Genomic DNA, 57,671 nt, shown 5'->3' with positions numbered 1-57,671 from the left:
CGTCTTCGACGGATCGAACACGATCTCGATCGCTTCCGCGTGCGAGCCGTGGTTGCGGTACGTCGCGTTCGGTACGTCGCCGCCGGTGTATCCCACGCGTGTGGAGATCACACCCGGCTGCTTACGCACGAGTTCCTGCACACCCCAGAAGCAGCCTCCGGCCAGGACGGCGGTCTCGGTGACGTTCGACATTGTCCGTTCCCTTCATCGGGGCGCGAGTACACCCCGTGTCGTCTCTCCCCCTCCACAACACCGGCCGTCCGCATCTATTCCGCAGCGAGGTGCAGTCTGCTACGGCCCGGCGCCTTCCACAGCGCTTTCCAACTCGTCCAGGAATGCCACCTGTGCGGCGATCAGTCTGATCCGCGCCACTGCGACGGAACACCACTCGACCCGGTCGATCTCGGGGAACGACGTCAGCCGGCCCGATCGAGGCGGCCACTCCATCTCGAATTCGTTGCTCACCGCGTCGGTGAGGTCGAGGTCGCCGCGCACAGCAAATGCGCTGACCACCTTCCCCGCCCGTTGCCGGACCGGAGCAAGAGGAACTACCGCACCCTGCGGCGGATCGAGACCGACTTCCTCTCGAAATTCCCGCTGCGCCGCAGCCCACGGGTCTTCGTCGACGGCATACTCCCCCTTCACGATCGACCACGCTCCTGCGTCCCGCCGAGCCCACAACGGACCACCCGGATGGCAGATCAACACTTCGAGCACACCGTCCCGGATGCGGTATGGGAGCACCCCCGCACTCTGCTTCGCCACCACACCAGCATGTCACGGACGTGTGACGGCGCTGCGAATGTTCGGCCACACCCACGAGCTTCTTCTCCCGTTCCGCCGTAGCCGGCAGCCGGGGTGAGGTACGTATTGGGAGGACAGGGGGCCTGGCGATCGAGGAGGAGTTACAGATGAGCGATCAGGAAACCGGTGCGGTGACGGGAACGAAAGACAAGGATTACAACTTGATCTGGTTCGTCGAAGCGTCGCTGAGTAACGCTCTGCGTCTGGACGGCTACATCCGGGACGCCGAACGCGCCGGAGACACCGAGCTCATCGACTTCTTCCAGCGAGCAAAGGCCGTGAGCCTCAAGGGTGGCGAACTCGGAAAAGGACTCCTCGCAGCCCGGCTCGCTCCCAAGGACAGCTGACTCCGGCCTCGGAGACGGACATCGTCGCCGATTCGGGATGAGAAGTCGGTTCGAGGAAGGTGCGACCCAGGACGTACGGGACGCCCGCGCCCAGTGACCGGGGTCACCGCGTGCAGACGCCCGTCGGCGCTGTGAGAGTCTGTCACTCGTCGTACCGCATAACCGACCGAGCTTCCGTCTCCGCGGGGTTCTGTCCTGGAAAGGTCGCACAATGAGTGTGAACGCCGAAATTACCGAGGGGCCGCTGTCGGGACCGATTCTTCCGGAACCGGTCGGGCGAAGCCGGCCGGTCTTGCCGGGGGACGACCCCTTCTACGTCCCACCCGCCGGTTTCGCCGCCGCGGCGCCGGGTGCCGTGCTCCGCAGCCGCGAAGTCGAACTGGCTCTCCTCGGCGTCATCCCACAGAAAGTGTCGGCCTGGCAGCTGCTGTACCGCAGCTGTGACCTGCACCAGGCTCCCGAGGTGGCGGTCACCACCGTGCTGCTGCCGTTCGGCGCCGACCCGGACGAGGAGCGGCCGCTACTGGCTTACCAGTGCGCGATCGACGCCATCGCCGACAAGTGCTTCCCGTCGTACGCACTGCAGCGGGGTGCGTTCTCGCCCGGCAGCCTCCCGCCCCTCGAGATGCTGATCATCGCCAATGCGCTCGAGCGGGGCTGGGCCGTGACGCTGGCCGACCACGAGGGCATGGGTGGCTACTTCGGCGCACCCCGCGAACCCGGTTACCGGGTCCTCGACGGGATCCGTGCGGCGCTCAGTTTCCCGCCCCTCGGACTCGACGCCGCGACCAGAGTCGGCGTGTGGGGATATTCCGGCGGCGGCATGGCCTCGTCCTGGGTAGCCGAAATGGCCCCCGAATACGCACCCGAAATCGACATCGTCGGCGCAGCCCTCGGCGCCCCGGTCGGCGACCCGGGCGAAACCTACATCCGGCTCAACGGCACCCTCCACGCCGGCCTCCCCGCGCTCGTCGTCGCCGGACTGCGCCACCTCTATCCCGGTCTCGGGCGAGTGATCCGCGACCATGCCGACGACGAAGGAATTCGGCGACTCGACAAGATCGAAACGATGTCGACGGTGGAAGCTGTTGCACGTTTCGCCCGTGACGACTTCGACGACTACACCGACATCCCCCTCGCCGACATCCTGGCCACACCCGAGGTCCTGGAGGTGTTCGACGACATCCGGCTCGGCGGACGCATTCCCGAGTGCCCGCTACTGGTGGTACACCCGGTCCACGACCAAATCATCCACATCGAGGACGTCGACGGGCAGGTCGAGCGGTATGTCGAGGGCGGCGCCCACGTCACCTATGTGCGGGACCGATTGAGTGAGCACCTGTCACTGATGGTGATCTCCGCGCCCGCCATGCTCGAGTGGCTGACGGACCGATTCGCCGGCACGCCGCTCCCACCGTCCGGGACCACAACCGTGTGGTCGATCGCGTCCTCTGCGTTGTCCCCACTTCACGGGTTGCTCACCGTCGGACGGACCGCGGTGCGGGTGCTGTTCGCACGACCGCTGGGCCCGAACTGACCACAGACACCGGCAGCAATCCCCGGTGCCCCGACGTCGGAGCGCACGGCCGCCTAGGGTGGACGAAGGGAGACGGTTGCACGGCTGTCTCGTGACGGCGTCGACGGACAGAGGAGGCTGTGATGAACGGTTCGGGGAGCGGCGACATCGTCCGCACCATGGCTGACCTCGCACGCAGTTTCTCCACGCCTCGCTCGATCGAAGACAGTCTGTCCACCGTGACTGCCGCCGCTGTCGACTTGATGCCGACGGAAGCGTGTGCGGGCATCTTGATGGTCTCCGGGGGCGGGAAGAAGTTCGAGTCGGTTGCCCCGACCTCGGACCTCCTGCCCAAGCTGGACCACGTTCAAGAGGAACTCGGCGAGGGTCCCTGTGTCGCGGCGGCTGTGGCGAACCTGGTGGTCCGCTGTGACGACTTCCGCTCCGACGATCGGTGGCCGAGATTCGCCGCCGCCGCCGTCGACGTGGGTATCTACAGTTCCATCTCCTTCCAGCTGTACACATCCGAGGGCAAGATGGGTGCACTCAATCTCTTCGCCTTCGAACCCCACGCCTTCGGTCTCCAGGAAGAGTCGATGGCCGAGGTTCTCGCGGCCCACGCCGCGTTGGCCCTGATGGCCGCGCGCACCAAGGAACAATTGCAGTCCGCGCTGGTCTCCCGGGACATCATCGGCCAGGCCAAGGGCATGATCATGGAACGATTCGACGTCGACGCCATCCGCGCCTTCGAGATGCTCACGCACCTCTCACAGGAGACGAACACCCGCCTCCACGCCGTCGCGGAGCAAATCGTCGAACGCGGAAAATAGGGCACTCCCCCGGGAATATCCGGGCTACCGCCCTCGTTGAGGCTGTCGACGGTGTCCGACCCAATGCCCCGGGTACCACATTAAATATGTCGCTGCGAGCGACCACTTGCCGAGAGGCGCACTGGCGGGCACCGTCACCTTCCGCCGGGTCAGACCTACAGTGCGTAGCGTGCCCGACGCGAATGCGAAGCCGCTGACACCGACAGGTGCCGGCGGCTTCTCACGTTTCGATGCCTTCACTCTGATCGACAGAAGAGACAGTGGCCTGGGTGCGGCGGCGATGGCACTATCGGTTCTATGCGCAGACACCGGTGGCCGGCGCAGCCACCACCCGCCACCGGCGGGACCGAGGTGCACGGTCCGACAGTCCTCGCCGCCCATCAAGGCCTGACGCTGCAATTGAACGACATCACCGCCTATCCGAGTGGGATGCAATTGCGCCTCGTCCTGACGGCCACGGGGAGATGCGCCGAACTTGCCCACCACGAGACGCGCTCGCTGACCGACCCCGAGGACTACTCCGGACACTGGTCCTATCTGTCCGTGTTCGTCACTGTCGGCGACATCGAAGGGGAAGCAGATCCCTACCACCCGGTGACCAGATCGATCCGCGCGCGTCCTCCGACCGAGTATCGGACGCTGCCGCACTACTGGGTGGGGACCTGCCAGGATTCGGATGCCCTCACCCTGACCGCCGGGTGGGAAGAGGTCGGCCTTCCGCCCACCACCACGACCATCGAGCTGGGACCCAACCCATATCTACCCTCGACCAGCCACTCCGAGTGAGGGCCGTCATTCGACGCATCGAGAACCAAAAGAAATCGCATCAACGCCGCAAACGGCACACGGCCGAACGAACTGCAGGTCACATACCTCGACCGAGGCGACACTTGCTTCTGAAAGGTCGGCCATCACCGCAAAGGCAAGCCCGACGGGTGCACGTCGGGCGCATCGATACCGTATTGTTAGGAGCTTCAAGCCGAGACACCAGCTGTGTAGCAGAGCGCAGACTTGTGTGGCCGGTCGTGGGGCAGTCGCTTCACGATCTTTCACAGAGACGAGACGCCCGTGCCCCTCGCCCATGCTTTCACCAATCGCTACGCAGATGAGCTCATGATGCTCGCTGCGGCCACCCATCGTCCCGCCAGCATCGTCAACATCGGTTGCGGCTACGCCATTCGCATCGATTTCGAGTACCAGCACTATCTCCTCGCCGTCAACGCCGAGGGCGTCCTCGCTGATCAACCAGATGCGGCCGCCCTCTGGCGGGTTGCTCTCTTCAAGGAGAGCGACTCGGCCGAGTCCCCCGACCAACTCATCGTCACCGCCGAGTCCAGTTGGCTCGTGGACGCCTTCGACCTGGCCTTCGCCGAGGTGACAGCCACCGGTCAATGGCCGTCGGCCGACCTCGCGTTCGGCTCCTTCAACCCTGCGGTGACCTGACCGCGCCGATGTCGGCGCGGTGAACCACACGAGCCTCCGCCAGTCGAGCGCCGAGATACGGCGTCACGCCTCGGCGACATTGGGTATCTGGTCCTGGACCACGAAGCTCGCGCGGGTATGGACAGGCGCGCCCGGACGACGGATGTAGGGAACGACGCGGAAGTCGTTGCGCCACAACTGATGGTCCAGCTCGACTCGCACATATCCCCGCTGAGCGTTGAAGAATTTCATGTCGGGATTGGCCGCCAGCAGGCGGCGCCCCGTGTCATTCATGTCGGCGCCGTCGCCACCCGAGGTGATCGACGTGCCCGAGAATTCCGACGCGACGGCAGGTGATTCCGGGTCGGCATAGTCCCGGCGCAGGTCCGCGACGATGTTCTGGTGACGATCGCCGGTGATCACTACCAGATTGCGTACGCCGCGATCCGCTGCGCCGCCGAGAACGGCGTTGCGATCGGCGACGTAACCGTCCCAGGAGTCGGAGGAGAGCACCGCGTCCGAGCCGGGGTCGTTGTCGGTCTCACCCATCGCCACCTGATTGCCGATGATCTGCCAACGCGCCGGTGACCCGGTGAATCCGTCGAGCAGCCAGTCCCGTTGCTGCGCACCCAGTATTGTGCGGTCGGCGTCGAGCCGGTCGGTGCAATTCGCGGTCACGTTACCCCCGCACGCCTGCCGGTCCCGGTATTGCCGGGTATCGAGCATGGTGATGTGCGCGAGATCGCCGAAGCGGTAGCGGCGGTGTAGGCGCATTCCCGGCCCGGAGGGTCGCTGAGCGAGCCGCAGCGGCTGGTGCTCGTAGAACGCCTGGAAGGCGGCGGCCCGGCGCCGACGGAACAGTGCGGAGATTCGATAGATGTCGATGCCCAGTCCCGGCGCCTCCGCGGCCCAGTTGTTGTCGACCTCGTGATCGTCCATGGTCACGATCCAGGGGAACGCAGCATGTGCGTCACGCAGCGGCTGCTCGGCTTTGTACTGTGCGTAGCGCAGCCGGTAGCCGGGCAGATCGACGGCTTCATCGCGGTCGACGCCCATCGACATGCCCTCGCGGCCGCGCCTCCACCCGCGTTCGTAGATGTAGTCGCCCAGGTGGACCACCACATCGAGGTCTTCGTCGCTCAGGTGCTCGTATGCGGTGTAGAAGCCGGAACTCCACGACTGACACGAGGCGAACGCGAACCGCATCCGCGCCGTGGACTGTCCCGAAGCCGGGGCCGTGCGGGTCCGGCCCACCGGGGAGATCGCCGAGCCGGCACGGAATCGGTAGAAGTACCAGCGGGAGGGCTCCAGGCCGTGGATCTCCGGATGCACGCTATGGGCGAGTTCACGCGTCGCAACAGCCGTACCGCGCGTCACCGGGTGTCGAAAGTTCTCGTCGTGCGCGACCTCGTATTCGACGGTCACCGGATCCCAACCCATGCCGCCGCGACCACCCGGGGCAAGGGGATCCGGTGCCAAGCGTGTCCACAAGACGACACCGTCCTCTGTCGGATCTCCGGAGGCCACGCCGAGTCCGAAGGGGTCATCGCCTCGCCACCGCGGCGCAGGCAACCGCTCGCTGCTCACCGCTGACGTGCCCACCAGCACCGCAGCCGAGCCGGCCATACCTACTCGCAGCAACTGCCGACGGGAGAGGCGCATACACCACGGTATATCCGGCGGGGGCGCGGTCGGGCCCCCGATCCGTCATCCGGCCTGCGCCCGCCGATATCGCTACGCTGACACGGTCGGTGCAGTAGACCTTGGGAGGAAGCGGTGGTAGCCGTACAGATACAGGTGGGTGATCTGGTGCAGGCATCCGGTCACGCAGGACCGTGGCTGGTGGTGGAAATCAGCAAGGGCCTCGCGTCACTGCAGCATCCCGACGGACACCGACTGTCGGTCAGGACGACGGCGCTGTCGGTGGTGCACAAGGCAACCAGCCCAACCGGCGAGGTGAAGGCCGGTGACGGTGAACGGACCGGGACGGCCGCCGACGGCGAATCGGCGGGAGACGCACCCACACTCTTCGACTAGGCGCCGCCGGAACCCGGCGGCGCCTGATCGACCGAGGTCGGGCCGAGTATCACCGGCCTAGACGTTGGCGGTGCGCACGATCCGCCGACGCATCGCTTCCAACCCCACGACGATCGCGGCCGCGACCACGACGTGCATCAGTGAGAGTGAGATGGTGCTGGCAGCGTCGAAATCGGCCTGGATGGTCAGGATGATCGTCGCGAGCGCGAGAACGACCCCGATCACCTCTGCGGGACGGATGATGGCCGGCAATTTAACGGAGATGAGCGCGGCGAGTGTCATTCCGATGAGAAGGGGAACGACCGTCATGACGATAACGCCGCCGGGTGCCGCACTGGTGGTCTTCCCCGCATCCGTCATCTCGAACGACGCACCTGCGGGAAGTGCGAGCAACCACAGCACCAGGTTGGGGACGAGTGCGATCACGGCGGTCCAGAGCACGGCGGCGGGACGGCTCAGTTCGAGGGTGAGCGGATTGAACTTCGTGGCGGCGCTCGTCGCGGTGGCCGTGGTTTCGGTGCTCGACATGTTCGTTCTCCTTCGGTGAGATGCTGACTGACCTTGCTGACATGATCTTGCAACCTCAACCTTTGTCGAGGTCAAGGCATGGGCGCCATGGTTCTTCCGTCGAATCTGAAAGGTAGACCCGAGAGCAGCAGAAAACTCATCGGCGACTGCGCGGGCACCCTGCCGCTGGGGGATGATGACGGACATGAATGCCGGTTCCTCGTCCTCCGCGCAGCCCCCTCGGCGCCGCAATCCTCTGGTCGCGCTCGCCCGTTGGCTCGGGACACAGGAGTGGGTCATGCGGCTGGCGCCGGTCATCATCTGGCTCGAATCGCATCTGCGCGCGTGGACGGGCAACCGGGTGAGCCTCATTGGCATCGCTGGATTGCAGTCCGTGCAGGTCACGGTTCCGGGACGCAAGAGCGGCACCCCTCGGACCACCGCGCTTCTGTGCATCCCGCACGGCGACGGGTACATCGTCACCGGTTCGAACTGGGGACGGCCCGAGCATCCGATGTGGTCGGCGAATCTACGGGACGCCCAGCAAGCCCGCGTAAGGGCGGGGTCGCACGAGCGCCGGATGAGCGTCCGGATGGTGACGGGCGAGGAACGCGAGCAGCTGTGGGCGTTCGTCACCGAGTACTGGCCCGGCTACCTTATGGAACACGCGCGGTCGGGCGGACGCGAGTTCCGGATTTTCCTCCTCCAACCCCTCTGACCCAAACCCTCCCGGTAGTTTCGCTGATTGCGGCGTACGATATTGACATTGACGTCAATATCAATCAATACTGTGATCGTGACCACAAGTCAGGTGCAGGAGCGGGCTCGCACTGTGCGGAAGAACAACGACGGACCGCGGCGGCGGGCGCTCATCCGCGCAGCGGGCGCGTGCTTCGCTGAACTCGGCTACGACCGCACCACCGTCGAGGTGATCACCAGTCGCGCCGACGTCTCACGGGCGACGTTCTACGCGTACTTCTCGTCGAGGGACGAAATGTTCCATGCGGTGGCGGCCGAGGTGTGTGAGGAGTTCCTCGAATCCCAGCACGTGGAAGGTCCCGCCAGCGAGGATTTGCGTGAAGTCCTGCACACCACAACCAAGGCCTTCGTCGAGGCGGTGTACGCCAACGGACGTGTCCTCGAGCTGATCGAGCACCGCGCGCGTCTCGATCCGGAGGTCGGCCGAACATGGTCTGCCGTGCAGACACGGCTGATTCGTCGGTACACCCGCTTCATCGAGCGGATCAACGAGAGCTGCGACGTAGTCCCGTGCGCGTCACCGGCACGGATCGCGCAGACACTGGCCGACGCCCAACTTGCCGGTGCCGCCCGGCTCGTCGACGCCACGCCCCGGGAGCGGCGTCGCTACACCTCCGACGTGACCGCCATCTCCGAAAGACTCATCGGCTTCATCTGAGCCGGAAATATCCGCACAGAATCGGGAGTTCGGTATGCCACCTCCACCTTCGAGTGACCATGCGGTGCTGGAAGCAGCCCTCGCCGACCTTCGCGCAATCCAGGATGCCGCCTGGCCACCGCAGGTACCGAAAGCCGTCGATTATCCGATCGAGGATCGAACGGTCGTCGGCTACCTACGCCATTGGGCGACACGGCGTCCGGACACCGTCGCAATCGATTTCTACGGACGCCGAATCACGTACGCGGAGTTCGACGACCTGTCCGATCGGTTCGCTGGTTGGCTGCTCGAACAAGGGGCCACAGCCGGTGACCGCGTCGGCGTGCACCTCGCGAACTGCCCGCAGTTTCACATCGCAATGCTCGGCATACTCAAAATCGGTGGAGTCCATGTGCCGATCAACCCACTCTTCCGCGAACACGAACTGATCTACGAACTCAACGATGCCGGGGTCGAGATCCTGCTGACACAAAACACTTTCGCGCCCATGGTCGAGTCGGTCCGGCGCGACACTCCCTTGCGCCACGTTGCGGTGACATCACTGTCCGACCTGTTGCCGCCCGTACCGAGCGTCCCTCCCCCCTTCCCTGTCGCCGACCCCGCGACCACCGACTGGGCCGAGATCATGGCGTCGCCCCGCGCGGAACCGGTTGCGACCGACCCCGACGCCCTCGCGGTGTTGAACTACACCGGGGGTACCACCGGAATGCCCAAGGGCTGTGAGCACACTCAGTGGCACATGGTCTACACCGCGGCTACCGCGACCGTCGCAGGCGGACGACGAGTCGGTGAGACACCACCGGTCGTTCTAGGTTTCCTTCCCATCTTCTGGATTGCGGGAGAAGATTTCGGAATTCTGTACCCGCTGCTCAACGGCGGCACCGTCGTCCTCCTCACCCGTTGGGATCCGGAAGCCGCGGTGACGCTGATCGAACGATGCCGAGTGACCTCGATGGTCGGGACGGTCGACAATTACGTGGAACTGATGGGTCTTCCCGGATTCGCCGACCGCGATCTGTCGACACTCCACAACGCCATGGCGGTGTCGTTCGTGCTGAAACTCGATCCGGCGATTCGTGCCCGTTGGCGCGACGCCACCGGACACGTGTTGCGAGAAGCCAGCTATGGGATGACCGAAACCCACACCGCCGACACCATCACCCTCGGCTTCCACACCGGCGACTTCGACCTTCTCAGTGAACCGGTGTTCTGCGGGCTCCCGGTACCCGGCACGGACATACTCGTCGTCGATGAGGCAGGCGTACCGGTTCCGATGGGCGAAGCTGGTGAGATCATCGTGCGCAGCCCATCCCTGCTGACCGGTTACTACGGAAAACCCGAGGCCACGGCTGAGGCGCTGCGCGGCGGATGGCTGTGGACCGGTGACATCGGCAAACTCGACGACAGAGGTGCTCTGCACTATCTGGCCCGCAACAAGGAAATGATCAAGACCAACGGTATGAGCGTGTTTCCCTCGGAGGTAGAGGCACTGCTCCTGCTGCACCCCGCCATTCAGTGCGCTGCCGTGGTGCCCAAACCCGACTCGGCGAGAGGTCAGGTTCCTTTCGCTTTCGTCCAACTACTGGCTGATCAGGACGTGTCGGGTGACGAACTTCGAGAGTGGGCAGCCCAGAACATGGCCGGCTACAAGGTGCCCACCGTCGAAGTCCTCGACACTCTGCCCATGACGGCGACAGGAAAGGTCCGTAAGGCCGACCTGTTCACCCTTGCCGAGGAGTACAAGTGACACTGCTCGTCGCCAACCGTGGCGAGATCGCGCTGCGCATCATCCGCTCCGCCGCCGAGATGTCGATCGAGACGGTGGCCGTCTACGCAGAGGACGATGCGGATTGCCCTCACGTGCGGGCCGCGACCGATGCGGCGGCGCTGAGCGGATCGGGCCCGGCCGCCTACCTCGACCACGCCGCACTTCTCGCAGTTGCGGAGAAATTCGGTGCCACCGTGATACATCCGGGGTACGGGTTTCTCAGCGAGAACGCAGAATTCGCCCGCAAGTGCGCACAGGTCGGCGTGAACTTCGTGGGCCCGAGCCCCGACCTGCTCGACGTCTTCGGGAACAAGTCGGCGGCCCGGGATGCAGCCGTCGCGGCGAAGGTGCCGGTGTTGCCGGCAACCAACGGCGCCACCGATCTCGACGGCGTCCGCGCCTTCTTCGCGAGCCGGCCCCAGGGCATCATGATCAAGGCACTTGCCGGTGGCGGTGGCCGCGGAATACGCGCCGTGCACAGCGCCGACCACGTCGACGACGCCTACCGGCTCTGTGCGTCCGAAGCCCAGCTCGGTTTCGGTAACCCCGCCGTATTCGCGGAAGCGCTGCTGACGGGCGCGCGGCACATCGAGGTTCAGGTGGTGGCGGCGCCGTCGTCCGAGGGTGGGCGCGCGCTGGCACTCGGCGATCGTGACTGCAGCGTCCAGCGTCGACATCAGAAGTTGATAGAGATCGCACCGGCACAGGGCCTCGACCCGACGTTGCGCACCGAGCTACACGAGGCGGCCGCCCGCTTGTGCGCCAGTGTGGGGTACCGAGGACTTGCCACCGTCGAGTTCCTCGTCTCTGGCGACGGGTTCTACTTCCTGGAAGTGAACCCGCGAATCCAGGTGGAACACACCGTGACCGAAGAAGTGACCGGTGTCGACCTCGTAGCGACACAGCTAGCGATCGCCGCCGGCACCGATTTCGAGTCGTTGCTCCTCCCCCACGGAATTACCGCCATCGGGCTCGACACCTCCGGTGAGCCTGCCGCGTCCCGGGGTATCGCCGTGCAGGCGAGGGTCAACATGGAGACGATGCGTTCCGACGGGCAGGCCGTTCCCGCCGCCGGCACCCTCACCGTGTTCTCCCCACCGACCGGACCCGGTGTTCGGGTCGATACCTATGGGCAGCCGGGACTCTCCCCGAGCCCGCGTTACGACTCCCTCCTCGCCAAGGTGATCGTCCTCTCCCGCGGACCCGCGTTCTCTGCCGCCGTTCGGAAAGCGGAGGCGGCGCTCGCCGAGTTCGAGATCGAAGGCGTCCCCACCAACATCGCGTTCCTGCGTGCCATCCTCACCGATCCGGATTTCGGAAGCGGGGTCGTAGGCACCGATTATCTCGGCGAGCGAATGAGCAGGCTGGTCGAGGACGCGCAGGCCCAGCAGGGGCCGCACGTTCCGTCCGCCGCCGTCGAGTTGCGGGCCGGCGAAGAAGTGTTGCGGGCGGAGATGGCCGGAACCATCGTCGAAGTGGTCGACGAAGGCCGTAACGTCGACTCGGGCGCCGCGTTGGTGGTACTCGAAGCGATGAAGATGCAACACGCGATCGCCAGTCCCGCGGCCGCGATAGTGGAACGACTGCTGATCGCTCCGGGACAGACTGTGGCTACCGGGGATCCACTTGTCGTCATCCGCCGCACCGGCGCCGATTCAGCCCAGATGGCAGACATTGCCGTCGAGCTGGACGGTGCACGCGAGGATCTGGCCGAGATCCGGCGCCGGCACGAGGTAACCCTCGACGCCGCCCGTCCCGCAGCCATGGCCAAGCGGGCGAAGCTCGGTCGCCGCAGCGCCCGGGCGAACATCGAGGACCTCGTCGACCCCGGCAGTTTCGTCGAATACGGTCCCCTCGTCCTCGCGGCTCAGCGCAGCCGTCGCTCCGAACAGGACCTGATCGACAACACACCGGCAGACGGCCTGGTCGCGGGACTCGCGACCATCAACGGCGACGTGTTCAGCGCGGCTGCGTCGGAGGCGGTGGTGCTGTCGTACGACTACACCGTCCTCGCCGGTACGCAGGGGATGCGCAACCATGCGAAGACCGACCGGGTGATCGGATTGGCTGCGCGTAAACAGATTCCGTTGGTTCTGTTCGCCGAGGGCGGCGGTGGCCGGCCAGGCGATACCGACGCCGGTACCGCGGCCGGACTCGACCTCGACACGTTCCGGTCGCTCGCGGCCCTGAACGGGAAGGTGCCGTTGATCTCGATAGTGTCGGGCCGGTGCTTCGCAGGTAATGCCGCGCTGGCCGGGGTCTGCGACGTCCTCATCGCCACACCCGACGCAAATATCGGCATGGGTGGACCAGCCATGGTGGAGGGCGGCGGGCTGGGTGTGTACCGGCCGGAGGACATCGGACCCGTCGAGGTGCAACGACGCAACGGGGTGATCGACCTCCTTGCCCGGGACGAGGCTCACGCGGTGGAGCTGGCCAAACGGTATCTGTCGTATTTCCAGGGACCGCTTGCACAGTGGTCTGCCCCGGACGAGCGGATTGCCCGGCACGTCGTTCCCGAGAACCGGTTACGCGCGTATGACGTTCGCACTGCCGTCGACGCGATCGCGGACGTCGACTCGGTACTCGAACTGCGACCCGACTACGGGGTCGGCATCCTGACGGCACTGATGCGGGTCGAAGGGCACCCGTACGGAGTGGTCGCCAACAGCAGTCATCACCTGGGCGGCGCCATCGATGCCGTCGCGGCAGACAAGATGGCCGACTTCCTGCGACTGTGCGAGTCGTTCGGTCTTCCGGTGGTCTCTCTCTGCGACACACCGGGATTCATGGTCGGACCGGATTCGGAGAAGGACGCAACCGTACGCCGGTTCGGCGCACTGTTCATCGCGGGCGCGCGAATGACCGTGCCTTACGGCACGATCATCCTGCGCAAGGGCTACGGCCTCGGAGCGATGGCCATGGCGGGCGGATCGTTCCACGCCTCACAGTTCACGGTCGCCTGGCCGACCGGCGAAATCGGGGCTATGGGTTTGGAAGGTGCCGTCCGACTCGGATTCCGGAAGGAACTCGACGCGATCGACGATCCGGCCCAGCGCAATGCGGCGTTCTCTCAGCTGGTCGATGCGGCGTACCAGCAGGGCAAGGCACTGAACGCGGCCACGATCTTCGAACTCGACGATGTGATCGACCCCGCCCAGTCCCGCTCCTGGATCGTGCGCCTCCGCCGCCCGTGAGTACTTGTCAACCGCGCGATGTCAATAAGTACTCACGGGGGCGAAGCCCACGACGGCACGGCCCGAGTAGGACCCGGCCCGCACCTGGTCGATCACCGACACCACCTCGGCGATCGGGACGTCGTGGGTGATCGAGTCGAGGTGCGTCGGCGCCAGATCGGTGGCGAGACGTTTCCACAGGCGGCGGCGCTGCGCGATCGGGTACTGCACCGAATCGATACCGAGCAGGCTGACCCCGCGGAGGATGAACGGCAGCACCGTGGTGTCGAGGCCGGATCCACCGGTGAGTCCGCTGGCCGCCACCGAGCCGCCGTACTCAATGGTGCTGAGCACGTGTGCGAGGGTGGCACCGCCAACGCAATCGACCGCGGCCGCCCACTGCGTTTTGCCCAGCGGGCGAGGCTTGGTGTCGAATTCGGGTAGCCGGCCGATCACCTTGCTCGCACCCAGGCTGGTCAGCAGCTCGGCCTTCTCGGGTTTCCCGCTCGATGCCACCACGTCGAAGCCGGCAGCGGCGAGAAGATCGACGGCAACCGTTCCCACACCGCCGCTCGCGCCGGTGACCAGCACCGGACCGTCGCCCGGTTCGAGTCCGCGGGACAGCAACGCCTCGACGCTCATCGCGGCCGTGAAACCGGCTGTCCCGATCGCGGCCGCGGTCCGGGTCGACATGCCGTCCAGACGCACCACCCAGTCGGCCGGGACCCGGGCGAACTGCGCGTACCCACCGTGGCGGGCGGTACCGATGTCGTACCCGTGCGCGACTACCTTGTCGCCGACCGCGAACTCCGACGACTCCGAGTCGACGACGGTGCCGGCGAGGTCGATGCCGGGCACGATCGGGTATGCGCGTACCACTCCGCCTTTCGGGGTGAGCGCAAGAGCATCCTTGAAGTTCACGCTGGAGTACTCGACCTGAATGGTGACCTCACCCGGCGGGAGAAACGACTCGTCGACCGTGTCGGGGGCGAGTTCGATCGTGCCCTCGTTCTCGCGAGCGATCCAGGCGGTGAAGTCCTTCATCAGTTGATCTCCTGACCTCGAGAATGGTGACGGTTCACTCACGGTACAGAAGCGACAGCGATCGGTCGGCGTCGAACAGTGCCTCGCGGTCGAACGTCGATGTGGACGCGAGAAGCTCATCCGCGCCGGTGCGGGGGAACAGGGAGTCGAGCTGCTCCCGCACCTCGTCCGCCGTTCCGTGGATCGACGACTCGATCGACGCGTCGATCTGTTCACGCATCCGCTGTGTCCACGGCCGATCGCGCAGGACCGAGACCGGTTCGAGGGCCGGAAACTCACCCGTCCGGCCCGACGACGCCAGCGCCCACGCCTCCGGTAGCAGGAGTTCGCGCGCCGCGTCGGTGCTGTCCGCGATCATCACCTCGAGCGAGATCACCACGTACGGCTTTCGGTTCCCCGGTGAGGGCACGAAGTCGTCCCGGTAGCGATCGAGCTCTGGAATCCTGCCCTCGGTAGCGCCCAGTATCGGCCCGCCGACAACTACCGGCAGTCCGGCGCGCGCGGCGAAGTCGAGCCCCCGCCGGGTGGCGAGCACGAACATCGGGGGTGCTGCCTCCGCCCGGGGTCGTGCGGTGACCGGCGCCGCCCCCTCCAGATACCGCCGCAGCTCGTCGAGGTCGTCCGCGAACGTATCGGGTGCAGTGCGGTCGCGGCGCAGAGCGTCACGGACCGGTCTGGTGAATCCCAGTGACCGCCCCACTCCCAGATCGATCCGCCGCGGGTACAGGGCTTCGAGCATCAGGAATTGTTCCGCCACCACGAGCGGCTGATGATTGGGCAGCATTACGCCACCCGATCCCAGCCGAATGCGGTCGGTGCGGGCTCCGATCGCGGCGAGGAGTACCGGCGGGGAGCCACTCGCGATCCCCGGGACCCCGTGATGCTCCGCCACCCAGAACCGGTGGAACCCGAGCTGCTCGGCGTGCACCGCCCTGTCGATCGTCCCCGTCAGCGCAGCGGCATCGGGCACGCCGGCACGCGTGCGGGATCGGTCCAGGATCGACAGCTTCACCCTCGACGCAACCGTCGCTCCGACCCAACTATTTCCCGCAGCTACACCGCGGACACTTGCGAAGACCGGCTGTCGCGCATGCTTCGGGACGTGAGGACGCCGACGAGCAGCACGACTCCCGCAGCCGCGATGAACCAGCCGGTGCGGTGCAGTCCGTCGTCACCGATGATGTGTCCGGCGGTGGCCTGGAGCACCACCGCCGACAGATTCGCACCGATGTATTGGACGGTGCGGTACATCCCGATTGCCGTGCCCACCTCCTCGACCGACGTCACCGAGCTGATCAGATTCTGGTTGCCGATGTTGTTGAAGCCATTCGGTATTCCGAGTACGGCGGCGACGAGCAGCAGCACCACGATCGGTGCGGTACTTCTCTCGACCGAGGCGAGGAGCAGGCCACCCAGCAGCAGCGCACACGTGCCGACGGCGAGTGTCCGCCGGGCGCCGTGCCGCCGGTAGATTCTCGACGCGAGCATCGTCGAGCCGATGCCAACCACTGCGACGGGCAGCATTGTCAGGCCCGCCTCGGTAGCACTCATACCGCGTGAATATTGCAGCCACTGCGGCACTCCGAAGAAAACACAGTAGAACGCCGTATAGGTCAACAGTGTGCGCGCAAGGGTCGCGCCGAGTGCGCGGTTACGGGTGAGCGCCCGGACGTCGATGAACGGTTCCGTCGCCCGCCGTTCCCACTGGACGAATGCGGCGAGAGCGAGCGCCCACACCGGCAGCAGCCACCAGAGCGGTTCCGACGTCGACGACAGCAGGAACAGCATCGTCGAAGACACCAGCACCAGGAACAACAGCACCCCGGCAAGGTCGAGTGAGCGCAGCAACTGCCGGTGACCGACCGACGAACCGCCGACGAACCCGACGTCGGCGAACCGCACAACGGCCAGGGCACTGAAGGCGATGATCGGGAGATTGATCCACATGATCGCCTGCCACCCGAAGGCGCCGACGAGCAGACCACCCAGCGTGGGCCCCAGGGCGACGACCGCCTGACTGCAGATGGCGAGTGTCGTGATCGCGGTACGCGGCTGCGCGTCGTACTTCTCCGCGTAACCCCGGATCATCGTCATGGCATTGGGATACTGTGTGGCAGTTCCAATTCCGACCAGTATTCGTGAGAAGATCAGCCAGCCGACCGACGGCGCCAGCAACCCCGCGATCGACCCCAACGCCACCAGCGCGAGACCGCCCAGATACACCCGCCGAGCGCCGAGCAGCGAACCGAGTTTGCCCGCCATCGGGGCAGTCACGGCGGTCGCGATGTAGAGGGCGGAGATCACCCAGGCTATTCCGGATGAGGGGCCGAACTGTGCGGCGATACCGACGATCGCGATGGCGATCATCGACGAGTTCAGCGGCTGGAGAATACTGCCGGTTGCGACCGAGCCGCTGACCCGGAACGGTACCGAGCGGGCTTTCTGCGGCGGAGTGGCGTCGGTGACCGTCACGGAGTCATCAGTGACTCCTCACGCGAACCCGGCCCCGCAGAGTCGGGAAGCCGGCCCCGATCCGGAACGTCGGCGAGCCGCCTCAGCAAGCGGCCGGCGATGAAGAGTAAGTCACGTTCGGCGTCCGTGCAGGTGTCAGCCAACGCCGCCGACAACCATTCACTGCGTTGGGCCCGGTCGGCGGCCAGCATCCGATGCCCGGACTCGGTGATTGCGATGAGACTGGCGCGCGCGTCCTGTGGGTCCACCGTCCGCGAAACCATGCCCGCGTCTTCGAGCATGGTGACCGTGCGGGCGATGGACTGGGGAGTCACCTGCTCGAGGTCGGCGAGCGTCTTGGCGCTCATCGGTCCTTCTCGATCGAGGTGGGCGAGCGCCTGGAGTTGCGTGGGCGTAAGCAGGTGGCCTGCCCTTTTGGTGCGAATGCGCCTTGTGAACAGCACTATGTCTTCGCGGAGCTGATCTACTCGCTCGTCCATTGCGGCCTCCCTGCTTCAGTGTCATTAGCCAGTCTAGCTGTCTAATGAATCCTCGGCCAGGCGAGTTTTGTCTCGATCAAGCGAAGGGATATGGGACAGTTACACAGCAAACCTGGATAATTCAGGCTGAGACCGGCATGCGGCCGGTCCACCGCTTCAAGGCCACTCGCCACCCATCGGACGCACTGTCGCCCGCCCACGCGATGTACCCGTCGGGCCGCACGAGCAACGCGGGTCCGTCGCCGAGCCGGGTCACGGCGTGAACCCCGGAAGGCACGGGCACGTCCCGCTCGGCTATCAGGACGAAACCGCCGGAGCGCAGTACCTCGTGCAACCTGCCGGCGGCAGTCGGAATGTCCTCGGCCCGCCTGCCCACCAGTTCGCTGTCGCCGGTTCGGTGCTCGTACCGGATCCCGATACCCGAAAACGTCCCGGCGACAGCACCACCGGTCGGCGGAAACCGCAGAAGAGTCGCGACCACCACATTCCGGATCTTCCGCAGCACCCACGGCCGGAGCGTCATCATTCGCATCGTGGTGCCGCTGGTCCGGAGAACCATCCTTCCTACCGGATGCCGTTCGGCGTGATAGGTGTCGAGCACGGAGTCGTCCGCCCCGCCGAGCACCGCGGCGAGCTTCCATCCGAGGTTGGCGGCGTCCTGTATGCCGGTGTTCATCCCCTGCCCACCGGCGGGTGAGTGCACGTGCGCAGCGTCGCCGGCAAGAAACACTCGCCCCGTCCGGTACTGCGGGACCTGCCGTTCGTCGCTGTGGAACCGCGACTGCCATTGCACCGCACCGAGGCCGTGGTCCGTACCCATGGCGCTCTCGATGACGTCGCGCAATTCGGCCCGGTCCACCGGAGCGCTGTCGTCCACCTGATGTCGCCGGTTCCAGGCGATCACCCGGAAGAGGTTGCCGCCGTATGGGGCGAGGAAGGCGAATCCGTCGCGCACCGCGTTGACGGTCACGATGCTGTCGGGCGGATTCCGGAGTTCGACGTCGGCGAGCATGATCGAACGGAGCACCGCCTTTCCGGGAAACGGCTGACCGATCATCTGCCGCACCGCACTGTGTGCGCCGTCGGCCCCCACCGCGTACGCCGCGCGAAACGCGTGTTCCACTCCCGACGTGTCCCGCCCGCGCACTGTGACACCGTCGCCGTCCTGCTGCACCCCGATCACGGTGATGCCGCGGATGATCTCGGCACCCTGTTCACGGGCGTGCCGCTCGAGGAGGGAATCGACATTTCGCTGGGGAGTGATGAGTACGAATGGGAACCGTGACGGAAGGCCGGCGAGATTCAATTCCGCACCTCGCCACATCTTCAACCCCGGAGACGGCGCGCCCGAGGCGACCAGCTCGTCAGCGAGTCCACGTGCGTCCAGCAACTCCAGGGTGCGGGCATGAACACCGAATGCCCGACTGAGCGGTGAGGGTACCGGCCGCTTGTCCAGAACGGTCACCGATCTCCCTGCGGCTGCCAACTCCCCGGCAAGCATGCATCCGGTGGGCCCTGCGCCGATCACCACGACGTCGGTGTTCTTCATGACGGTCCTCCGATCGAGCTCCGAGTCAACGCCTGTTGACTTCTACGGTAAGCGCCTTCGATCGCCAAGTCAACAACTGTTGACTACACTCGGAGAATGCCCGAACGACGTACCCGCTCCGCTGTCGCCACCCGCGCCGCGATCCTCGATGCCGCCCGCGCCCGGTTCGGTGCCGAAGGCTACGACCGCACGACGATGCGGGCTGTCGCGTCGGATGTCGGCGTCGATCCCGCCCTGGTGATCCGCTATTTCACCAACAAGGAATCGTTGTTCGCGGAGGCGGCCGAGTTCGAACTCCACCTTCCCGACCTCCACGACGTGCCGGTCGACTCACTCGCCACCGTGCTGATGCCGAGATTTTTCGCCGTGTGGGAGAACGACGGCGCGTTCCTCCCGCTGCTACGGGCGGCGTCCACCAGCACTCGGGCCGCCGAGACGATGCTCCAAGTGTTCGCCCGGCAGGTGGCCCCGGCACTCGCGGCGGTCGCGGTGGATCGGGCGGCGGAACGCGCGGCCCTGGTGGGATCGCAGATCCTCGGACTTGCGTTCGCGCGCTATATTCTTCGTGTTCCACCGCTGGCGGAGATGACACATGAGCAGTTGGCGCGGTGGGTCGGGCCAGTCCTCGAGCACTACTTGACCGCCCCGCATCTGCGAGACTGAAGACGAATGAGGGTCCCGCGGACGCAGCGACAGGCGGGCAACGCAACCGACTAGGAGGCGCTCGTGAGGTCACCGTCCGGGGAATGTGTCCAGCAGCTGAAAGCGATTGTGCCCGATCGGGTGCATCTCCCGGATTCGCCCTCCTACCGAAATGCGCTCGGGCGAGTCTTCTTTCCCGACGCCGCGAGACGGCGTCCAGCCTGTGTGGTGCAGCCGGTTTCCGCTGCGGAGGTCGCGACGGTCATGGCCATCGCGCACCGAACGGGTGGTGCGATCACCGTGCGGGGCGGCGGTCTCAGTTCCAACTGCGTTGCCGACGGTGCCGTCATGCTCGACCTCTCCGCACACCTTCATACCGCCCGCCTGGAGGGTGATCGCGTCGTGGTCGCGGGCGGCGCCACCATGGGAACGATGCTCGACGCCCTCGCGCCCGCCGACCGTGTGGTGCCGGTCGGCATCGTCCGGCACGCCGGCTTCGGGCTCGCCACTCGTGGTGGCTTCGGCTACCTCACCCGCAGCCTGGGCCTGACGCTCGATCATCTCGTCGAGGTCGAACTCGTTCTCCCCTCCGGTGAGATTCTTCAGCTGTCCGAGGCCAGTACCGGCGATGATGCCGATCTGTGGTGGGCGGTGCGAGGATGTGCGCCCTGCTTCGGCGTCGTCACCTCAGCGGTGTTGCGCACCCATCGGGCGGGCCCGGTATGGGTCGACCGAATGATGCTGGGACTCGACGCCCTCGCCACCTACTTCCGTGTGGCACGGGAGCTTCCGCGCGACACCACCATGGGCGCCGTCCTCGGTTACAGCGACGAGTCAACCGACGAGCCGGTCTTGTTCGTTTACACCGCCTGCGCGAGCCGGGACGAGACCACCATCGCCCGCGCCCGCACCTCGGCGTCCGGCGTGGCCGCGGCGTCGACGAACGTGCTCTACCGCTCGGAGATGTCCGGTCGATACCTCGACGGTTTACCCGAGTTCACCCCGCCCGGTCTCGGCGGACGAGAACCCGAGCCGATCCGTCTGCCGGTACCGGGCGAGCCGCGCGGATCATTCTTCGGCAAAGCGGTTTTCACCGGTACGACCCTCGATTCCGACATCGCCGAGGCGCTGGCCGCTCAGATCCGCGGTGCTCCGACCCGTCAGTGCCGTATCGACTTCCAACACAGCGGCGGTGCCCTCGCCGACGTGGACGACACCGACACCGCGTTCTGGGGCCGCACCGGCGAATGGAATGTCCCCCTCAACGCGGTCTGGTCCGACCCCTACGACGGCGCCGCCTGCCTGGCGTGGGCAGGCGGTGCGCTCGACGCCCTCGCACCGCACACGATCGGCGTCTACAGCGTGGAAGTGCGGCCGGGGTTCCCCGAGACCGGCGTCGAGATCAGCGCGGCCTACGGAGGAAACCTCCGGCGACTCCGGACGCTGCGACAAACCCACGATCCGCGTGGAGTGCTTGCGCATTATCCGCTCTGAGCTGTGGAAGTGCCGCAGTCATCTACGGCAGCCACCCTGTCGAAACGTGCTGCGAGGAAATCGATCGCGCCTTCGGCACCGGTGATCAACATAGTGTTGTGGCTTCCGCCTGGGGGACGCATCACCTGCACGGTTGCGCCCGCGGCACAGGATTGACGGACGAACTCGTCGTGGACCGCGACGGGCACCAACTCGTCCTCTTCCGCGTGATAGCTGTAGATCGGTGCGCTCGTCCCGACCGCGGTCGGACTGTTCACGGCCAGGGCGTCGCGCAGCGCGGGAAGGTCGAAGGGCCGAGGGTCGATCGTGTAATCGCGAAGCGACCGGAATGCATGTGTCGCAATCAGTTCGACGGTGCACGCTGCGCTACTTGCCTGCATTGCCGCCCGACCCTCGGGGCTGAACAATTCGCCCAGTCGCTTCTCGGGATATGCGCGGTCGATACCGGTCACTCCGCCGAAGGTGAGACCGAAACCGTACCCACCGTCGACGTTCCGCATTGTCGCTTCGAGATCGGCCGGTAATCCACCCAAAGCCAGTGCGTCGACGCCCAATTCGGGAGCATGGAACTGCTGTAGCTGGGCAGCCCAGGCCGTGGCGAAGGCACCCCCGGAGTAACCCCACAGCCCCGTCGGCGCGTTCACGTCCAGTCCTGCCGGCTCGAAATTACGAGCAGCGCGGACCCCGTCGAGAACTGCGTAGCCGGCTTGCGGACCCGCGAGGAACTCCGACTCCGGGCCCTCGTAGTCGGCGGTGACGACGGCCCACCCGCGCGACAACAGGTGGGCGATCATGACCGTCTCGGAAGCTGCGTTCGACGTCGCCGCCCCAAGACCCGCAGTCAGCGCATAGGACGGTGCACACCGAGATCCGAGACTGTCCTCCGCAGTCTGATACGAGACGAGGGGGCGGGGCCCGTCGCCCCTCCACGGCGTTCTCGGTACCAGCACCGTGGCGACGTCGGCCACAGGTTCTCGGTGCGAGTCGAGCGACTTGTAGAGCAGCTGCCAGGAATCTACTGGGAGTGGCACACTCAGGGCTGTCGCGGTCACCGGTCGCGACCGCAGGATCGTCCCGTCCGGCCGCGCTTCATAGCCGGCTGGAGCTCCGTAGAACGGATCCCCGGACGGCACCGGCATGTCGGCGGCCGCAGGACCGGCGACTCCGACCACGCCGCTACTCAGCGACGTCACCAAGGCAAGACACACGAGCCACCCCGCTATGCGCATGGAAAACATGCTACCGTGCGAATGGTACGACCGAAAGGACTTTCAGTGGATGCCGTGGTACTACGCGAATTCGGGGAGCCCGACGTCCTGCGACTCGAGTCGGTCTCCGATCCTGCCCCGAGCCCGGGCTGGGTCACCGTCCGCCTGAAGGCGGCCGCACTCAACTGGCATGACGTGCTCGTCCGCCAGGGTAGGTATTCGTCACCCCTGCCGCACGTACTCGGCGCCGACGGCGCAGGCGTGCGCACCGACACGGGCGAAGAAGTTCTCGTCCTCCCGTCGCTGTGGTGGGGCGATCGAGAGGCCGCACCCAGCGCACAGTGGGAGATTCTCGGTGATCACCAGCGAGGCACGTATGCCGAGTCGGTACGAGTTCCCGAAGGATGCGTCGCCCCCAAACCACATGGCCTCAGCTGGGAGCAGGCCGCTGCGCTACCTCTGGTCGGACTCACCACCTATCGCGCCCTGTTCACGCGCGGGCGTCTGCGGGCCGGTGAGAACCTCTTGGTTCTGGGCGCCGGCGGCGGCGTCGCGACCATGGCCGTCATGCTGGCGTCGGCCGTCGGCGCAAACGTGACCGTCACATCGTCGTCAGCCGACAAGATCGCGCAGGCGCAGGAACTCGGTGCGGCCAACGGGGTGCTCTACACCGACTCGGAATGGCCGGCGGAGGCTCGCAGCCTCACTCCGAACGGGCAGGGTTTCGACCTCGTCCTGGACTCGGTGGGGACTTGGGAACCGTCCATCGCAGCACTGCGACCAGGTGGCCGGTTGGTCGTGCTGGGCGCGTCGCGGAGCGAGCACGCCACCCTCGACGTCCGCCGCTTCTACTTCGGCCAGTACGAACTGATCGGAACCACGATGGGCAGCCCCCGGGACTTCACGGGGCTACTGACCCTTCTGGACACCGAAACTGTCCCGCCCGTACCCATCAGCGCGGCGTTTCCGCTCGCCGAAGCAGCCGCGGCACACAAGTACCTGGAACAGGGAGGCGGGTTCGGAAAGGTCGTCCTCACGCACTGCTGACCGCCGTTTACTATCTACCTCGACGCGGTTCGGTGACGACGAGAGGACGCCCAGTGGCGAGTGAACTCCCGATGTCGGCCGGCGATCATCGACACGACGTGGTCGACTGGATGCGAGCCGAATGGTCCGAGCGGCGGGATTCGGCCGACCTCGAATTCGGAACCACGATGGCGCTGTTCCGTGCCCATCAGTGGGTGGTGCGTGCCATGGACCAGGAACTGCGCTCACTTCGTCTGTCCCGCAATGCCTATCTCATTCTGATGTCGTTGCAGCTGTCAGAGCAGCGAACCCGTACGCTCGGCAAATTGAGCAAGTACCTCATGGTCCACCCCACCACCGTGTCGATGGCGGTCGACCAACTCGTGAAAGCGGGCTTCGTCGAACGTCACGCCCACGCGACAGATCGCCGCACCGTTCTCGCAACCCTCACCCCCGCCGGCCTCGAGGTGGTCGAAGACGCGAATGATCGCCTTGCTGCGGTGCGCTTCGGACTTGCGTCGGTCGACACCGAGACACTGGAAGCCTTGATCGAACAATTGCAACAGGTACGTCGCGCGGTCGGCGACGTCGAGACCGGGCTCTGAGCTACCGGACACGCTCTCGCGCAGTACGTCTACCCGGCACACCCCCTGCATTATCTACCCGGAACACCCCTTGCACCGCGAGCTTTGACGCCCTACTATTCAAACCTAGAATAGTTTCCTGCGGCGAGGAGCAGCCGTCCGGCCTCCTGCACGACAGCGCTCCCTCGCCGTGATCATCGATCCAAGCCACGCACAGGAGCACACTCCGATGGTTTCATTTGCATTCACCGACGAACACGAAGAGTTCCGAAAGACGTTGACCTCGTTCAGCGACCGAGTCCTACTTCCCGGCTATCGCGACCGCGCAGCGTCGACGGACTTCCCCTTCGACATTATGAAGAAAATCGGCGACCTCGGCTTGCTCGGCATCGGCCTGCCCGAAGAGTACGGCGGCACGGGTACCGAAGACCCTGTACTTCTCGGGATCGCCACCGAGACCCTCGCCTACGGTGACGTGAACATGGCATCCGCACCCGTCCAGATCGGCCTGGTCGCCTCCCAACTGGCGCTGTGCCGGGACGAGATCCAGGAGCGTTATCTTCCTCCGCTCATCAGTGGCGAGCAGACCATTGCCATCGCCCTCACCGAACCCGGGTCCGGGTCCGACGCAAGTGCGTTGGCTACCACCGCAACACCAGTCGAGGGCGGCTGGCGTCTCAATGGCGAGAAGACTGCAATTTCCTGGGCGATGAACGCCACCGCGGCGCTGGTCTACGCGCGAGAGCCCGGATCCAGCCGATCCCGAGGTGTCAGTTGCTTCGTCGTGCCGCTCGACGCGGAGGGCGTCAGTGTCAGTCACATGCCGGGCATGGGCTGCCTGCCTCTGGGCTGGGGAAGTATTCATCTGTCGGACGTGTTCATTCCGGAGTCCCACCTCGTCGGCGAACTCGGCAAGGGTTTTCACTCGGTCATGGATCACTTCGACTTCAGCCGAGCCGCCCTCGGACTGATGTGCCTCGGCGCAGCGAAACAGAGCCTGGAGGAAGCCGCCGCGTACGCACAGCAACGGGAGACGTTCGGGCAACCACTCTCCGAACACCAGGGGCTTGCGTTTCAATTCGCTGAACACGCAACGTACCTCGAAGGCGCACGATGGATTTGCTACCGGGCACTGTGGCTCCGCGAGACCGCCCAACCCCACACGGCGCTGGCGTCGATGAGTAAGTGGTGGCCGCCCGTTGTAGCAAAGAACGCAATCGAGTTCGCCATGCGCGTACACGGAAACCTCGGGTACTCCACCGAATCGCCTCTGCAGCAGCGGTACCGCGATGTCACTGCCTACCTCGTGGCGGACGGCACGGCCGAGATCCAGAAGCGCATCATCGCGAAGGACATCTTCGCCCGCGGCACAGTTTCCCTCTGACATCCTTCGAACGGAGTACACCAATGGGTACGCATGAAATCGCGCCACCGAAAGAGCTGAAGGACAGTAGTGGCCTGATCGTGGGCGGTACCGCCGGGATCGGGCTCGCAACCGCCGTGGGCCTCGCCCAGGCCGGCGCACCCCGCATCATGGTCGTCGGACGCAATCCGGAACGCGGACAGATCGCCGCCGAACGTATCTCGTCCGTCAACTCGTCGTGTGAAGTGACCTTCCTGTCAGCCGACGCAACCACCGTCGACGGCGCCGCCCATATCGCATCCGAAGCCGAGCGGATCCTCGACGGCGTCGATATCCTCGTTTCCACGACGGCCGCCGACACCCGGCCGGAACTGTTTGCGAACATTCCTACCGACGACATCGCGCGCATCTTCGATCAACTCGCGTTGCCGTGCATGTATCTCGCGAGCGAAATCGTTCCCCACATGACGGTGCGGAAGGGTGGCGTCATCATCAACGTCGCATCGGACGCAGCCAAGACCGCGACACCGGGCGAGTCCGTTATCGGAGCGGCGAAGGCGGCGATCGTCATGTTCACTCGCACCCTCGCCATCGAGGCAAAGCGCAATGGAATCCGGGTGAATGTCCTGACGCCGTCGCTGGTCGCGGGCACCGGGTCGACCGAACGCATCACCTCCGACGGATTCAGTGCGAAGTTGTTCGCCAAGGCAGCGCAGCAGGCGCATCTGGGCGTCCCAGAATCCGAAGACTTGGCTGCGCTGGCCGTCTTCCTCGCTTCCCCCGCCGCACGTCGGCTGACCGGCCAGGCGATCAGCGTCAACGGGGGAATCTCCGCGGCCTGAGATCTGCCTCCGAATCGGGGGCAAAACCCCTCGTCTGGGTGACGCATGGGTGCCGTTCATGCATGAGACTCGAGTCACAGCATGAACGGACACCCGGGCGACAGCGCCGGTACGTCCAGACGCTGTTCAACCCACACCAGAGAGAAGGTTGATCATGACAACAGTCGAATCCGCAGATACCGCAACGGTTCCCGACGAGGTAGCGCGGCAGATCGTTCTCGCAGAGGGACACAGCGACAACGCAAAAGTGTACGAGGCCTACCGGTGGCTGCGCGAGAACCGGCCGCTCGCACAGGCACGAGTGGAGGGGTACGACCCGCTCTGGCTCGTCAGCAAGCACGCCGATCTGATGGAAATCGAGCGACAGCCACACATTTTCAGCGCGGGCGGCGGCGAGAACAAGGGCTCACACAACCCCATTCTCGCCAACCAAGCGGGGGACGAGTTCACAAAGAAGCTCACCGGCGGAAGTCTCCGCATCCTGGACGCGCTGCCGTACCTCGATCCCCCGGAGCACACCACCATCAAGGACGTCGCATTCGACTGGTTTCGCCCGGCCAACCTCAAGAAGTGGGAAGACCGCATTCGCGAGACGGCGAAGGAGTCCGTCGCTCGGCTCGTGTCCGGGAACCAAGACCTCGACGCTGTGCAAGAATTCGCGGTGTTCTTCCCACTTCGCGTCATCATGTCGCTGTTCGGTGTCCCCGTCGAGGATGAACCGCGCATGATGGCGCTGACGCAGGAACTCTTCGGGGTCGCCGACCCGGATGCGACACGCGAGGACATCGAGAGCCTGTCCCCCGACGCCGCGGCACAGCAGTGGGCTGCTGCGATTTCGGACTTCTACGCCTACTTCGATGTTCTCGTCGAAAGCAGGCGGGCTGAACCGCGAGATGATCTGGCCACTCTCATCGCGGTCGCGAGGGATGCGGACGGCGAGTACTTCCCCAAGACCTTCGCCTATGGGTGGTTCGTGGCCATCGCTACCGCTGGGCACGACACCACGGCAAGCACTCTCGCGGGATGCCTGCAGCAATTGGCGGCGCGTCCCGACATTCTCGAGCGAGTTCAGGGTGACCTCAGTTTGGTTCCGCACCTGGTGAACGAGGCTCTGCGCATCGTGTCGCCGGTGAAGCAGTTCACCCGTATCGCTCTCACCGACTATGAACTCCGCGGACACACGATCAAAGCCGGCGACCGCCTGATGTTGCTGTTCCAGTCCGGCAACCGAGATGCCGAAGTATTCGAAGACCCAGATACCTTCGACATCGATCGACGTCCGAACAAGCAGATCGCATTCGGTTACGGTCCGCACATGTGCATCGGGCAGCATCTCGCCAAGCTCGAGATGAAGGTCATGCTCGAAGAGTTGCTGCCCAACCTCCGACGCGTAGAGGTGACCGGTGAGCCCAAAATGATCCAGACGAACTTCGTCGGTGGTCTCCGGCATCTGCCTGTCCACCTCACGTTCGCCTGACCCGGGTGGTGTGCCGAGGCGTAGACAGCTTCGGCGTACCACCTTCGAGCGAGAAAGCACCACCAGCACATGACGAAAGTTACCTACCACCTGCCGGACGGGACGACGGAAGAGGTCGCAGTCGAATCCGGAGAAACGATCATGAACGCGTCGCTCCGCAACAACCTTCCAGGCATAGTCGCCGAATGTGCCGGAAGTTGCGCCTGCGCGACGTGCCACGTCCATCTCCCGAAGGAGTACACCCATCTCTTCGCCGAACCTACCGACGAGGAGACGGATCTGATCGCATATCTGGACGCCGCAGACGAGGACTCCCGGCTGTCCTGCCAGCTCGTCGTCGGCAACACCGACAACGAGATCCACGTTCGAGTCGCAGACAGCAGGTGACGTGATGTCGACGCAGATGCGCGGGACCACCGCGATGAATGTAAGGCACGGCTTCTATCTCGTCGCTCGCGAACGATTCCTGGCGCGCGCCGATTCGAGACAACCAACATCGGCGGCACCGGACATCTCGGCGACCGGCGCCGTGCGACGCTAGCCGAACGCAACGAGGCCCCTATGTCGAGCAACGCTCGACATAGGGGCCTCGTGCGTTCGATCCTCCTGCTACACCACCCGCCGGGCCTTCATGCCCTCGAAGACCGGCGCTATCCGAACGACGTCACCGGTGGTCGGCGCGTGCACCATCTGACCGTTTCCCAGGTAGATCGCCACATGGCCAGGCCCTCCCGAGCCCCAGTTGCCGAAGAGTAGATCCCCCGGTCTCGCTTCGGACAGCGGGAGTTCGACACCGACATTCCACTGGGTTTCCGACGTGCGCGGGAGGGCGAGGCCGGCGGTCGCGTCGTATACGGCATAAGACGTCAGACCGGAACAGTCGAATCCTCCAGAAGACGGACCCTTTACGCTGCCGCCACCCCACACGTACGGCAAACCAAGATAGCGTATCGCTGCTTGAACAATTCGACTGCCTACGCCCTCTGAATCCCCCTGCAAGAGTGTCAGAACGGACTCGAACCGCTCCTCCGAAGCACGGATCTTTGCGACGTAGGGCTTGGTCTGGTTCTCGTAGTCGTCGGTCCCCCACGGCACTCCCCCGAATCGACGAACCGCTCCGATACCGGCGTTGTATCCCGCGAGAGTCAGGTCGAGCGTATCGCCAGATACGAGACCCTCAGTCTTCCATTGGTTGATCTGGCTGTACATGTCGCACAACAGGTGTCCGGAGGCCATCACCGAATCGGCGACCCCGAGAATGTCCGCCTTCCCGTCGCCGTCGGCATCCTTGCCGTACCTCGCCCAGGTTGCCGGCATGAACTGTCCGGGTCCTCGTGCACCCACTGGCGACACCGGCGACGTGACACCATACCGAAAGCCGTTCTCGACGGAATAGAGCGCTGCGAGAACGGGCGCAGTCACTCCGTCGCAGATCGCACCAGCCTTGGTGAGCCAGGGAACGAACACAGCGATGGAGCCGATCGATTCGGAAGAGAGTGTGGCACCGTCCGTTACGCCATCGTCGACTTCTCGGGAGGATTCCCGCGCAGCGCTGTCGACAGTAGCTGGCCGCACTGCAGACCACGGCACGTCGGACTCGTCGGTGATCTCTGGCAGCGGCTGGTCGGCGTCGGCATCGGGAGGACCACCGATCGCCGGTGGCGGCGCGGGCAGAAACGGCGACACTGCGTTCTGTGCTGCCTCAGCAGCCGCGTCGACCGCCTCCCGGGCGGGTTCGCGAGCAGGTTCAGGAAGCAACTGAATGTAATCGTCGACTGTTACGTCGACTGTCGGCGCCTGATTCGACAGCACCTGAATCTGCTGAATGGCGAAATCTTCTGTGGCATCGGGCATATCGGCGCCCTGAACGATACTGCCCAGCGCCGCAGCGACACCCACGATGATCGCTGAAGGATCCACGGTCACTGACTTCCTCCTGAAAGGTGATCTCCATCGACTTGATCTTCGAATGTGACTCAAGTCTCTCGCGCCTCGACTGACCGAAGCGTCACACCAAGGAGAGTTTTCAATACTGCGTCGGGGGCATCGAAATGCCCGGCTCACAAACCTGCGACGCTGCGACGCCATCCACTGGACGAGCCTTAGCGCTGCGGCGGGACGTGTCACACCAGGACAGGCGATCGATGCTGCGCTCGTGCGCCGTAGTCCCAAGGGGGGTGAAAGGGGGGAGATTGGAGCGAACTTGTCGCGTACCCCTATTCCTGGACCTTGTGACCTACCTAACATCGCACCTACGCAAGTAATGCCCACCCTCGGGCGAATCCTGAATTGAGGAGCAATCGTGCAGATCAGCGCCGCCGTAGTTCACGAAGTCGCGGGCGACTTCGCCATCGAGACCGTGTCCCTGAGCGATCCCGCAGAGCACGAAGTCCTCGTCGAGATCGCGGGCGTCGGTCTCTGCCACACCGACCTGGCCGTCAAGGAGGGCCATCTCCCGTTCCCCCTCCCGGGCGTCGTGGGCCACGAAGGCAGCGGCACGGTCGTGAGGGTCGGACCGGGGGTCACCAAGGTCGCCGAAGGCGACAAGGTCGCGATCAGCTTCAACAGTTGCGGCAAGTGTGCCCACTGCGGCAAGGGTGAGCCCGCCTACTGCCACAGTTTCATGGCATTCAACTTCGGCGGTGTGCGCCCGGACGGCAGTTCGGCACTCACCGCGGGCGACGCCTCGCTCGGCGGCAACTTTTTCGGTCAGTCGTCCCTTGCGACACATGCCATCGCTCATGAGCGCAATGTCGTGAAGGTCGCGGATGACGCTCCTCTCGAACTCGTCGGTCCGCTCGGCTGTGGAATCCAGACCGGCGCAGGCGCGGTGTTGAATTCTCTCGACGTCACTCCGGGATCGTCACTGGTCATCGTCGGGGCAGGTTCGGTCGGCCTGGCAGCCGTGCTCGCTGCCGTGGTCCGCGAGGTCGGTGCGATCATCGTCGTCGAACCTCACAAGTCGCGGCGCGACCTCGCGCTCTCTCTCGGCGCGACGCACGTAGTCGATCCCGCGTACGGCGCCCTCTCCGAGCAGATCCGGGCGATCGTGCCCGACGGTGTCGACTACGCCATCGACACGACGGCCCTCCTTCCCGTGCTGGACCAGATTCTGCAGGCACTGGGTGTCCGAGGCTCCCTCGGCCTCATCGGGGTCCCCGCCGACCCGACCGCCACACTCCCGATCGGCATGATGTCGACGCAGCTGTTCGGTCACACGATCCGCGGGATCGTCGAGGGGGATGCCGACCCCGACACGTTCATTCCGTACCTTCTCGATCTCCATCGTCAGGGCAAGTTCCCCTTCGACAAGTTGATTACGACGATGCCGTTCTCTCAGATCAATGAGGCTGTGGCCGTACAGCATCGAGGCGAGGCTGTGAAGGTCGTCCTCGTTCACGAATGATGGCCAACACCCCTTGCCCTTCGGATGTCCGAAAACAGTGAGAAAGGCCGCTCGATGTCAGCAGATCTGAAAGTCCGCCCGCCGCGGGCGAGCGCGGCCAGAAAGGCCGCCAAGGTCGCGCCGACGGCCGTCGGCGCGTTCTACGCGACGTCGATGGAAACGTTCCGCTGCATGTTCAAGCGGCCCTTCCACGCGCGTGAATTCGTACAGCAGGCGTGGTTCATCGCTGGTGTGTCGATCATGCCGGCGTTGCTCATGGCGATTCCCTTTTGCATGATGTTCGTTTACCAGATCAATATTCTGTTGGCCGAAATCGGTGCTGTGGATCTCGCCGGCGCCGGTGCCGGCGTCGCGATCATCCGTGAAATCGGCCCAGTGGTTACCGTTCTCGTGGTGGCTGGTGCCGGTTCGACCGCCATCTGCGCCGATCTGGGTTCGCGGACCATTCGCGAAGAGATCGACGCGATGAAGGTGTTGGGGATCGATCCCATTCAAAGACTCTGTGTGCCGAGGGTGCTGGCTTCGACTCTCATCGCAATGTTCCTCAACGGACTCGTCTCGGCAGTCGGCTTGGTGGGTGGCTACTTTGCGACGGTCTACATGCAGGGTGCGTCGCCGGGGCAGTACGTCACGTCCATCTCGATCCTCACGGGACTGCCCGATTTCCTCGTCAGTGAAGTGAAGGCGGCGGTGTTCGGCATGCTTGCCGGTCTCGTCGCCTGCCATCTGGGGCTCAACGCGAAAGGTGGGCCCAAGGGAGTGGGGGACGCGGTAAATCAGACGGTGGTGTTCAGCTTCCTGCTGCTCTTCCTCGCAAACTCGGTCATCACCACGCTTGCGCTGCACTGACAGCGCTCAACACGTCGCCGCACAGGCGGCTGTCAACGGGAGAATACTGTGTCGAAAGTTACTCGGGCCGCGGGCGCGAGACCGCAAGTTGCCGGGCTCGCGCTCCGCACGGTCGGTGCACCGGTTGGTCATCTGGAGGAGATGGGCAGACAGCTCCACTTCTACAGTCACGCCGTCACCTCGATACCGCACACGGTTCGGCGCTACCGGAAGGAAACGATCCGGCTGCTCGCCGAGGTCAGCATGGGTACCGGCGCCCTTGCGGTGATCGGGGGAACCCTTGTGGTCATCTCGCTTCTCACCACCGCGGTCGGATACGAGGTCGGCCAGCAGGGAGCGACGTCGATGGGCCGCATCGGAATCGGTGCGCTGTCCGGATTCATCTCGGCATTCTTCAATACCCGGGAGGCGATTCCCGTCATTGCAGGCATCGCGCTGACCGCGACGGTCGGTGCGGGTTTCACCGCGCAACTCGGTGCGATGCGGGTGAGCGAGGAGATCGACGCCATGGAGACCATGTCGATCCCGTCGCTCCCCTACCTCGTGACCACTCGCGTCACCGCCGGGGTCATCGCGGTGATTCCGCTGTACTGCGTAGCGTTGTTCGTAGGATATGTCGCCACGCAACTGGTCACCGAGTATCTCGGTGGAGCAAGCGGAACGTACCAGCACTATTTCAACGTCTTCCTCGTGCCGAGCGACGTCGCTTGGTCAATGGTGAAGGTTCTCGCGATGTCGGTGGTGGTGATGTGTGTGCACTGCTACCACGGCTACAACGCCAAGGGCGGGCCGGCGGGAGTCGGTGTCGCGGTCGGACGCGCGGTGCGCACGTCCCTGATCGCGATCATGGTCATCGACCTTCTCGTCGGAATTGCCGTCTACGGCGGTTCCGCCGGTGCCGTGAAAGTGTCGGGCTGACATGGGTGGCCATATCGAAGAGCGGAGCCGCCTCGTCTACGCGCTCCTGGGTATGTGTCTGATCGTGTTGATGGCGATCGCGACCGCAGTGTCCGTGGGCATCTACCGCGGATCGTTCTCCTCGACCGTGCCGGTCACGCTGTACTCCGCGCGGTCAGGGCTGATGCTCGAACCCGGCTCGGACATCAAGATGCGCGATGTCGTCGTCGGCCGGGTGTCGAAGGTACAACTCGTCGACGACCAGGCCGAGATCACAATGCACATCGACGAGAGCCGAACCTCGGCGATCCCGGAGAACATCACAGCCGTGATCGATCCGACCACTTTGTTCGGACGCAAGTTCGTCACGCTCGTGCAGCCGGAACATCCTTCGAGTTCAACCCTTTCGGCTGGATCTGTCGTTCAGGGGACCGCTGTGGCCACCGAGGTGAACGACCTCCTCGATTCGCTGGTGACGGTGCTGCGGACTGTGGAACCGCAAAAGGTCAACGCAACGTTGAGTGCGCTGTCCACCTCGTTGCAGGGCCGCGGCGACCAACTCGGTGACATGATGGTCGAGCTCGACACCTACCTGTCCGAGTTCAACGGCAGCCTCCCCACATTGCAGCGCGACGTGGTCAAGGGCGCGGAGGTCTCCGACATCCTCGCCGACGCCGCTCCGGAACTCCTTCGAACCGTCGACCACGCGAGCACCACCAGTGACACGGTGACCGAACGCGAACAGCAGTTGAGTGCCTTCCTGCTCAGCTTCAGCGGCTTCGGCAACAGCGGGCGAAGCTTCTTCGAGGCGTCCGGTGACCCGCTGAAGAAGTCCCTCGATGCGCTCGAACCGACGACGGCACTGCTCGCCCAGCACGCGCCGATGTATCCGTGCTTCCTGGCGAGTATAGATCAGACCAACAGATACCTCGAGCGCACCGTCGGCGGTAGCGATCAGGCGGGGCTGAACATCCTCGGCACTCTGCTGATGGGTGATCCGCCGTACGCATACCCGGAGAACGCGCCGAAGAACGGTGCGGACGGCCCGCCGCGGTGTTACGACCCCGGGCAGGCACCCGGACATACCGACTTCGACGACGGCAGCCATGCCTACCAGCCGACACGCGGTGTCGAAGATCTGATCGGTAATCCATTTGCGCAGTTCATGTTCGGAGGCGCACGCTGATGACGAAGGCACCGGGAATCAAGTTACTGATCTTCGTTCTGGTCACGTCGTTGACCGGATTCGGGGTGGCGACGGTGGTGGGCAACATGCGCTTCGGCAGCACGCACACCTATCAGGCCGTCTTCGCGAACGCGTCCGGGCTGGGCAACGGCGAGGACGTCAAGGTCGGCGGTGTGCCGATGGGCAAGGTGAAGGAAGTGGAGTTGGCCGCAGACGGCACGGCAGTGGTCTCGTTCTCCCTCTCCACCGAACGCCCGCTGTCGGCGGGGACCACCGCGAAAATCAAATACAAGAACCTGATCGGTGACCGCTACGTAGAGTTGTCGAATGGCCCCGGCGCCATCGGAGCGCTCGACGGCCCGATTCCGCTCGAACAGACCACGCCGGCGCTGGACCTCGACCAGGTGGTCAACGGCTTCCGACCTCTGCTTCAAGGTCTCGACCCGGATCAGACAAATCAACTCTCCGCCTCGCTGATCGAGGTACTCAACGGCCAGGAAGCAAGTATCGGGCGTCTGGTGAGTCAGATCGGGACTCTCGCTAACACACTGGCGGACCGGGATCAAGCGATCGGCCAGGTGGTGAACAACTTCAACGCCGTCGTCGGGACCGTGAACAACCGCGGTGACCAGTTCTCGGCGCTGATCGACCAGCTTCAACGACTGGTCGCCGGCCTCGACGGTGACCGTGACCTGATTACCAACTCGCTGGTGAGCATCGACCGTGTCACGGACAGCCTCGCAGGAGTGCTCGAGCAGAATCGGCCCGCGATTGCGCAGGACGTCGTTGCGCTGGGCGATCTCGCGGGCAACCTCAATGCGAACACCGACACTCTCAACATGGTGCTGTCCACCCTGCCCGAGAACTACCGCCTCATCGGCCGCGTCGCAGGTTACGGAAGCTTTGTGAACTTCTTCGTCTGTGGCCTCGCTATCAAGTACGCGCCCGGGCCCGGTGGATACACACCGATGTTCAAGGCTCCCGCAGAAAGGTGCCAGTGATGGCCCAGAAGTCATTCCTCGAACGCGATGCGTTCCGCATCGGCCTCATTGGAACAGCGATCCTGATCGGCGTCATGTTCCTCGCGCTTAACTTCAACTCCATTCCCGGTATCAACAGGGCGGCGACCTACCATGCCGAGTTCGCCGATGCCAGCGGCCTTGCAGTCGGTGACACGACTCAGATTGCCGGCGTGAAAGTCGGCGAAGTCAAAAAGCTGTCGATTGCCGATGGAAAAGTCGACGTGGAATTCGACGTGGACAGCGGTGCGGTCGGGCTCGGCGAAGACACCACAGCAGCGATCAAGGTCGAAACCGCTCTCGGGCGGCGATACGTGGAAATTTCTCCGGGACGTCACGGTGAACTCGCCGAGGACGCGACCATCCCGCTGGCACAAACCAGCTCCGGATACGACATCACCCGTGCGCTCGAGGAAGTCACCAACAAGGTCTCCGATACCGACACCGCCAACCTCTCCGGCGCGCTCGAGCAGGTCTCCTCGGTCGAGGACGAGCTTCCGCCCGATCTGCGGTCATCCCTCGACGGTCTGTCCCGGCTGTCGAACACGGTGGCGAGCCGGGACGAGGAACTGCGTCAGTTGCTCTCGGGTGCGGCCGACGTGTCCGAAATCCTCGCGGACCGCGACGTTCAGGTCGCGTCCCTGTTCGGCCAGGGGCAATCGCTCTTCGCCGCGCTGAACAGCCGCGCGGACACCATCCATCGCGTTCTCGTGCAGTCACGTCAGGTGGCCGATGCACTCACCGGGCTCTCCCGCGACAACTCGGCAACACTCGGACCCACTCTCGAACAGTTGAAGACTCTGGTGGCCACATTGAACAGCAATTACGACAACATCAACGCATCGCTGACCGGCCTCGAACGGTTCGCGAAGCAGGTCGGCGAGGCGGTGGGCAGCGGGCCGTTCTTCGGGGTGCTGCTCCACAACATCGTGCCGGCCAATCTCTCCGGGCAGCTTCCGGGAAGTTTCGGGGGGCCGCGCTGATGGCATCGGTACGGGAAATGGCACGGGCACTTCCGGCGAGACTGCTCGCCGTGGTGATCGCGGTCGCCCTCGTCGGGTTGCTGACCGCCGCGTGGATCGAAAATCACTCCGTCAACCACGTCACGGCGTACTTCCGGAACACCACCGGCATGTACGTCGGAGACCGGGTGATGATTCTCGGTGTCGAGGTCGGCCGCATCACGACGATCGAGCCGGACGGCGAGCGGGTCCGGGTAGAATTCGATTACGACAACGAGTACGACGTTCCCGCCGACACGAAGGCCGCGGTCGTGGCCCCGACACTGGTGACCGGCCGTTATATTCAGCTGGCACCGGCGTATTCGGGTGGGCCGACCCTGGCGGACGGTGACGAGATTCCCCTGGATCGAACCGCCGTTCCGGTGGAGTTCGACGAGATCAAGAAGCAGGTGGTCAAGCTCGCCGAGGACGCCGGCCGCACTCCGGAGCACCCGGACGGTTCGCTCAACCGTTTTGTGAGCAGCACCGCCCGGACACTGGACGGGACGGGTTCGGCGCTGCATGATTCGCTCACCCACCTCTCGGACGCCGCCACCACCTTGAACGCGAGCGGTGAGGATTTGTTCGGCACTGTCGAGAACCTGCAGAAGTTCACGACCGCGCTCGCTGCCAGCGACCAGCAGATCCGGGCGTTCAGCGGCGAACTCGCGAACGTGTCGGGGCTGCTCAACGCCAACCGGACCGAACTCGACGCGATGTTGAGCAGCATGTTGACCACATTCCAGGAAGTTACGCAGTTCATCGAGGACAACCGTGGGGCGTTGGTCGAGAACGTCGGGCAGCTCGAGGACATCACCCGGTTGCTCGTCGACCGCCAGGACACCCTGATGTCGATCCTGCACGCCGGACCGACAGCGCTGTCCGACTTCTACAACATCTACGATCCCGACTCGAACTCGCTGACCGGTGCGCTCGCTGTGCCCGAGATGCCGGACCCGCGCTCGCTGATCTGCGCACTGCTGACCACGGTCGACGCTCCGGCAAATGAATGCGCTACGGCTGCAGGCGCATTCGCGGCGCCGCTGGCCACCGCCGTCGCCCGGCAGGTGGTACCGGCACCGGGCGCCACTCCCGCTGCGCCGGGGACCGCGCCGGGCGCCCCGGCACCGGGCGATCCGGTTGCCTCGATCACCCAGAGTCTGCAGAACCTCATTCTCCCGGAGGGACCACGATGACGAACACCATTCGGAGGTCGGCGCTCACAGCGACCATGCTCGTCGGTGTCGTGGCGGCGGCGGCGGGGTGCCGATTCGACGGAATCAATTCGATCGGGCTGCCCGGCAATGCGGTCGGAGGTGACACACACCAGGTGACAGTCGAATTGGTGGACATCCAGAATCTGGTCGGAAACTCACCGGTCAAGGCCGGCAACGTCATCGTCGGAAATATCAGCCACATCACCGGCGACAACTGGGGAGCCAAACTGACACTCGAGCTCGACCCGGAAGCGGAGATCCCCGCGAATGTCGGTGCCAAGCTCGCGCAAACCAGTGTGCTCGGCTCCCAGTACCTCGAGCTGACCGTGCCGCCCGGTGTGGATGCAGTCGGTACACTCGCCGACGGGGACGTGATCCCCCTCGACCGAACCAGTCAGTACCCCTCGACCGAGGAGGTGCTCTCGGCGCTCGCTCTCGTCCTCAACGGCAGTGGGCTACAGCAGATTCGCACCGTGACATCTGAGCTCAACCGCGTTCTCGGTGGCCGCGAGGAATCGCTGCGCAGCCTGTTCGGCAACCTCGAAGAGTTCGTCGGCGGTGTCGACCAACAGCGCGACGACATCGTCCGGGCCATCGACGGCCTCGATCGCCTCGGCGCGGAATTAGCCAGTCAGAATCAGACGATCGACCGTGGGATCACCTCGATCCAGCCCGCTCTGCAGATCCTCGACGAACAGCAGAAGCAACTCACCACGATGCTGGGCGATGTGGGACGGTTCGGCGAGGTCGCCACCGACGTGCTCGAGAGCAGCCGCGAGGACCTCGACGCTAATCTGAGGTCGCTGCAGCCGGTGCTCTCTCAACTCGCCGCGGCCGGAGATCACCTCCCGGAAGCACTCAAGATCGCCGGAACTATTCCGTTCCCTGTCACGACGACTCAGCGCGCCGTCAGGGGGGACTACATGAACCTGTTCCTCACCCTCGATGTCAGCGCCGAAACGGTCGGCGGCAAGGTTCTCGGCAGCATTCCCCTCGACGAGTTGGCGGGACTGAACCCAGCCCGTCAAGCGGTGAATCCTCTGTTGGCGCCCGCCGGTGCAACAACATCCGACGGACCCGCAGCGTCCGCACCGCAGAACGGAGCACCGCGCTGATGAGAACAAAACTCGTTCGCTTCCAACTCATCGTGTTCACGGTCGTGGCGGTTCTCGCCGTCGGCAACGCCGCGGTCAACTACCTTGGCCTGAAGAGGGTCACCGGAATCGGGATGTACACGGTAACAGCGGAGTTCGACCGCGCCGGAGGACTTTATGTGAACTCCTTGGTGACCTATCGAGGCGTCGACGTCGGCGTCGTGAAGTCGATCGACCTGGGTCCCGATCGGGCGGCCGCAGAATTGCAGCTCGATTCAGATTTCGCGATCCCGAGTAACAGCCAGGCATTCGTCCGCAGTGTCTCCGCCATCGGCGAGCAGTACCTGGACATGATCCCAGCGTCGTCCGACGGCCCCTTCCTCGCCGACGGTGATGTGATCTCGAAGGAGAACACCGAAATACCGGTGCCCGCCTCCGAGGTCGTCGACAAGGTGAACGTGCTCCTCTCCGAGCTGCCGAAGGACGATCTGCGCGTCACCGTCGACGAGGCCTACACCGCCTTGAACGGGACGGGGCCAGCTCTGTCGCGGCTCATCGACTCCTCGCGTCCCCTGATCGAGCTCGCGCAGGCCAAGATCGGTACTACGACCACCCTGCTCGATGACGCCGAACCTGTCCTCGACGCAGGTGTCGACTCACGCGCCGACATCGCGAGCTTCTCCCGCGATCTGTCCTCGTTCTCCGAGCAGTTGGTGATGAGTGACGCCCAGGTTCGCGGGGTACTCGACCATGGATCGCAGTTCTTCGACACCGTCAGCGGCACACTCGACGACGTACGCCCGACCGTTCCGCTGCTGCTGGCGAACCTGCAGACGGTCGGCGAGGTCGCCCGGGTGAACATCCCCGGGATCGAGCAGATTCTGGTGATCTACCCGGCGGTGTCCGCCTCGATCAACTACATGCACCGCGGAGTCCAGGGCGAGGACCGCGTCTACGGTCAGGGCCCCCTCGACGTCAAACTCGGCAACTCCGCGAACCCGCTGCCCTGCACCGAGGGCTACCAGGAAACGCAACGCCGCGACCCCAGCGATGTCAGCTCCGCCCCGGCACCGGAAAATTCCTACTGCAAACTGCCGCAGGCCGACCCCCGCGTCGCCCGAGGGGCGCGCAACATCCCCTGCGCGACCAATCCTGCGGTGCGAACCGCGGAAATCGCGAATTGCCCCGGTGGTCTGCCGTCCACCTGGCCGGAAATGCTCGCCCGGCCCGGCCAACCATACATCCCGCCGACGACGGACACCGGCGCACCGAACACAGGCCCGATCTCGACCCCGTCGCCCCCTGACGCCATCGCCCCCGGGACCGCCACGCCGGCCTCGTGGACGACCCCGCAAGGCTTCACCGACAGCGACGGCTCAGTCAGCGTCCCCTATGACCCGGTCACCGGAAACTTCCGGGCACCGAACGGTGATCTCTACTCGATCGCCAGCGTTTCTGCACCACACTCGAAGGAGGAATCAACATGGCAGGCACTTCTGCTCCGGTAGAGGTCGAGACCCACCTCGACCACACCGACGTTGACCACGACAGGGACGACGTCCCGGCGACGACACACGACTCCGAGGAGCGGGTACCGACGCGCAGATTCCTCATCGGACTGGCCGCAACGCTGGTGATCGCGATCGCCGCCGCGGTCGGCGGCGGCATCTCGTGGACGAACCTACGCGCCGAACAAGCCGCACAGTCCCGCGATGAGCAGGTCCTCGAAACGGCCCGGCAGGTGGTGGTCAACCTTGTGACGCTGCGACATCAAAGCGTGGACGAAGACATCCAGCGCGTCGCGGACGGCACCACCGGACCTTTCCGGGACCAGTTCACCAGCGCATCGGGAAGTTTCGGTGACGTGTTGAATCAGGGCCAAGTCGAGTCGACCGGCGAGGTGAAGGAAGCCGGGCTCGTCGAGGCCGACAACGACCATGCCGTGGTCCTCGCTGCCGTGACCTCCACGGTGAAGAACACCGAGGCACCCGACGGCGAGATCCGCGTCTACCGCATGAAGGTCTCCCTCGATTCGGTGGACGGCAACTGGCTCGTCTCAGATGTGGAGTTCGTAGCATGAGAAACACACTCGCCCGAATCCCCGAGGCAGTCGCATCCTGGACCTTCGCACGCCGGCGCGCCACCCGTTACCTCGCAGTCCTTCTCGCCGGCGCACTGGTCGCGGTCGCCGTCGCTACGGCTCTCCAGGTACACGATCACCGCCAGGTGAACACCGCGGAGACCCAGGCGCGCGAACGCGGAACGCAACTGATCGCCGACGTGCTGTCGTACGACTTCAACACCATCGACGCGCACTTCGCCGACGTACTTCCCAATCTCGGTGGCGATCTCCGCGGCCAGTTCGACAGTGTCGGCAAAGAAGTCATCATCCCCTCGGCGAAAGAACGCCAAGTCGTCACCTCGGCGACCGTCGTCGAATCGTCCATCGTCTCCGCGTCCGAGGACGCAGTGACGCTGCTGTTCTTCGTCAACCAGTCGACCACCAGCACCGACAGCGCCGCACCGAAGTTGGACGGAAGTCGCGTACGGGTCGGGATGACCGAGCAGGAGGGAACGTGGGTCATGACGGAAATGACCCCGGTCTGACCACATCCCGAAACACGGGGATCAGTCGCTTTTTTCGTAATCGTAGGAGGTAGTCGTGGGAGTCGAGGTATCCGTCGAGGGACTGACCAAGTCGTTCGGCTCGCAGAGGATCTGGCAGGACGTCACATTGACCCTTCCGACGGGTGAGGTCAGCGCGTTGCTGGGCCCGTCGGGAACCGGTAAGTCGGTGTTCCTGAAATCGCTGATCGGTCTACTCCGCCCGGAGCAAGGCTCGATCGTGATCGACGGCACCAACATTCTCGAATGCTCCAGCAAGGAACTCTACGAGATCCGCAAACTGTTCGGCGTGCTCTTCCAGGACGGCGCCCTGTTCGGGTCGATGAACCTCTACGACAACGTCGCGTTCCCTCTGCGTGAACACACCAAGAAATCCGAGTCCGACGTCCGCAAGGTCGTGATGGAAAAGATGGAACTCGTCGGCCTGCTCGGGGCCGAGGACAAACTGCCCGGCGAGATCTCCGGCGGTATGCGCAAGCGTGCGGGCCTGGCCCGGGCCCTGGTACTCGACCCACAGATCATCCTCGTCGACGAGCCGGACTCCGGCCTGGATCCGGTGCGCACCACCTACATTTCGCAGACGTTGATCGACATCAACGCCGAGATCGACGCGACGATCCTGATCGTCTCGCACAACATCAACCTCGCCCGCACCGTCCCGGACAACATCGGCATGCTCTTCCGCCGAGAATTGGTGATGTTCGGCCCCCGAGAGGTCCTGCTCACCAGCGACCAGCCGGTGGTCAAGCAGTTCCTCAACGGCACCATGATCGGTCCGATCGGGATGTCGGAGGAAAAGGACGAGGCGACCATGGCCGCCGAACAGGCGATGGTCGACGCCGGACACCACGCCGGTGGTGTCGACGACGTCGAGGGCATCGTCCCGCAGATGAAGGCAACCCCGGGAATGCCGTTCCGCCAGGCCGTGGCCCGCCGCCAGGAACGCGTCCGGCACATCATGCACACCCTCCCCGAAAGCGCCCAGATCGCCATCCAGGAAAGCTTCGAGGAGAGCGTCGGCTCTTACGACGACACCGAAGAGTTTTCGCTTTACGAGGAACCCCTCGAATCCGTGTGATCCACCGTTCGAAAGTACGACTCAGCAAAAGAAGCACCCTGAACAGATCGACGAGAGGAAACCCGTCATGACGACGAATAACAACGCCTTCTTCATCGGAGGCGAATGGCACGCGCCCACCTCGAGTGGCGTGATCACGGTCATTTCACCCAACGACGAGCAGGTGGTGGGCCACGCCCCCGACGGCGCCGAACCGGACATGGACGCCGCCGTCGACGCCGCCCGCCGCGCATTCGACGATCCGACCGGGTGGTCACAGTGGGAGCCGGCACGGCGAGCTCAGGCGCTGGGACGCCTGGCTGATGCGCTCGACAAGCGCGCACCCGACATGGTCCAGGCGGTCAGTTCGCAGAACGGCATGCCCGTCGCCGTGGCAGAGAAGCTGGAGGCGGTCTTCCCGCAGATTCTGCTCCGCTATTACGCCGGCCTGATCGAGAACGACAGCTTCGAGGAGACCCGGCCGGGCCTGCTCGGCGGATCGACTCTCGTGACCAAGACGCCGATCGGCGTCGTTGGCGCCATCGTCCCGTGGAACTTCCCGCAGGCGCTCGCCGCGTTCAAATACGCTCCGGCTCTCGCCGCCGGGTGCACGATCGTCATCAAGCCGTCCCCCGAGACGGTTCTCGACAGCTACGTTCTCGCGGAGGCGATCGAAGAGGCAGACCTGCCGGCGGGCGTGATCAACATCGTGCCCGGAGGCCGCGAACTGGGCGCGTATCTGGTCTCGCACCCCGGCATCGACAAGGTGGCGTTCACCGGGTCGTCGGCGGCCGGTCGCAATATCGCCGAGGCCTGCGGTCGACTGCTCCGGCCGGTCACGCTCGAACTCGGTGGGAAGTCGGCGGCGATCATTCTCGACGACGCGAACCTGGATCTCGCCACGGTCGGTGAACAGCTGTTCGGCGCAACCATGCTGAACAACGGGCAGGTCTGCTACCTCGGCACCCGCATCCTGGCACCGCAGTCGCGCTACCAGGAAGTGGTCGACACGTTCAGCGCTCTCGCCGGGTCGCTGACCGTAGGAAGTTCCCTCGACCCCGCCACGATGATCGGACCGATGGCGAGCGCCCGGCAGCGCGACCGTGTGGAGTCATACATCGCGAAGGGCAAGGGCGACGGCGCCCGCATCACGGTCGGTGGTGGACGCCCCGCCGACCTCGACAAGGGATGGTTCGTCGAACCGACGATCTTCGCGGACGTCGACAACAACTACACCATTGCTCAGGAAGAGATCTTCGGCCCGGTGCTGTCGATCATTTCGTATCGCGACGACGAGGACGCCGTCCGCATCGCCAACGACAGCGACTTCGGACTCGGCGGCACCGTATTCACCGCCGATCACGACCACGGAGTCGCCATCGCCCGACGCATCCAGACGGGAACGATCGGCATCAACGGCTACCTCCCTGACCCGACAGCGCCCTTCGGTGGCGTCAAGGCCAGCGGACTCGGCCGCGAACTGGGTCCGGAAGCGTTGTCGGCCTATCTTGTGCCGAAGTCGATCTACCTGTAAGGGCGAGTGCGACGCTCGGGGCGCATCCGCACCCACAGGCCGCTCATCCCTCCGGGGTGTTTCCCTCACCCCGGAGGATGAGAAGGCGTCCGATTCACACCTTTAATCCCTTCCTGGTCGGTATTATGGTTCGACCAATTCCTCCCGGGCCTGTCCGAAGTCGAGGAGAGGCACCCGAAAAGTAAGGATCCGCGCATGGATGTCATGGAACACGCGGGAGCCACTCTCCCCGAGGACCGCTACAGTGCGAATACCCTCGAGGCGTTCCGATCGAACGGGTACTGGCGCGACGAAAGCCTGGCCGAACATGTCGACCGCTGGGCCACGATCGATCCTGACTTCGTCGCCGTCACCGACGGCTACGGAGCGCTTACCCGCGGTGAGCTTCGGGCGCAGGCATACCGTCTCGCCGCCTCGTTGAAGAAGCTGGGAGTCGAGCGGGGCGACCGCGTTCAGGTCCAGTTGCCGAACTGGAACGAATTCGTCGTCATCTACGTGGCGCTCGCCAGGATCGGTGCCGTACTGGTACCGACGATGCCGGTCTACCGGCACGACGAGGTCCGGTATGTATTGGAACACTCCGGCGCCAAGATCTCCTTCGTGACAGAGGAATTCCGGAAGTTTCGCTACACCGACATGCTGGCCGAGGTTCGCACGGAGGTGCCTGGCCTCGAGCATGTCATCGTTGTGCGTGGGGCAGTGGGCGACGACGAGATTGCGTTCGAATCGCTGACCGCCGGCGACCATGTGCCAGGCGACGACGAACTCGGACCGCCACCGTCGGCCGATGCGACCCACGCCATCATCTACACATCAGGAACCGAGTCACGGCCGAAGGGCTGTCAGCACACGTTCAACACGCTCTCCTTCACCGTCTACGGGCTCGGTGGTGAGGTGATGAACCTGAACCCCTCTGACGTGATGTTCATGCCCTCACCCATCACGCATGCCACCGGACTCGCCGTGGGTGTTGCGGCACCGCTGATCCTCGGCAGCGGGATCCACCTCCTCGACGTATGGGAGCCCAACGAGGGCCTCCGGCGTATCGCGGAGTTCAAGACGACGATCAGCATGGCCGCGACACCGTTCCTTCAAATGGCTCTCGGAGCCATCGAGGCGGGTGCCGACCACGACGTCAGCTCGATGCGCATGTGGGTCAGTGCCGGCGCTCCGATTCCGGAAACGCTGCTGCGGGCATGGAAAAAAGCACTTCCCGAATGCCTCTTACTCCCCGTATACGGCAGCAGCGAAGGACTGCTGGTGACCGCAGTGCGCGCGGACGACCCCGTCGAAAAGGTGCTCTCCTCCGACGGCCGTGCCTTCGACGGGGTTCAGCTCGAGATCCGCGACGAGGACGGCACCGTCGTGCCGGCTGGCGCGGAAGGCCAGATGTTCTACGGAGGGCCGGGAATCTTCCTCGGCTACTGGCGCGATCCCGAACGCACGGCAGCGATGGTCGACGACCGAGGCTTCCTCTCCTCAGGAGATCTGGGGCGGGTCGACGCGGAGGGCTACCTGCGGGTCACGGGACGGATCAAGGACCTGATCATTCGCGGCGGCATGAATATCTCAGCGCGTGAGGTGGAAGAACACCTCCTGGCACATCCGGCGATAACGGGCGCGGCCGCGGTATCCATGCCGGATCCGCGCCTCGGCGAGAAGGTGTGCGCCTTCATCGAGGTGAACGGTCCCGCGCCGACCTTGGAGGAGCTGGCCGATTTCCTGCGGAACGAGCGCAAAGCCATGGCGCAGAAAATCCCCGAGAAGGTTGTGGTCGTCGATCAACTCCCCACCACCGCGACCGGGAAGATCCAGAAATTCCTCCTCCGCAAGCAAGCGATTGAAGCGGTCACTGACCAATAGCCGACTCCGTGATCGATGTCAATCACCCATCACCCGGCGTTGATTCGATCTCGCCATCCCCGAGGCCGTCATCGCACTTCGATGATGGCCTCGGCGCGTTTGTCCACACCGGCCCGGCCGAAACCACCCACGAAGGTCAGTTGAGCCCAGTTCGAGAGCATTGAAGTGTGGATGGAGCCGCATCTCGTCAGTGAGTGTGGCAACTACCAGGTCACCGTCAGCGTGCAGGCCACCATCGATAACCGTTCCGCACCGGTGAACTGGCGATTGTTCGTACCCGAAAGTTGGACGAGTCGGGCACCGAGGTACCAAACACGGTCGATACGGTCTCCGACCGTTGACGTCGGCCCGCGGTCCCCGACCCGGGACAGCACCGCGCAAAGCGGCGAATGGCTCGAGTCACCCGATCGCCGTTTACGGAAGAGATAGATCTCGAGCTCGAATATGTTGCTGTGCACTCGATTTGTACACACTGGAGTGAATCGCCTCGTCGGCACTATCAGTGGGAGCTCCGTAGGTCGAGAATTGCCTCCCAATCGAGGGATAACTCCCCCACCGGGGTGACGCATGCGTGAGGTCCATGCGTGAGACTCGAGTCACAGCACGAGTAGACACCGGGTGACCGTGCCTGCACACCTCGATCTGCTCCGCGAACACCGAAAGGAAGGTTGATCATGACAACGGTCGATTCCGCCTATACCCCGACGATTCCCGATGACATGGCCGACGAGACGGATGCGATCTCGTACCTGGACGCCGCGAGCGGCGACTCCAGCCTGTCCCGCCAAATCCGTATTCGCGTCGCAGAGCAGGGAAAGTGATGACAACCCAAGTGCGCGGAAACACCGCGATGAATGTCCGGCCCGCCTTCTATCTCGTCATCGGGATCGCGGCAGTCTTCCTGACGTGGCCGTTCGGCCTCGACTGGATCAGCGACGGCGGCAACATCCTCAATCCGATCGAGTTCTTCGGTGACGGTATCGAACCGGGCGGCACAGCGGCCTTCCTGACCATCGACATGTTGATCGCATGGGTGGTTTTCATCGTCTGGGTGCTCACGGACACCGTGCGGATCGGAATGGGCAGAAAGTGGGGCGTGATCTTCGTCCTACTGTCCTACATCGGTGTCTCGATGGCCTTCCCGCTCTATCTCATTGCTCGCGAACGATTCCTGGCGCGCGCCGACTCTGAACGACCGGCAACGGCAGCAGTGAACAGCCGCAAGTCCGAAGCCGTGTGAGACTCGTAACGGACACCACCACGCCACCATGGTCACCTCCGCCCGCCTGTTCTTCATGATCGGAAGCGGCTCGCGGCGGGTGTTCCCGACCGCCGTTGGCCGCTGCTTCCGGGATTGCGTCACTGTCGATGCGTCGTGTCACATCATCGACGGTGACGACGTAGTTGATGCCCTATTCGTCACCACGAACTCGAAGAACGCGGCAGTGTCGCCGTAGCCGGGATACCGGTCCGAACTGCATTCGCGTAAGCTTCGATCTTGTACTGCGACACATGAATGCAATTGGACCAGTGAAACCGTGCAGCTGCCCGAATGGCATCGGACAACGCACTCAACTCGCACTCCCAGAACCACCCCGCCATCACATTCCAGCCGAAGCCCACTCCCCTTCATGCGATATCGGATCGAGGGCAGCACAGCGGCCGTCGGCGGAAATGGTCGGATATGAGCAACTACCCCCAGGGTTGGATCGACAACCCCCAACGTGGTGATGCACACGAGACCACTGGCGGCGAGACTTAGATCACCAGAAGCTGCGCTCGCGCCGTTTCGACGAACCCATGGCGCCGTTCGGCAAAATCAAACAGAGCAGCATGCGCTGTGAAATAGGATCCGGAGGAGCCACATGCTTTCCCCTGTCTTATATGACGATTCATCCACCCTCTACCAACCCCTAGGTCATGACGGTACATGCGATGACGACAAATGTGATGACGATACCCAGCGTTGAAATGGATGAGTTCAGTGCCGACCTGGTAGTCCGCGACCGCAGCACGCCCTCAGAGGGGGTAGTACTGCTGGACCTTGCACATCCAGAAAAGGATGTACTGCCACGGTGGGAACCCGGAGCACATATCGACCTACTCCTAGCCGATGGGCTGACGCGCCAGTATTCGTTATGCGGCGACCCTGCCGATCTAGAGATGTGGCGAGTCGGCATCCTTCTCGATCCCAATACTCGGGGCGGATCGCGGTTAGTTCATGAGCAGCTCCACAGAGGAGCAACCGTAAGAGTACGCGGCCCTCGCAACAATTTTTCACTTGTCGAGTCTTCCCGCTACCGTTTTATTGCCGGCGGTATCGGTATCACCCCGATAGTGGCGATGATCGAGGCGGCCGAGCAAGCAGGTCACGATTGGACCCTCCTGTACGGCGGGCGGACACGAGCATCGATGGCCTTTGCAGCCGACCTCACCGCGCGTTACGGCGATCGGGTCACTGTCTGGCCACAGGATGAACGAGGTCTGCTCGACCTCGAGAACCTCTTGAAGCAGCCCGAGGACGACACGCTCCTCTACTGCTGTGGCTCCGAGCCACTGCTGGCCGCCGTGGAGCAGCACAGTGCCCACTGGCCGACCGGACGTCTTCATATCGAGCGGTTCGCCGCGAAGACGCTTACGGACGCCCCATCCGATGACGAAGCGGCGGAGCTCGAGGTGGTGTGCCAGCGTTCCGGGATCACAGTGGAAGTGGCGCCTGGAAGCTCAATCCTGGACACCCTCGAGGACGCTGGCGCTCCCATTATCGCCAGTTGCCGCGAGGGTGTCTGCGGCACATGCGAAGTGCGGGTACTGGAGGGAACACCAGATCATCGTGATTCGGTGCTCTCCGACGCTGAACAGGCTGCCGGAGAAGTAATGATGGTGTGCGTATCACGTGCCCGCACGAATCGACTGGTGCTGGACCTATAGGCAATGAAAGTGTCGGCATCACCACTTCGTACATACGGAAGGCCCACTCAGCCCGCCATTCCAGCGCCGGCTCGAGTAGGTTTCGCGCATGTCGGAGATGCCCGTCAGCCGGGCCATACAACGGAATCATGGAAATGCACAGCAATGAGAGAAGGAAAGCCATGAAAGTTCGAGATATCGACATCGACTTTTCGACGGCCGCAGTTTTCTGGACGCCGAAGACACCGGAGTTTGCCCAGTTCTGGAACGCCACCTCGAGCTATCTGCCGTACCTCGAGCCTTTCCTGAACCGTGTCGTCCGTGAGGGCATGGGCAAGCTCTCCGACGGCGATGCGGAGTTCCTTGCGGATTGCCGGATCTTCATTGCCCAGGAGGGGCAACACTACCGTAACCACGAGAAATTCAACGTTATGTTGAGGGAATCGGGTTACCCACAGCTAGACGACCGCGAAGCGGTCATGAAAGGCAACTACGAAGAGTACCTGAAAGACAGAGGCCTCAAGTTCTGTCTCGGGTACGCCGAAGGCTTTGAGACGCTGGGCCCAATCTTGGCTTGCTATTTCTTGGAAAGCGCACGCGAGTTGCTGGATCCCGAGGTCGATGATCCCACGGCAGATCTGTGGCGATGGCATCTTGCCGAGGAATACGAGCACCGTCACGTCTGCAACCACCTGTTCCACCGGCTGTATCCCGGGTACTGGTATCGCCTCTACGGCATCTTCTATTCGGGACGGCACATGTTTTCGTACATGATCCGGACCACGTTGTACCTGTTGCGTGAAGATTATGAGGCGGGGCGTATCCGCGACCCGTGGCGAAGTCGCCTGCGGTTGCTAGGTGTTGGTGGTCGCATGCTGGCCTACGTTCTTCCACGCTTGATCAAATCCATGCATCCGTCTTACGACCCGATGGATATCCCACCGCCTGAGCGGTCGATGGAGGTTCTCGAGAAGGCGGAAAAGCTATGGGCCCGGAAGCGTCCATAGCGACTCGGTCACACCGACCTTTTCCGCAATACACGGTCGCGTCCATGAGGATCGTGCATGGGCAGGATCGGGACGTCGCCGGCGTGTCGTAGCCGAACCTAGACGGTCATCGCCGTAATTTTTGGCTCACGCTACCAACTCGACTCGTGCGTTAGAGCACGCGATGACCACCGCCACGGACTCGTCCTGCACCAGTTCCTCAGCGATGCTCGGGTTCGATACGCCGGGCGAGGAACCGGTGTAGGCGGTGGCGAGCAAGGCCCGCGTCACCGCCATACGAACGGTCTCCAGCAGGGCCCTGTGGTACTTCGTGCGCGCGCAGCTGGATCAGCCAACTCACTTCTGCAGTAGGCTTCGCCAAGGCAAGTAGAGCCGGAGCCTGCTTAACGTTCGTCGGTCATCCCGAGATAGCGGTAGATCGCCTCGGACCGATTCATAGCACCCAGCTTGCGAAGTATCTTCTTGACGTGCGTCTTCACCGTGAAGATGCTGATGACGAGCTCGTCCGCGATCTCCGAGTTGGATGCGCCCCGAATAAGCAACCCGAATACCTCACGCTCACGAGTCGTCAGCGACTTCAGCGCAATGGGATTCAGGTCTCCGTGGGAAGTCCCAGGCAATGACGACACCTGCTGGGCCGAGTTCTCGTCGACGAAGCTGACGTCCGCGTGTTCGAGGACCTCGGCGTCGCGGGCTTGCTGTTGCAGGCGTTGGACTATTAAATTTTTCTGTTCATTGAGTCGGTCGGCCAGCATCGCTCGTTCGAACAGCGTCCCGAAACCAAGGGCAAACGCCCCGAGCACGTCCCTGACCACCTCGTCCACTGGGTGGCTGGAGGAGCGGCTGCCGTGCACGAGACCGATGACACCGGTCGACAGGGTGATCGGGGCCACCACATAGGAGTCGGCGGCAAGCATCTGTACGGCCTTGTCACTCGGCCGGATGCCGGCGGCGGGCCCGGCGAGTATCGCGGACCGAGTCTCCCACGCCTGGCTCTCGGCTGATTCGAAGTCGAGGGGTATGGCCTGCACGGAGCTCAGAACCTCTTCCGACCTCGTCTCGCTGTAGAGTTCGAGGGCTGTCCACGTGCCGTTGTCGACCTCGGACAGGAGTATCCGGTCGAGTTGCGCCGCGTTGGCGGCCTCGATGCAGATGCGCTTGCGAAGACCAGCGACGGATTCCGAGCCGCGCAACCGCCGGATCGCGCTGGCGAACTCACTGGGCGACACCGCATGACCCGGTCCCGGATGCGCCGTGCGAATCCGCATGCGCACGTTCTGGAGGTCGAGGATAAGGCGACCGAGCGCGCGTTGCTGCTCGGGGCCGAGTTCGGGAAGCGTCGCAAGAGCCAATTCGGTGGCCTCGTCGAGGAACGCCATCTGGGTGCCGAGTGAGACCGCGCGGATCTCATGGGAGCGGGGGCCGACACCGTAGTCGTCGCGGAGCCGATCGAGGAGGGCGATGACGGCGTGCGACAGCTCGCGGTCGGTGGCCGACCGGGCGGCGGCTCGCTTCTCCGTTCCCCCCGTCATCTCGCTCGGCGAGTTTGACTCGAGTAGAGGGCCGCCGCCACTGCGCGCGTCGGTGCGTGCAGCTTCTTCAGTACGGCTTTCACATGCGACTTCACGGTGCCCTCAGAGATAACCAGTGACTGCGCGATCTGACAGTTGGTCGCTCCGGTTGCCAAGTGAGACAGGATCTCGCGTTCGCGAACGGTCAGCACGCTGTTGATTTCGAGCACTCGGCCCTCGCCGGGCACGTCGGTAGGCCTCTCCGGTGGCCCCGGCGCCCGATCGGAGAGAAGCGCGTCCGCCTTCGAGATCCGGTCCAGCATCGTCTGAGTTGCGTCGAACGACTCCTCGACCTGAGCGCGCTGCAGTTGAATGCGGTGCTTCAGCACCGCCTGCTCGTAGACGATCGCAAGAATTGTCGCGAAACTATCCAACCGATCTCGGTCGAACGGATCGAGGACGTCGGCCGATCCTGGCCGATCGGCGTGGAGTAGTCCGATAACCTTCCCTGCGGACATGACGGGCGCCGCGACATACGCCGACGTGCGGGATCGACTGACGATCTCCTTGTGCGTGCGGTTGTCGGCGGCGGGAGTCGCGACCAAGGCGGGAACTCGGCGTCGGACGAGCTCGGTCTCCAGCGGCGCTTCAGCCAAAGACAATACCGCGGAGTCGACGTAGTCGGAGAAGTCCAGATCCGAGCCGTCCAGATCGGGGTTCAGGTAGAGGCGGCGGGGCTGCCATAGAGAGCCGGACACAGCGGAGATCATCGAACGTCCGAAAGGCAACTGCGTACACACGACCTCCGGTGCCGACTCGATGATCCGCCGCGGCGAAAGCCCGCGGAGCCGACATGCAGCGTCATGAACGTCGCCGAGCTCCGCGATCCTGCGAATTGCCTCGGCCTTCGCGAGCTGTTCCTGAAGATGTTCGATGTCGACTAGAACGCGACACGCGTCTTCGATGTCGCTCTCGGCGAGCCGCCCATCGGTGAGCGCTTCGCCGAGGCGGCCCCGCGCCGCGCCCAGCGACACCGGCAGCGTGGGGGCACAGACTGCGATGGAGTGATCAGCCAGTAGTTTGCCAGCAGTCTCGAGGCTGTCGGCCGCCTGCTGGACGAGATCCGCAGGCCACAGCTCCATCGAGGTCGTCGTCCGGCTCACCTGCGCCCTCCAATTGCTCGCTTCACGCCATGGACACATCGATTGTGACTGTCGTCACCCGAAGAGTGTAGCGTGTGTCCGGCACTTCAGTCGAATGGTATGACCTAAGTGCCGATTCTGAAGGTTCGTCTCGAGTCCTTCCGAGGCGGCAGGCCGCCGCAATACAGGCATCAGGAGCAGCCGAAAATAGCCGTGCTGTAGTCGCATCGAAGTAACACCGGCCCATCGGTCCAGTACGCCGCCGACGTAAACGAAGTCGCCGAGGAACCGGGTGCTGACCGTGGCAAGTTGAGCCGACCGCCTCGTACGTAGGAGACGCCGGCAGCTACGACAGACAGTCGCCGGGGACCATGGTCGGTCGTTCCACGGCGCCAGTGAACTGTACCCGGGCTGGTCCGGGCGGCGTCTGCGCGCCAGTCGTCTCGACGGTAAGCCCGGCCGAGCACAGACCACGGCCGGGCTCGCTGTCACTCAATCGATTTCAATGCTCTGGTCGGACACCGCCGCACTGCCTGTTCGACGTTGGCGCGCTGGGCCTCGGCCGGACCTTCGTCGACCACGTCCAGTTCTCCGTCATCGTTGATGCTGAAGACATCTGGCGCGGCGAACTCACACTGGCCGTGACCCTCACAGAGATCCCAGTCGACCGAGATTTTCATCGGGAGCCCTCCTTCTCGACGCGGACATTCAGCCGCTTGAAAGCATGAAATTGGTTGGTGTGCAGTCGGTCCGGCGGACCGAGTGGACGAATTCGAAGTCCGCGGTCGAGCATCCCTTGGAAGAATGAGGTGACCTCGGCCCTCGCCAGGTGCGATCCCATGCATGCATGGATTCCCCAGCCGAAGCCCACGTGATCGTTCTCCGCGCGGTCGATTCGGACGACATCCGGGTCCGGGAATATCGCCGGGTCCCGGTTGGCGGCCTGGAACCAGCACACGACCTTGTCGCCTGCACGGATGGTCCGGCCGTCCCAGTCGACATCCTTCGTCGCCGTGCGGCGCATGGCGCGGATCGGAGTCACATAGCGCAGCATCTCTTCGATCGCCGACCTCAACAGTTCAGGTCGGGCGACCAGTTTGGCCCACTCCTCCGGAAACTCGTCGAAGGCCAGGACGGCTCCGGTGATGAGGTTCCGCGTGGTCTCGTTGCCGGCACCGACCAGAACGAAGTAATACGCCGCGAGGTCTTCCCAGGACAGAGGGCCACCCTCGAACTCGGCGTGCACCAGCCGCGACACCAGGTCGTTGCGTGGTTTCGCACGCCTCGCGGCGGTCAGGTCCTCGAAGTACGCGAACATCTCCGCGCGAGCCTGCTCCTTCTCGTCCGGAGAACGCATGAACTCCGGATCGTCCGATATCACGCGGTTCGTCCAGTCGAGGAGCAGACCGCAGTCTTCGAGCGGTACGCCGAGGACCTGGCCGAGAACCTGGATCGGTAGCAATGCGGAGGCCGAGTGGACGAACTCCACCCCGCCCCGACCGGAGATGTCGTCGAGGATCGCACTGACCGCTCGGTCGATCACGTCCTGCCATTCCCGGACCTTTACGGCCCGCAGATGCGGGGCGGCCAGTTTGCGCAGGCCGGTGTGCCGGGGCGGATCAGTATTGTGGACGGTGCTCGTCCCGCCCTCGACCTTTCGGCTGAGGATCTGGGTTCCCTCGCCGTTGACGAAGGTGTGCGGGTCGTTGACCACCGTGATCACATCGTCGTAGCGGGTGACGGACCAGAAGCCCGGGCCGTCCAGTTCGTCGTTCCAGTGGAGGGGCTCGGAGTTTCGCAGTTGCGCGAGGAGGGCGTTCTCGGTGCCGTCGATGAACGGTGCGAGGTCCATCAGGTCGATGGCCGCTTCGGGTTGTTGCAATGTCATCAGTGGCTCTCAGTGTCGTGTGTGATCTTTCCGTTCCTCCGGTCAGTTCTCGAGCAGGTAGACCTGGCCGTGTTCCCCGCCGATGGCGAGGCGCACCTTCGCTCCGTCCGCGGGGATGGTCTCGCCTCGCGACGTCTGGATACCCTCGGTGAACTCGGTCGACATCACACAGGGGATGCCGAATTCGCGGGACAGGATCCCTAGGTGGCTTTCGGGTGCGCCCTGCAGCGTGATGAGCCCGGCGACGCCGGCCATGAGGGCGGGCGACATGAACGTCGTGGTTCCGCCCCGGGAGATCACCACCGTGTTCGTCACGTCGGGCCCGTCGATGAAGTCCAGCACCTCCTCGGGCGAGTCGAGGAAGCGGATCGTGCCGACTGCTTCGGCGTCGGATGTGTAGGCCTTGATGCCCGTCCCGATCAGCTTGTCGGTCACGGTGTTGTTGCTGCTCATTCTTCCTCCAGGGGATGGGCGGCGTAGCCTGAGACAGGCAACCGCCGTTGAATATTGGACCAATTGCTGGAATTGTGTAGCCAATGTCACAATGCAGTCAATCGTTCGGGGCCCGAACGGGCTTGTTTCCCTCTTTCGGGGGAGGCAGGGCAGGTGGCTCCCACGGAAACGCCACACCTCGGGCGCTGTCGCATTCGCGACATGAACCTTTGAATGCCGGAAGATCGGAAGTGGTTTCGTGAAGAAGCAAGATATGGAGCCGGCGGTGCAGAACGCCGTGCGAACCATCATCGACGCGGCCCGACAGTTGGAGACCGATCCCCGCACCGCGGCACGCCGCGTCGGTGACGCGTCCAGCGCACTCGAGGCTCTCGACATCACTGAACGCGCGCTGTCTGCGTACTCGGCCCCCGACCACCACGAACTCCTCCTCGACGTGCGTGCGGCGCGTGCCGACGTCCTGGCCTACGAGCTCAGCCGCCAGCGTTCGATGCTGCCGATGCTGACCGCCGCGCTTGCCCGGTTGCGCGCGACGTCGACCATCGACGACCTCGTCGAGTCGATCCCCATCGAGAGTGCTGCACTCGGTTACGAGCGTGCGATGTTCTCCTGGGTCCACAACGAGTGCTGGGTACCGCGCGCCATGTACACGACGAGCGGACCGGAGGAAGGGCGGTCGATCCTCGACGCCGGCGCGCCGCCCTACCACCACACCCGCGATCTGATGGAAGTCGACGTCGTACGCAAGCGCCGACCGATCCTGGTTCTCGACGCGGGCACCAACCCGCGCGTCCATCCGAAGATCACCCCGGTCTCCCGTTCCAACACCTACGTCGCGGCTCCCGTCGTGGCGCGGGACCATGTCGCCGCGTTCGTCCACGTCGACCGCAATGCTTCCACGGGCACTACCGACGAGTTCGACCGCGATCTCCTCGCCTACTTCTGCGAGAGCATCGGCGTGATGCTCGATCGTCTTGTGGCAGCGAAGGTTCCGATCGAGGAGCCACTGCCGGGCTCTCCGGTCTCCGACTGGATCCACGCGCTGACCGCACGCGAACGCGAAGTACTGCGGCTCCTCGCGACCGGACTGACGAACGCCCAGGTCGGTGCCCGGCTGTTCATCAGCGAGGAGACGACCAAGACGCACGTGAAGAAGCTGATGCGCAAGCTGGGGGTGAGTAATCGCTCGCAGGCCGGTGCGATGTACCACCGACTCCATGCGTCGGTGGATTCGGGCGGCAGCGCCCACCCGCGCGAGACGCCGGCCTGAGCCGGACGCCCCGCGCGGCCGCGCTGTGTCAGAGGTGGATCATGCCCTCGCCACTGGCCCAGAAGCGGCCGAGCAGTTCGAGTGCCCTGCCCTGCTCGACGATGGGACCGTAGCCCTTCTCGACGCTGGCCTCGAAGTCGTAGAAACCCGCTGCGAGCATGTCGTCCCAGATTCCCGCTGCCTTGCCGACCGTGCCGATGAAGTCGGTGTAGTACACGTAGCTACCCGCGAGGATCTTCTCCCGGTCCGACATCGCCGCGATCCGCGGATAGAGGCGGGAGGCCCCGTTCTCCGCCTTCGCCGTGATCGGTGCCAACTCGTCCTCGGTGAGCAACCTGATCTCGCTGACGGGAGAATCCTCACGCTCGCGCACGTACACCGCGTATCCGGTGAGGTACTTGAGATAGTTTGCCGGGTTCGTGAACATCGTGCCGATGTCGACGACGCGGCTGTCGATCTGCTGCTCCCCCTCGAAGAACATGACCAGGGTCACGGACCACGGCAGATCGCTGACCGCGTCGGCCCACGGGTAGCCCGGGTCGTTGAGGACGTGATCACGCACGAGTGCCCATCCCCCGCCGGGCAGCGGGTACGGACCGGTGTCGGCGACGCCGTTGCGGCAGTCGAAGTGAAGCAGGAAGGAGGCCAGCTGCGTACTGCCGTTGAAGCGCTGGAAGTCCTTACGCGCCTGTGGGTCCGTCGACAGTGATGTCTTCTCGTCCTGGAAGCGGGTCACCCACTCGTCATCGAGAAGTGGTGCGTGGTAACCACGAGCGGACGTGAACATCGGTCCCTGGTCGTCCCACATCCCCCGGTACAGCCTGCGCGTGAACTGCATCGCAGCCTTGAGGTCGTCGGACCGTTCGCCCGGCTGCTCGTGGCCCAGTTCGACGGCGATGGCGCGGCCGAGCGCCGACGGGACGCCCGCGGCCCAGATGTGCAGGGGGTTGAGCTTGGTACCGATCTCGTGGCGGACCCGGCCCCCGATGTCACGCAGTCCGTCGACTCCCACCGCTTCAGTGATCATCCGGTGGAAACGGGGATGGTGCTGCCACTGAAGGTAGGTGCCCATCACCTCGTATTCCTGGCGCGGGATCAAACCCGACTCCCCCTCGCTGATCCGGGCCGCGAGGATGTCCCACAGATTCCAGCCGTAGTAGTCGAGCAGGTCGTTGGCCTCTGCCGTCGTCAGATCGCGAGCAAGCGAGTCGTCGGTGAGATCGAGCACCCCGGTCGACAGCTTCGACGCCATGATCCGGTGACCGGCGGTGCCTCCGGGCACCCCGTTCGCGTCCGTCGGGACCACCTCTTCCGACACCCCGGACGCCGCCTCGTCGTGCCCGGGGGCAACGGTTCCAGTCGCGCCTTCGCCGAGCACCACACCGCGGGGAGCATCGCGAAGGTCCAGTCGCACGACCGTTCCATCGGGCGGCACCATCTCTCGGCGGGCATTCACCTCACCGGCCGTGAAGGTGACCGACATGATGCAGGGGATTCCGTACTCGCGCGACACGATGCCGAGGTGGCTGGTCGGGGCGCCCTGCAAGGTCAGCACACCACGTGGACCGGCGACCAGCGCGGGTGTGAGGAAGGTCGTGGTGCCGCCTCGGGCGATGACCACGCACTCGTCGATGTCGTCGCGGTCGACGAAGTCCATCACGGCGTCAGGCGAGTCGAGCCAGATGGTCCGGCCTTCCACCTGTTCCGTGTCCTCGAACACGGCTACGCCGGCACCGAT

At 64.4% G+C, this 57,671-nt stretch carries 57 protein-coding genes (2 of these 57 running past the window's edge); 39 read left to right on the top strand and 18 right to left on the bottom strand.

Annotation, left to right across the window (positions count from 1 at the left end; translation table 11 throughout):
- Together msrA and JQT59_RS10495 are read right to left on the bottom strand one after the other, a co-directional pair.
- Positions 1-192 carry the start of a peptide-methionine (S)-S-oxide reductase MsrA gene (msrA, locus tag JQT59_RS10500; RefSeq protein ID WP_213576081.1) on the bottom strand. The gene continues 327 nt to the left of window position 1, outside the view, so the window shows 192 of its 519 coding nt (coding positions 1-192); the start codon lies at positions 190-192; its stop codon lies beyond the left edge, outside the window.
- Between the two features lie 99 nt (positions 193-291).
- Entirely contained in the window at positions 292-765 is a 474-nt protein-coding gene (locus tag JQT59_RS10495; RefSeq protein ID WP_213576080.1) for an NUDIX hydrolase, read from the bottom strand.
- Positions 766-911: 146 nt separating this feature from the next.
- On the opposite strand from JQT59_RS10495, the gene JQT59_RS10490 reads away from it, so the two are divergent.
- The 5 genes from JQT59_RS10490 to JQT59_RS10470 all read left to right on the top strand — a co-directional run bounded on the left by JQT59_RS10490 (position 912) and on the right by JQT59_RS10470 (position 4,940).
- Entirely contained in the window at positions 912-1,151 is a 240-nt protein-coding gene (locus JQT59_RS10490) for a hypothetical protein (RefSeq protein WP_109335416.1), read from the top strand.
- A 211-nt stretch (positions 1,152-1,362) separates the two neighbouring features.
- Positions 1,363-2,688, top strand: coding sequence for a lipase family protein (locus tag JQT59_RS10485; RefSeq protein WP_213576079.1), 1,326 nt, complete (start codon positions 1,363-1,365; stop codon positions 2,686-2,688).
- Between the two features lie 122 nt (positions 2,689-2,810).
- Positions 2,811-3,497 (top strand): GAF and ANTAR domain-containing protein, encoded by a 687-nt coding sequence (locus JQT59_RS10480; RefSeq protein ID WP_213576078.1) that lies wholly within the window; start codon positions 2,811-2,813, stop codon positions 3,495-3,497.
- Between the two features lie 297 nt (positions 3,498-3,794).
- The gene (locus JQT59_RS10475; RefSeq protein ID WP_213576077.1) at positions 3,795-4,283 is read left to right on the top strand and encodes a hypothetical protein; all 489 of its coding nucleotides are present in this window, start codon (positions 3,795-3,797) and stop codon (positions 4,281-4,283) included.
- Between the two features lie 282 nt (positions 4,284-4,565).
- Entirely contained in the window at positions 4,566-4,940 is a 375-nt protein-coding gene (locus JQT59_RS10470) for a hypothetical protein (RefSeq protein ID WP_249354338.1), read from the top strand.
- Between the two features lie 63 nt (positions 4,941-5,003).
- On the opposite strand, the gene JQT59_RS10465 is transcribed toward JQT59_RS10470, so the two are convergent.
- Positions 5,004-6,581 carry an alkaline phosphatase D family protein gene (locus JQT59_RS10465; protein WP_213576076.1) on the bottom strand — a complete coding sequence of 526 codons (1,578 nt, stop codon included), beginning with the start codon at positions 6,579-6,581 and terminating at the stop codon, positions 5,004-5,006.
- 114 nt (positions 6,582-6,695) lie between these two features.
- Between JQT59_RS10465 and JQT59_RS10460 the strand changes: the two genes are divergently transcribed.
- Positions 6,696-6,956, top strand: a complete 261-nt coding sequence (locus JQT59_RS10460; protein ID WP_213576075.1) for a hypothetical protein — start codon at positions 6,696-6,698, stop codon at positions 6,954-6,956.
- A gap of 57 nt (positions 6,957-7,013) precedes the next feature.
- Here the strand turns inward: JQT59_RS10460 and JQT59_RS10455 are convergent, their stop codons facing one another.
- Positions 7,014-7,484 (bottom strand): DUF6069 family protein, encoded by a 471-nt coding sequence (locus tag JQT59_RS10455; RefSeq protein ID WP_213576074.1) that lies wholly within the window; start codon positions 7,482-7,484, stop codon positions 7,014-7,016.
- A gap of 184 nt (positions 7,485-7,668) precedes the next feature.
- Between JQT59_RS10455 and JQT59_RS10450 the strand changes: the two genes are divergently transcribed.
- The 4 genes from JQT59_RS10450 (at position 7,669) to JQT59_RS10435 (ending at position 13,845) form a co-directional block, all read left to right on the top strand.
- Positions 7,669-8,181 (top strand): nitroreductase family deazaflavin-dependent oxidoreductase, encoded by a 513-nt coding sequence (locus JQT59_RS10450; RefSeq protein ID WP_249354336.1) that lies wholly within the window; start codon positions 7,669-7,671, stop codon positions 8,179-8,181.
- 72 nt (positions 8,182-8,253) lie between these two features.
- Entirely contained in the window at positions 8,254-8,880 is a 627-nt protein-coding gene (locus JQT59_RS10445; protein ID WP_213577620.1) for a TetR/AcrR family transcriptional regulator, read from the top strand.
- A 34-nt stretch (positions 8,881-8,914) separates the two neighbouring features.
- A complete protein-coding gene (locus JQT59_RS10440) occupies positions 8,915-10,627 on the top strand; it encodes an AMP-binding protein (RefSeq protein ID WP_213576073.1) in 1,713 nt (570 codons plus the stop codon).
- Positions 10,624-13,845: an acetyl-CoA carboxylase family protein gene (locus tag JQT59_RS10435; protein ID WP_213576072.1), complete on the top strand. Its 3,222-nt coding sequence runs from the start codon at positions 10,624-10,626 to the stop codon at positions 13,843-13,845. Before JQT59_RS10440 ends, JQT59_RS10435 begins: the two co-directional genes overlap by 4 nt.
- 21 nt (positions 13,846-13,866) lie before the next feature.
- Here JQT59_RS10435 and JQT59_RS10430 read toward each other — a convergent pair whose 3' ends face one another.
- From JQT59_RS10430 to JQT59_RS10410, 5 genes are all read right to left on the bottom strand, one after another.
- On the bottom strand, positions 13,867-14,868 hold the full coding sequence (locus JQT59_RS10430) for an MDR family oxidoreductase (RefSeq protein ID WP_213576071.1): 1,002 nt from the start codon (positions 14,866-14,868) through the stop codon (positions 13,867-13,869).
- A gap of 34 nt (positions 14,869-14,902) precedes the next feature.
- The gene (locus JQT59_RS10425) at positions 14,903-15,880 is read right to left on the bottom strand and encodes an LLM class flavin-dependent oxidoreductase (protein WP_213576070.1); all 978 of its coding nucleotides are present in this window, start codon (positions 15,878-15,880) and stop codon (positions 14,903-14,905) included.
- 41 nt (positions 15,881-15,921) lie between these two features.
- A complete protein-coding gene (locus tag JQT59_RS10420) occupies positions 15,922-17,340 on the bottom strand; it encodes an MFS transporter (protein WP_213576069.1) in 1,419 nt (472 codons plus the stop codon).
- On the bottom strand, positions 17,337-17,819 hold the full coding sequence (locus JQT59_RS10415; protein ID WP_213576068.1) for a MarR family winged helix-turn-helix transcriptional regulator: 483 nt from the start codon (positions 17,817-17,819) through the stop codon (positions 17,337-17,339). The genes JQT59_RS10420 and JQT59_RS10415 overlap by 4 nt, the downstream gene beginning before the upstream one ends.
- 121 nt (positions 17,820-17,940) lie before the next feature.
- Entirely contained in the window at positions 17,941-19,368 is a 1,428-nt protein-coding gene (locus tag JQT59_RS10410; protein ID WP_213576067.1) for an FAD-dependent oxidoreductase, read from the bottom strand.
- A gap of 96 nt (positions 19,369-19,464) precedes the next feature.
- Between JQT59_RS10410 and JQT59_RS10405 the strand changes: the two genes are divergently transcribed.
- Both JQT59_RS10405 and JQT59_RS10400 read left to right on the top strand, forming a co-directional pair.
- Complete coding sequence (locus JQT59_RS10405) at positions 19,465-20,031, top strand: TetR/AcrR family transcriptional regulator (RefSeq protein ID WP_213576066.1); 567 nt, start codon at positions 19,465-19,467, stop codon at positions 20,029-20,031.
- A 63-nt stretch (positions 20,032-20,094) separates the two neighbouring features.
- Entirely contained in the window at positions 20,095-21,504 is a 1,410-nt protein-coding gene (locus tag JQT59_RS10400) for an FAD-binding oxidoreductase (RefSeq protein ID WP_213576065.1), read from the top strand.
- Here JQT59_RS10400 and JQT59_RS10395 read toward each other — a convergent pair.
- A complete protein-coding gene (locus JQT59_RS10395; protein ID WP_213576064.1) occupies positions 21,492-22,733 on the bottom strand; it encodes a lipase family protein in 1,242 nt (413 codons plus the stop codon). The genes JQT59_RS10400 and JQT59_RS10395 overlap by 13 nt on opposite strands.
- A 45-nt stretch (positions 22,734-22,778) precedes the next feature.
- Between JQT59_RS10395 and JQT59_RS10390 the strand changes: the two genes are divergently transcribed.
- From JQT59_RS10390 to JQT59_RS10365, 6 genes are all read left to right on the top strand, one after another.
- Entirely contained in the window at positions 22,779-23,759 is a 981-nt protein-coding gene (locus JQT59_RS10390; RefSeq protein WP_213576063.1) for a quinone oxidoreductase family protein, read from the top strand.
- Between the two features lie 53 nt (positions 23,760-23,812).
- Positions 23,813-24,343, top strand: a complete 531-nt coding sequence (locus tag JQT59_RS10385) for a MarR family winged helix-turn-helix transcriptional regulator (protein ID WP_213576062.1) — start codon at positions 23,813-23,815, stop codon at positions 24,341-24,343.
- Positions 24,344-24,551: 208 nt separating this feature from the next.
- Positions 24,552-25,706, top strand: a complete 1,155-nt coding sequence (locus JQT59_RS10380) for an acyl-CoA dehydrogenase family protein (protein ID WP_213576061.1) — start codon at positions 24,552-24,554, stop codon at positions 25,704-25,706.
- Between the two features lie 23 nt (positions 25,707-25,729).
- Entirely contained in the window at positions 25,730-26,527 is a 798-nt protein-coding gene (locus JQT59_RS10375) for an SDR family NAD(P)-dependent oxidoreductase (protein ID WP_213576060.1), read from the top strand.
- Positions 26,528-26,681: 154 nt separating this feature from the next.
- Positions 26,682-28,004, top strand: a complete 1,323-nt coding sequence (locus tag JQT59_RS10370) for a cytochrome P450 (RefSeq protein WP_213576059.1) — start codon at positions 26,682-26,684, stop codon at positions 28,002-28,004.
- Positions 28,005-28,073: 69 nt separating this feature from the next.
- Positions 28,074-28,391: a 2Fe-2S iron-sulfur cluster-binding protein gene (locus JQT59_RS10365; RefSeq protein ID WP_213576058.1), complete on the top strand. Its 318-nt coding sequence runs from the start codon at positions 28,074-28,076 to the stop codon at positions 28,389-28,391.
- A 222-nt stretch (positions 28,392-28,613) separates the two neighbouring features.
- Here JQT59_RS10365 and JQT59_RS10360 read toward each other — a convergent pair whose 3' ends face one another.
- Complete coding sequence (locus tag JQT59_RS10360) at positions 28,614-29,930, bottom strand: C40 family peptidase (RefSeq protein WP_213576057.1); 1,317 nt, start codon at positions 29,928-29,930, stop codon at positions 28,614-28,616.
- Positions 29,931-30,306: 376 nt separating this feature from the next.
- Between JQT59_RS10360 and JQT59_RS10355 the strand changes: the two genes are divergently transcribed.
- The 20 genes from JQT59_RS10355 (at position 30,307) to JQT59_RS10260 (ending at position 49,669) form a co-directional block, all read left to right on the top strand.
- The gene (locus JQT59_RS10355) at positions 30,307-31,410 is read left to right on the top strand and encodes an NAD(P)-dependent alcohol dehydrogenase (RefSeq protein WP_213576056.1); all 1,104 of its coding nucleotides are present in this window, start codon (positions 30,307-30,309) and stop codon (positions 31,408-31,410) included.
- A gap of 54 nt (positions 31,411-31,464) precedes the next feature.
- Complete coding sequence (locus JQT59_RS10350) at positions 31,465-32,259, top strand: MlaE family ABC transporter permease (protein ID WP_213576055.1); 795 nt, start codon at positions 31,465-31,467, stop codon at positions 32,257-32,259.
- Between the two features lie 141 nt (positions 32,260-32,400).
- Positions 32,401-33,177, top strand: coding sequence for an MlaE family ABC transporter permease (locus tag JQT59_RS10345; RefSeq protein ID WP_213576054.1), 777 nt, complete (start codon positions 32,401-32,403; stop codon positions 33,175-33,177).
- A 1-nt stretch (position 33,178) separates the two neighbouring features.
- Positions 33,179-34,342 carry an MCE family protein gene (locus JQT59_RS10340; RefSeq protein WP_213576053.1) on the top strand — a complete coding sequence of 388 codons (1,164 nt, stop codon included), beginning with the start codon at positions 33,179-33,181 and terminating at the stop codon, positions 34,340-34,342.
- Positions 34,342-35,343 (top strand): MCE family protein, encoded by a 1,002-nt coding sequence (locus JQT59_RS10335; RefSeq protein ID WP_213576052.1) that lies wholly within the window; start codon positions 34,342-34,344, stop codon positions 35,341-35,343. The genes JQT59_RS10340 and JQT59_RS10335 overlap by 1 nt, the downstream gene beginning before the upstream one ends.
- On the top strand, positions 35,343-36,344 hold the full coding sequence (locus JQT59_RS10330; RefSeq protein WP_213576051.1) for an MCE family protein: 1,002 nt from the start codon (positions 35,343-35,345) through the stop codon (positions 36,342-36,344). The genes JQT59_RS10335 and JQT59_RS10330 overlap by 1 nt, the downstream gene beginning before the upstream one ends.
- Complete coding sequence (locus tag JQT59_RS10325; RefSeq protein ID WP_213576050.1) at positions 36,344-37,558, top strand: MCE family protein; 1,215 nt, start codon at positions 36,344-36,346, stop codon at positions 37,556-37,558. Before JQT59_RS10330 ends, JQT59_RS10325 begins: the two co-directional genes overlap by 1 nt.
- Positions 37,555-38,694, top strand: a complete 1,140-nt coding sequence (locus JQT59_RS10320; protein WP_213576049.1) for an MCE family protein — start codon at positions 37,555-37,557, stop codon at positions 38,692-38,694. The genes JQT59_RS10325 and JQT59_RS10320 overlap by 4 nt, the downstream gene beginning before the upstream one ends.
- Positions 38,694-40,181 (top strand): MCE family protein, encoded by a 1,488-nt coding sequence (locus JQT59_RS10315; protein WP_213576048.1) that lies wholly within the window; start codon positions 38,694-38,696, stop codon positions 40,179-40,181. Before JQT59_RS10320 ends, JQT59_RS10315 begins: the two co-directional genes overlap by 1 nt.
- Positions 40,157-40,753: an Rv1363c family protein gene (locus tag JQT59_RS10310; protein WP_213576047.1), complete on the top strand. Its 597-nt coding sequence runs from the start codon at positions 40,157-40,159 to the stop codon at positions 40,751-40,753. The genes JQT59_RS10315 and JQT59_RS10310 overlap by 25 nt, the downstream gene beginning before the upstream one ends.
- Positions 40,750-41,280, top strand: coding sequence for an Rv1363c family protein (locus tag JQT59_RS10305; RefSeq protein WP_213576046.1), 531 nt, complete (start codon positions 40,750-40,752; stop codon positions 41,278-41,280). Before JQT59_RS10310 ends, JQT59_RS10305 begins: the two co-directional genes overlap by 4 nt.
- A gap of 55 nt (positions 41,281-41,335) precedes the next feature.
- On the top strand, positions 41,336-42,376 hold the full coding sequence (locus tag JQT59_RS10300) for an ABC transporter ATP-binding protein (RefSeq protein WP_213576045.1): 1,041 nt from the start codon (positions 41,336-41,338) through the stop codon (positions 42,374-42,376).
- A 67-nt stretch (positions 42,377-42,443) separates the two neighbouring features.
- Entirely contained in the window at positions 42,444-43,889 is a 1,446-nt protein-coding gene (locus tag JQT59_RS10295) for an aldehyde dehydrogenase (protein ID WP_213576044.1), read from the top strand.
- A gap of 195 nt (positions 43,890-44,084) precedes the next feature.
- Positions 44,085-45,752 (top strand): AMP-binding protein, encoded by a 1,668-nt coding sequence (locus JQT59_RS10290; protein WP_213576043.1) that lies wholly within the window; start codon positions 44,085-44,087, stop codon positions 45,750-45,752.
- A gap of 171 nt (positions 45,753-45,923) precedes the next feature.
- Complete coding sequence (locus JQT59_RS38345; RefSeq protein WP_213576042.1) at positions 45,924-46,181, top strand: transposase; 258 nt, start codon at positions 45,924-45,926, stop codon at positions 46,179-46,181.
- A gap of 245 nt (positions 46,182-46,426) precedes the next feature.
- Positions 46,427-46,573 carry a hypothetical protein gene (locus JQT59_RS10280; RefSeq protein ID WP_213576041.1) on the top strand — a complete coding sequence of 49 codons (147 nt, stop codon included), beginning with the start codon at positions 46,427-46,429 and terminating at the stop codon, positions 46,571-46,573.
- Positions 46,573-46,992, top strand: coding sequence for a DUF2834 domain-containing protein (locus tag JQT59_RS10275; protein WP_213576040.1), 420 nt, complete (start codon positions 46,573-46,575; stop codon positions 46,990-46,992). The genes JQT59_RS10280 and JQT59_RS10275 overlap by 1 nt, the downstream gene beginning before the upstream one ends.
- A 28-nt stretch (positions 46,993-47,020) precedes the next feature.
- Positions 47,021-47,209, top strand: a complete 189-nt coding sequence (locus JQT59_RS10270) for a hypothetical protein (RefSeq protein ID WP_213576039.1) — start codon at positions 47,021-47,023, stop codon at positions 47,207-47,209.
- Positions 47,210-47,672: 463 nt separating this feature from the next.
- Positions 47,673-48,683, top strand: coding sequence for a PDR/VanB family oxidoreductase (locus JQT59_RS10265; protein ID WP_502939811.1), 1,011 nt, complete (start codon positions 47,673-47,675; stop codon positions 48,681-48,683).
- A gap of 128 nt (positions 48,684-48,811) precedes the next feature.
- Complete coding sequence (locus JQT59_RS10260; protein ID WP_249354333.1) at positions 48,812-49,669, top strand: metal-dependent hydrolase; 858 nt, start codon at positions 48,812-48,814, stop codon at positions 49,667-49,669.
- Positions 49,670-49,795: 126 nt separating this feature from the next.
- Here JQT59_RS10260 and JQT59_RS10255 read toward each other — a convergent pair whose 3' ends face one another.
- The 6 genes from JQT59_RS10255 to JQT59_RS10230 all read right to left on the bottom strand — a co-directional run bounded on the left by JQT59_RS10255 (position 49,796) and on the right by JQT59_RS10230 (position 54,663).
- On the bottom strand, positions 49,796-49,945 hold the full coding sequence (locus JQT59_RS10255) for a hypothetical protein (RefSeq protein ID WP_213576038.1): 150 nt from the start codon (positions 49,943-49,945) through the stop codon (positions 49,796-49,798).
- 107 nt (positions 49,946-50,052) lie between these two features.
- Positions 50,053-51,201, bottom strand: coding sequence for a LuxR family transcriptional regulator (locus JQT59_RS37680; RefSeq protein ID WP_213576037.1), 1,149 nt, complete (start codon positions 51,199-51,201; stop codon positions 50,053-50,055).
- Positions 51,198-52,343, bottom strand: coding sequence for a helix-turn-helix transcriptional regulator (locus JQT59_RS10245; protein WP_249354331.1), 1,146 nt, complete (start codon positions 52,341-52,343; stop codon positions 51,198-51,200). Before JQT59_RS10245 ends, JQT59_RS37680 begins: the two co-directional genes overlap by 4 nt.
- 467 nt (positions 52,344-52,810) lie before the next feature.
- Positions 52,811-53,002 (bottom strand): ferredoxin, encoded by a 192-nt coding sequence (locus tag JQT59_RS10240; RefSeq protein WP_213576036.1) that lies wholly within the window; start codon positions 53,000-53,002, stop codon positions 52,811-52,813.
- Positions 52,999-54,210: a cytochrome P450 gene (locus JQT59_RS10235; RefSeq protein WP_213576035.1), complete on the bottom strand. Its 1,212-nt coding sequence runs from the start codon at positions 54,208-54,210 to the stop codon at positions 52,999-53,001. Before JQT59_RS10235 ends, JQT59_RS10240 begins: the two co-directional genes overlap by 4 nt.
- 42 nt (positions 54,211-54,252) lie before the next feature.
- Entirely contained in the window at positions 54,253-54,663 is a 411-nt protein-coding gene (locus JQT59_RS10230; RefSeq protein ID WP_213576034.1) for a PEP-utilizing enzyme, read from the bottom strand.
- A gap of 238 nt (positions 54,664-54,901) precedes the next feature.
- On the opposite strand from JQT59_RS10230, the gene JQT59_RS37675 reads away from it, so the two are divergent.
- The gene (locus JQT59_RS37675; RefSeq protein ID WP_283254058.1) at positions 54,902-55,933 is read left to right on the top strand and encodes a helix-turn-helix transcriptional regulator; all 1,032 of its coding nucleotides are present in this window, start codon (positions 54,902-54,904) and stop codon (positions 55,931-55,933) included.
- A 28-nt stretch (positions 55,934-55,961) separates the two neighbouring features.
- Here JQT59_RS37675 and JQT59_RS10220 read toward each other — a convergent pair whose 3' ends face one another.
- Positions 55,962-57,671 carry the 3' portion of a PEP-utilizing enzyme gene (locus tag JQT59_RS10220; protein ID WP_249354329.1) on the bottom strand. The gene runs 36 nt beyond the window's last position, so only the last 1,710 of its 1,746 coding nucleotides appear in the window; its start codon lies off the right edge, out of view; it ends in the stop codon at positions 55,962-55,964.

It is taken from the genome of Rhodococcus sp. USK13 (assembly GCF_018343855.1).
GTDB classification, from domain to species: Bacteria; Actinomycetota; Actinomycetes; order Mycobacteriales; family Mycobacteriaceae; genus Rhodococcus_F; species Rhodococcus_F oxybenzonivorans.
Note: the sequence above shows the minus strand (reverse complement) of the source record. Positions and strands in the feature narration are given on the sequence as shown.

Coding starts and splice junctions, on each gene's coding strand:
- JQT59_RS10315 (WP_213576048.1), top strand. CDS start 38,694: ATGAGAACAAAACTCGTTCGCTTCCAACTCATCGTGTTCACGGTCGTG.
- JQT59_RS10325 (WP_213576050.1), top strand. CDS start 36,344: ATGGCATCGGTACGGGAAATGGCACGGGCACTTCCGGCGAGACTGCTC.
- JQT59_RS10310 (WP_213576047.1), top strand. CDS start 40,157: ATGGCAGGCACTTCTGCTCCGGTAGAGGTCGAGACCCACCTCGACCAC.
- JQT59_RS37680 (WP_213576037.1), bottom strand. CDS start 51,201: ATGACGGGGGGAACGGAGAAGCGAGCCGCCGCCCGGTCGGCCACCGAC.
- JQT59_RS38345 (WP_213576042.1), top strand. CDS start 45,924: ATGGAGCCGCATCTCGTCAGTGAGTGTGGCAACTACCAGGTCACCGTC.
- JQT59_RS10350 (WP_213576055.1), top strand. CDS start 31,465: ATGTCAGCAGATCTGAAAGTCCGCCCGCCGCGGGCGAGCGCGGCCAGA.
- JQT59_RS10405 (WP_213576066.1), top strand. CDS start 19,465: ATGCCCGAACGACGTACCCGCTCCGCTGTCGCCACCCGCGCCGCGATC.
- JQT59_RS10475 (WP_213576077.1), top strand. CDS start 3,795: ATGCGCAGACACCGGTGGCCGGCGCAGCCACCACCCGCCACCGGCGGG.
- JQT59_RS10275 (WP_213576040.1), top strand. CDS start 46,573: ATGACAACCCAAGTGCGCGGAAACACCGCGATGAATGTCCGGCCCGCC.
- JQT59_RS10305 (WP_213576046.1), top strand. CDS start 40,750: ATGAGAAACACACTCGCCCGAATCCCCGAGGCAGTCGCATCCTGGACC.
- JQT59_RS10345 (WP_213576054.1), top strand. CDS start 32,401: ATGGGCAGACAGCTCCACTTCTACAGTCACGCCGTCACCTCGATACCG.
- JQT59_RS10240 (WP_213576036.1), bottom strand. CDS start 53,002: ATGAAAATCTCGGTCGACTGGGATCTCTGTGAGGGTCACGGCCAGTGT.
- JQT59_RS10330 (WP_213576051.1), top strand. CDS start 35,343: ATGGCCCAGAAGTCATTCCTCGAACGCGATGCGTTCCGCATCGGCCTC.
- JQT59_RS10415 (WP_213576068.1), bottom strand. CDS start 17,819: ATGGACGAGCGAGTAGATCAGCTCCGCGAAGACATAGTGCTGTTCACA.
- JQT59_RS10255 (WP_213576038.1), bottom strand. CDS start 49,945: ATGGCGGTGACGCGGGCCTTGCTCGCCACCGCCTACACCGGTTCCTCG.
- JQT59_RS10440 (WP_213576073.1), top strand. CDS start 8,915: ATGCCACCTCCACCTTCGAGTGACCATGCGGTGCTGGAAGCAGCCCTC.
- JQT59_RS10265 (WP_502939811.1), top strand. CDS start 47,673: ATGACGGTACATGCGATGACGACAAATGTGATGACGATACCCAGCGTT.
- JQT59_RS10410 (WP_213576067.1), bottom strand. CDS start 19,368: ATGAAGAACACCGACGTCGTGGTGATCGGCGCAGGGCCCACCGGATGC.
- JQT59_RS10230 (WP_213576034.1), bottom strand. CDS start 54,663: ATGAGCAGCAACAACACCGTGACCGACAAGCTGATCGGGACGGGCATC.
- JQT59_RS10280 (WP_213576041.1), top strand. CDS start 46,427: ATGACAACGGTCGATTCCGCCTATACCCCGACGATTCCCGATGACATG.
- JQT59_RS10335 (WP_213576052.1), top strand. CDS start 34,342: ATGACGAAGGCACCGGGAATCAAGTTACTGATCTTCGTTCTGGTCACG.
- JQT59_RS10370 (WP_213576059.1), top strand. CDS start 26,682: ATGACAACAGTCGAATCCGCAGATACCGCAACGGTTCCCGACGAGGTA.
- JQT59_RS10320 (WP_213576049.1), top strand. CDS start 37,555: ATGACGAACACCATTCGGAGGTCGGCGCTCACAGCGACCATGCTCGTC.
- JQT59_RS10455 (WP_213576074.1), bottom strand. CDS start 7,484: ATGTCGAGCACCGAAACCACGGCCACCGCGACGAGCGCCGCCACGAAG.
- JQT59_RS10235 (WP_213576035.1), bottom strand. CDS start 54,210: ATGACATTGCAACAACCCGAAGCGGCCATCGACCTGATGGACCTCGCA.
- JQT59_RS10485 (WP_213576079.1), top strand. CDS start 1,363: ATGAGTGTGAACGCCGAAATTACCGAGGGGCCGCTGTCGGGACCGATT.
- JQT59_RS10375 (WP_213576060.1), top strand. CDS start 25,730: ATGGGTACGCATGAAATCGCGCCACCGAAAGAGCTGAAGGACAGTAGT.
- JQT59_RS10270 (WP_213576039.1), top strand. CDS start 47,021: ATGGTCACCTCCGCCCGCCTGTTCTTCATGATCGGAAGCGGCTCGCGG.
- JQT59_RS10430 (WP_213576071.1), bottom strand. CDS start 14,868: ATGAAGGACTTCACCGCCTGGATCGCTCGCGAGAACGAGGGCACGATC.
- JQT59_RS10365 (WP_213576058.1), top strand. CDS start 28,074: ATGACGAAAGTTACCTACCACCTGCCGGACGGGACGACGGAAGAGGTC.
- JQT59_RS10380 (WP_213576061.1), top strand. CDS start 24,552: ATGGTTTCATTTGCATTCACCGACGAACACGAAGAGTTCCGAAAGACG.
- JQT59_RS10480 (WP_213576078.1), top strand. CDS start 2,811: ATGAACGGTTCGGGGAGCGGCGACATCGTCCGCACCATGGCTGACCTC.
- JQT59_RS10465 (WP_213576076.1), bottom strand. CDS start 6,581: ATGCGCCTCTCCCGTCGGCAGTTGCTGCGAGTAGGTATGGCCGGCTCG.
- JQT59_RS10290 (WP_213576043.1), top strand. CDS start 44,085: ATGGATGTCATGGAACACGCGGGAGCCACTCTCCCCGAGGACCGCTAC.
- JQT59_RS10450 (WP_249354336.1), top strand. CDS start 7,669: ATGAATGCCGGTTCCTCGTCCTCCGCGCAGCCCCCTCGGCGCCGCAAT.
- JQT59_RS10340 (WP_213576053.1), top strand. CDS start 33,179: ATGGGTGGCCATATCGAAGAGCGGAGCCGCCTCGTCTACGCGCTCCTG.
- JQT59_RS10490 (WP_109335416.1), top strand. CDS start 912: ATGAGCGATCAGGAAACCGGTGCGGTGACGGGAACGAAAGACAAGGAT.
- JQT59_RS10295 (WP_213576044.1), top strand. CDS start 42,444: ATGACGACGAATAACAACGCCTTCTTCATCGGAGGCGAATGGCACGCG.
- JQT59_RS10260 (WP_249354333.1), top strand. CDS start 48,812: ATGGAAATGCACAGCAATGAGAGAAGGAAAGCCATGAAAGTTCGAGAT.
- JQT59_RS10395 (WP_213576064.1), bottom strand. CDS start 22,733: ATGCGCATAGCGGGGTGGCTCGTGTGTCTTGCCTTGGTGACGTCGCTG.